Genomic DNA, 57,264 nt, shown 5'->3' with positions numbered 1-57,264 from the left:
TGGTCGGCCCGGTCGGCGAGGCCGACCAGGGTCAGCGCCGCCATCGCCCGGCGGCGCCGCTCGGCCGCCTTCACACCCGCGTAGGCGAGCGGCAGCTCCACCTGGGCGACCGCGGTGGTCCGCGGCACCAGGTTGAAGGACTGGAAGATGAAGCCGATCTTGCGGTTCCGGACCAGCGAGAGCTGGTGCTCGTCCAGGCCGCCGACGTCGATGCCGTCCAGCAGATAGCGGCCGGAGGTCGGCGCGTCCAGGCAGCCCAGGATGTTCATCAGCGTGGACTTGCCGGAGCCGGAGCTGCCCATCACCGCCACGAAGTCGCCCTGGTGGATCGTCAGGTCGACGCCCTGCTCCCGGCCCTGGGCGTCGAAGGGACCGCTCAGGGCGTGCACCGCGGCGTCGCCGTGCCCGTAGGTCTTGACCAGGCGGTGCACCGCGAGGACCGGGATCGGACCGCTCGGCCGCTGGTCGGCGGGCGGCGGCACACTCCGACGGGAGCGAAGCCTCATCCCTTCGCACCCCCGCCGCCGCCACCGAAGCCGCCGGCGCCGGCGCCGCCGCCACCGGTACGGGTCCGTCCGCCGCCGCCGGGGAAGCCGCCGCCGGGGAACCCGCCGCTGCCGCTGCTGGAGACCACCGTGAGCTGGACCTTCTCGCCGGCCGTCACACCGTCGGTGATCTGGACCTCGGTGTCGCCCTGGACGCCCACCGTGACGCTCTGCCGCCTGGTGCTGCCGTCCGGCAGCACCAGGGTCACGCTGCTGGACGACCCGGTGCCGGTGATCGCGGCGGTCGGCACGTAGAGCGCGTTGGACGCCTCGCCGGTGACCACCTGGACGCTGGTGCTGAGGCCGGTCCGCAGGGTCGAGGTGTCGCTGGTGATCGACAGCACCGCGGCGTACTGCACCGCGCTGCTGGAGCTGCCGCTGCCGGAGCTGCTGACCGGCAGCGAGCTGATGGAGAGCAGCTTGGCGTTCAGCACCGTGCTGGTCTGCGCGTTCAGGGTGACCGTCGCGGCCTGGCCGGCCTGCAGCTTCAGCGCGTCGGCCTCGGAGAAGTCCGCGGTCACCTCCATCCCGGTCGGGTTGGTGATCACCACGAAGCCGGTGGGGACGGTGCTGGACGCGGAGGAGCTGCTGCTGGAGCCGCTGCCCGAAGCCGAGCCGCTGCCCGAGCCGCCACCGGATCCGGAGACGGTCTGGCCGACCTTCCCGGCCACCGAGGCGACGGTGCCGCTGACCGGGGCCTTCAGCACGGTGCCGTCCACGGCCCGCTGGGCGGTGGCGACCGCGTTCTGCGCCGAGGTGACCTGCTGCTCGGCGGAGGCCAGCTGGGCCGGGTTGACCGTGGGCGTGGCGCTCGGGGTGGCGGCGGCCTGGACGTAGTCGGCGGGCTGGGCGATGGTGGCGGCCTGGGTACCGTCGGCCGGCTGGGCGACCCGCGGGTGGCGGGACGGGCTGGCCCCGGGCGACGGGGTCGTCCCGGTCGGTGCGGTGGTGGGCTGGGTGGTCGGCTTCCCGGAGGGCTGGCTGCGCGTTGTCGAGGACGCCGCCGGAACGGTGCCACCGGTGCTGCCGCCGCCACTGGTGCCGCCGCCGGAGCCACCGCTGCCGCCGTTGCCACTGCCGGAGTTGCCACCGCCGGAGGACGAGCTCTGCCCGCTCTCCACGTTCGTCAGGTTGGCCTGGGCTGCGGTCAGCGAAGCCTGGGCCGCCGTCAGCGTCTCGTTCGCCGTGGTCGGGTCGACCTTCGCCAGCACCTGGCCGGCCGTCACCTTCTGCCCCGGCGAGACGTCGACCTCGGTGAGCGTGCCGCCGGTGGTGAAGCCGGCACCCGCGTCCGAGGGGGAGAACAGCGAGCCGGAGCCGGACACCGTCGCCAGCACCGTCCCCTGCGCGACGGTCGCGGTCCGCGCCGTGGTCGGGGAACCGCTGCTGCCGTTGTCACTGACCGTCGCGTACGCGACTCCCGCACCGGAGAGCAGCACCAGGCCGAGCACGGAGTTCAACAGGACGGCCCTGCGCCGTCGTGGGAGCGCCTTCATGGAGCACACACTGACCCCGCCCCCCTGCCGATCACTGCGAGAAAACCTCGGGTTCGCTGGGAGTCGATCATCCCGTTCCGGCGGACAAATAAGGACATTGTTCGCCAATCGCCGCTCGCGGGCGTGATTCGCACGGATCGGCGACCGAGGAGTCCCAGCGAGTTCCCAGGTATCCCCCAGGGACCCTCCATCCCTGTGCGCTTCCGTCTACACCTATGACCACCCGACGCTCACGCGGCCTCGCTGCGGCCGGACTGCTCAGCCTCGGCGCGCTGCTGCTGTCCTCCTGCTCCTCCGCGCCCGCCGCCACGACCACCGCCCAGGCCCCGGCCTCCGCGTCGTCCTCGGGCAACGCCCAGATGCAGGCCTACCGGCAGTGCCTCAGCCAGCACGGAGTCACCCTGCCGACCGGCCGCCCCAGCGGACACCGCAGTGGCGCCCCGGGCAACGGCACCCCCGGCGCCCGCCCCAGCGGCGGTTACGGCGGCGGCTACGGCGGCGGGGGCTTCGGCGGCGCCTCGGCGGATCCGGCCACCCAGGCCGCGATGCAGGCCTGCGCCTCGCTGCGGCCCAAGGGCGGCTTCGGCGGCGGCCGCGGCGGCGGCAACCTCAACAGCACGGCCATGGCCGCCTTCTCCAGCTGCATGAAGGACCACGGCATCACCCTGCCGGCCACCGGCGGCCTGCGTGCGCTGAACACCACCGACCCCAAGACCGCCGCGGCCTACGCCATCTGCAAGGCCCTGCTCCCCACCCGCTCCCCCGCCCCCGCCGCCAGCCCCACCGCATAGCGGCAGGGCACGGCAGACCCGGCGGCTGCGCCGGAACGCGGAAGGGCCTCGCACCACCCCAGGTGGTGCGAGGCCCTTCGCGCGTCGCCGCGGGCGCCGGTCGGCGCCCCGCGTGCGTCGCTCCGGTCAGAGCTCCTTGCGGAAGCGCTCGGCCACCGCCAGGAACAGATCGTTGCCCTCGGTCTCGCCGATGGTCACCCGGACGCCCTCGCCCGCGAACGGCCGCACCACGACGCCGGCCGCGTCGCAGGCCGCCGCGAAGTCCATGGTCCGCTCGCCCAGCCGCAGCCAGACGAAGTTGGCCTGCGAGGCCGGCAGCTCCCAGCCCTGGCCGGCCAGCGCGGCCTCCACCCGGTCCCGCTCGGCGACCAGCGCGGCCACCCGCTCCAGCAGCGCGTCCTCCGAGCGCAGCGAGACCACCGCGGCGTCCTGGGCCAGCTGGCTGACGCCGAAGGGCACCGCGGTCTGCCGCAGCGCGGTGGCCACCGGCTCGTGCGCCACCGCGAAGCCGACCCGGAGCCCGGCCAGTCCGTACGCCTTGGAGAAGGTGCGCAGCACGCACACGTTCGGGCGGTCCCGGTAGAGCTCGACGCCGTCCGGCACCTCCGCGTCGCGGACGAACTCGCGGTAGGCCTCGTCCAGCACCACCAGGACATCGGCGGGCACGGCGTCCAGGAAACGCTCCAGCTCGGCGCGGCGGACCACCGTGCCGGTCGGGTTGTTCGGGTTGCAGACGAAGATCAGCCGGGTCCGCTCGGTGACCGCCGCCAGCATCGCGTCCAGGTCGTGCACGTCGCCGTCGGTCAGCGGGACCCGTACCGAGGTCGCCCCGTTCACCTGGGTGATGATCGGGTACGCCTCGAACGAGCGCCAGGCGTAGATCACCTCGTCGCCGGGCCCGGCCGTGGCCTGGATCAGCGACTGGGCGACGCCGACCGAGCCGGTGCCGGTGGCGATGTGCGCCTCGGGCACCCCGAAGCGCTGGGCCAGCTCGGCGATCAGCGCGACCGTGCCCATGTCCGGGTAGCGGTTGAACGAACCGGCCGCGGCCACGGCGGCGTCCAGCACCCCGGGAAGCGGCGGGTAGGGGTTCTCGTTGGACGAGAGCTTGAATGCCGGCCCGCCGTCGGCGCCCTGCGCCGGCTTGCCGGGCTTGTACGCGGGGATGCCGCGGAGTGCCTCGCGCAGGCGCGGGCCCTGCTGCTGCCGTGGGGTCTCGCTCACCGTGGTCGTCCTTCACTTCGCGTAGAGCTCGGTCGAGATCACCATACGAGCCGATCGGCCATATCTCACCCGTGCGAGTGACATGTTCCACCCGTGTGCAGGGAGTGCTTCTTTGGCTACACCACCGGTGCGTGGACGAAACGCAGGCAATCGGCATCAACTGGGCGGCACAGTAAGGGCAAACGAGATAAATGTTCATGGAGAAACGTATCTGCGGAGCTACCACCCAGACCCTGACCTACTGTCGGCATTGAGCCATACGATCGGTGCCGACATGACAGCAGCAGCAGCCAACCAGAGCGGCCGGCGCCCCACCCAGGCACGGCGCATGGAGCGTGCGGGCATCAGGGACGTCGCCGCAGCAGCGGGGGTGTCCATCACCACCGTGTCCGACGCGCTCAACGGCAAGGGCCGCCTCCCCGACGAGACCCGCAGCAAGGTCAGGGAGGTCGCCGAACGCCTCGGGTACCGCCCGTCCGCCGCCGCGCGCACCCTGCGCACCGGGCGCTCCGGCCTGATCGGCCTCACGGTCACCACCTACGGCCAGGAACCTTTCACCTTCACCGAGTTCGCCTACTTCGCGGAGATGGCCCGGGCCGCGACCTCCGCCGCGCTGACCCGCGGCTACGCCCTGGTGGTACTGCCGGCCACCTCCCGCCACGACGTCTGGGGCAATGTCGCCCTGGACGGCACCGTGGTGATCGACCCGTCCGACCACGACCCGATGGTCGCCGAGCTCTACCGGCAGGGCCTGCCGGTGGTCAGCGACGGAAAGCCGGGCAACTGCCCGGTCACCGCCTGGGTCGACAACGACCACGCCGCCGCCGTGATGGGGATCCTGGACCATCTGGCCGAGGCCGGGGCCCGCCGGATCGGCCTGCTCACCGGCACCAGCACCGACACCTACACCCGGCTCAGCACCGAGGCCTACCTCGGCTGGTGCCACCGGGTCGGCCAGGAACCGCTGTACGAGGCCTATCCGGCCCACGACCCCTGCGCCGGCGCGGTGGCCGCCGACCGGCTGCTCGCCCGCCCGGACCGGCCCGACGCCGTGTACGGGCTGTTCGATCCCAACGGGACCGACCTGCTCGCCGCCGCCCGTCGCTACGGGCTGCGCGTCCCGGAGGAACTGCTGCTGGTCTGCTGCAGCGAGAGCGACGTCTACTCGACCACCGAGCCGCCGATCACCACGCTGTCGCTGAAGCCCCAGCGGATCGGCACCACCGTGGTGAACCTGCTGATCGACGCCATCGAGGGGACCGGCACCGCCGTCGGCGGCGACCACCCGACCGGGCAGCTGATGCCCACCGAGCTGATCGTGCGGCGGTCCTCCCAGCGCCGCCCGCCGCGCACCACGGTCAGCCCGCCGCGCGACCCCGGCGAGGACTGACCCTGCCGGAGCACCTGTCGAGCACCATCTGAGCACCTAGGGAAACCCACCCAAACCACCACGATCCAGCCGCCCAGAGGCCCGCCCCAGCGGATTGATCCGCCCCAGGTGCCCACGCCGCGAAGAGCATCTTCCTATGATGGGCGAATGACAGGTGGACCCTTGTACGCCCGGCCTGACCTGCCGGACCCAGGCCCCGGTACGCCTGAGGACCCCCACGGGGCGATCATCCAGGACGACGGGTCCACTTCGTACGACTTCTTCGCCCCGCCGCCGCGCGCCACGGGGGCCGCTGCGGCCGTCCCCACAGCCGTCCCCACGGCGGCACCCGGAGCGGCGGTCTTCGGCCATGCCGGGCCGCCGCCCGCACCTGCCGTTCCGCCCGCGCCGGCCGCGCCGCTGGGCGGTCCGCCGGCAGCGCCCGGGAGTCCGAACCGCTTTCCCGACCCCTACCCGCACGGAGCGGCTCCGGCCGGTCCGCCGAGCCGGGCGGCCGGCCCCCCGGCCGCCCGCCCGCACACCCCCCCGGACCCCCGGCCGACCGGCCATGAGGCCGGGGCCGACCAGGACGACAGCCCGCTCTTCGTCGTCGGCGACGTCCACGGCTACCTGCAGGAACTGCTGGACGGCCTGCACACCGAGGGCATCATCGACGCCGAGGGCCGCTGGTGCGCCGGCCGGGCCCGGATCTGGTTCCTCGGCGACTTCACCGACCGGGGCCCGGACGGCATCGGCGTGATCGACCTGGTGATGCGGCTGGCCGCCGAGGCCGCCGCGTCGGGCGGCTACTGCCGGGCGCTGATGGGCAATCATGAACTGCTGCTGCTCGGCGCGGACCGCTTCGGCGACGAGTCGGTCCAGTCCAGCGCCGGCACCGCCTCCTTCCTCGCGGCCTGGCGGCTGAACGGCGGCCAGCCCTCCGACATGGAGCGGCTGGAGGACCACCATGTCGCCTGGCTCAGCCGGCTGCCGGCCATGGCCATCGAGGACGGTCATCTCCTGATCCACTCCGACACCACCGCCTACCTGGAGTACGGCGACTCGGTGGACGCGGTCAACGACGCGATCCACGGGGTGCTGCAGCGCGGCGAGGGCGACGAGTGGTGGGACTGCTTCCGCCGGATGACCAAGCGCTTCGCCTTCCGCGGCGACAGCGGCCCGGTCGCCGCGCACGAACTCCTCGACGCCTACGGCGGCCACCGCGTGGTGCACGGGCACAGCCCCATCCCGTACCTGCTCGGCGAGACCGGGACCGAGGACGGCCGCCCGGCCCACCAGGTCAGCGGCCCGCACGTGTACGCGGACGAGCTGGCCGTGGCGATGGACGGCGGCGTCACCCTCGAAGGCGAGGGCCGACTGCTGATCGCCCGGCTGCCGCTGGCCTGACCCGACGTCATCATCGCCGCTGGCATGTGCCGGAGGCACCAGGGGCCCCAAAGCACGCAGAAACCACAGAAAACCGAAAACCGACTGTCACCGCGTCAGAGCCGACCCCTACCATCGAGATATCCGCCAAGGCCCGCGACCCGACGCACTCCGTCCACCCCGAGCACGGGCCGGCCACGGAGCAGACGGGGGATGTATAGGTGGAAACCATGGACAGCGCTCCTTACCTGCACGCCGAGGACAAGCTCGACTACGAACGCATCGTGGAGGAGCTGCTCCACAACGAGCAGGTCCGCGCCGCCCTGCGCCGCACGCCCGGCGGCCTCAACGCCGAGCAGCTGCACACCCGGGCGATGACCGACCTGGCCAGCGTCTCCGCCGTGGCCGCCTCGGAGTACACCTACTTCGTGGAGCTGCGCGAACAGGCCCGCCGCAGTATGCCGGTCCCCGACTGGGAACGCGTGGGCGGCGACGACCCGGCTCAGTGGCAGGGGCCCGACAACCCGCTGGCCGCAGCCGAACGCGCCGGCTGGGTGCCGCTGATCGCGGTGCTGCTGCCGATCCTGTCCGGCCTCAGCGCCCTGGTCCTGCTGCTCCTCGGCTACAGCTTCCGCGCCGACGGGATGTCGCTGGGACAGCAGCTGGTCACCGCCGGGCTGGTCGCCGCCGTGGTCTGCGCGGCCTCCATCGCCGCGGACATCATCGGACTGCTGCTCACCGCCGCCCGGGACGCCTCGACACCGCCCGAGGGCCGCAACCCCGAGCTCTACGCGGAGCTCGCCACAGCCAGGGAGACCTGGCACAGCGCGCTCCGCGACCGCGCGCTGCTGCCCTACCTGCTGGCCCAGTTGGGTACCACGCCGCGTGCGTCGGCGCCCAGGCCGACGGGGGTGAGCCTGGTCCGGCAGCGGCCCCGGCTGGGCTTCACCAGCCCGGGGTTCACCAGCCCGGGCGCGGAACGGATCACCAACGACAAGGGGCAGGACACCGAACCGGACGAGGAGGGCGAACCGCACTTCAGCAGCCCGGGCTTCACCAGCCCGGGGCCGGAGCGGATCACCGACGAGCGCGGCGAGGAGGTGAAGCCCACCGAGGAGAGTGAGCCCCAGTTCACCAGTCCGGGCTTCACCAGCCCGGGCTACGACTCGCCGGGCCCGATCGAACCCCGGACCGGCGCCGGCCGCAACGGCACCGCGACGGTACCGACCCGGCGCTCCCGCTTCCTCCCCAACTCCGACGACCCGGACGCCGAGGAGACCTGACCCCGAAGCCGCGGAGCCGGCAGCGGGCCGGGCCCGCGACGGCGCCGGGCCCGCCCGACGTACCGCCGTCGCGGGCCCGGCGGTACGTCAGACGGCGCGTCAGGCGGTGCGCGCCGCCGTCAGCTCCGCCGCGACCAGCTCCGCGATCTGCACCGCGTTCAGCGCCGCGCCCTTGCGCAGGTTGTCGTTGGAGACGAAGAGCGACAGCCCGTGCTCCACGGTCTCGTCGGCGCGGATCCGGCCGACGTAGGACGGGTCCTGGCCGGCCGCCTGCAGCGGGGTCGGGATCTCGGACAGCTCGACACCGGGCGCGTCCGCGAGCAGCTCGCGGGCCCGCTCGGGGCTGACCGGCCGTGCGAAACGGGCGTTGATCTGCAGCGAGTGGCCGCTGAACACGGGCACCCGGACGCAGGTGCCGGAGACCTTCAGCTCCGGGATCTCCAGGATCTTCCGGCTCTCGTTGCGGAGCTTCTGCTCCTCGTCGGTCTCGTTGCGGCCGTCGTCGACGATGGACCCCGCGAGCGGCAGCACGTTGAACGCGATCGGCGCCACGTACTGCTGCGGCTCGGGGAACTCGACCGCGGCACCGTCGTGGGTGAGCGCCGAGGCCTTGGCGCCGACGGCGTCGACCTGGCCCTGCAGCTCGGCGACCCCGTTCAGGCCGCTCCCGGACACCGCCTGGTAGGTGGCCACCACCAGGGCCACCAGCCCGGCCTCCTCGTGCAGCGGGCGCAGCACCGGCATGGCCGCCATGGTGGTGCAGTTCGGGTTGGCGATGATGCCGCGCGGGCGGTCGGCGATCGCGTGCGGGTTCACCTCGGAGACGACCAGCGGCACCTGCGGGTCCATCCGCCAGCCGGAGGAGTTGTCGATCACCACGGCCCCGGCGGCGGCGACCTTGGACGCCAGCGCCAGCGAGGCCGTCTTACCGGCCGAGAAGAGCACGATGTCCAGGCCGGAGTAGTCGGCCGTGTCGGCGTCCTCGACCGTGACCACGCCGTCCTTCCACGGCAGCTCCCGACCGGCGGAGCGGGCCGAGGCGAACAGCCGCAGCTCCGTCACCGGGAAGTCCCGCTCGTCGAGAATCCGGCGCATGACGCCGCCGACCTGACCCGTGGCACCCACAATTCCAATCTTCATGCCCCCAGAGTAGGCGGCCCCACCCCTTCCTTCGCCCGAATATCCGCTGGTCGGACACCCGCCCGCAGAGCCGGTCCGCAAGACCTTCGCCGTCCGCACAGACTCTCGGGAAATCCTTCGGAAGGCGTAACCGTACGACGATCGGATCGTTGCCCAGAGTGCGCACGAGCACTTTGGGTGAGATGACGCGGCGAGTGGTGACTGTGAGAGTTGGCCGATTCGGTTCGGCCCATGGGATGAGTGGACGACGGCGACTCGTGCCCTTGACCGTCCGGGTGGGACGGCGCTGAGCCCCGGCCTGGGGGCACCCCAGTCATTTCCCCGACTCAAGCGAAAGGGGAGGCACACCCATGCCACCCGAGATCGCCCTGCTGGAGTCGCGCGCCCTGCGCGACAGCGTCAGCACCCGCACCGAGGCCCTCGACAAGGTCAAGGTCCTCGTCATGCTCCCGGACGACCTGCACGTCACCACGAAGATGGTCGCCGACTACTTCGAGGTGACCGAGAACACGATCTACTGCCTCTGCACCGACCACCGCGACGAGTTGAACTCCAACGGATACCGCGTGCTCACCGGTCAGGAACTGACTGTCTTCAAGACAGTCTGTGGGATCCGGTCGTCGAGGAGCAGGTCAGCGGCCCTATTCCCGCGCCGAGCCGTCCTCAACGTCGCGATGCTGCTGCGCGACAGCGAGGTCGCCCGCAGGGTCCGCGGCTACCTCCTCGACGCCGAGGCGTCGCGGCGCGAGCCCGCGTTCCCGCCCCCTCCGCCGGTGCAGCGGAGGCTCGGACCGGGGCCGTGCTGGGACGAGTACGAGTACCTCCGGACCCACCCGGAGGCGCCCGTCCCCGAGCAGTACTTCTGGTCCGGGCCCGACCCTGACCAGGGACGATGGATGGACTGGTCCGCCTGGGCCGAGTCCGTCGACCAGCGGCTGCACGCCAACAGCCGGATCATCGGCGCGATGAGCGAGCAGCTCTGCGGCGTCAGCGAGGACGTCCGCGAGCTGCGTGGCGACATGTCGGCCATGCGCTCGGACATGTCCGAGCTGCGCCAGGGCATGGCCCAACTGCTCCCGGGCTTCGGCCTCGGGAGGATCCCGGCCCAGCGCCGCCGCAAGCGCCACTGAGTCGGTTGTCCACAGGCCCTGTCCACACTGAAGGGCCTGTGGACAACCACCGGCAAGTCCCACGACAGCGCCCGGGGCTCCCCTCCAGCCCCGGGCGCTGTTCGTTACCTGCCGCCGGTCAGTTGGCCAGGGGCAGGTAGACCCGGTTGCCCTGGGCGGCGAACTCCTCGGACTTGGCCTTCATCCCCGCCTCGGGGTCGAGCTCCGCGCCGAACTCGTCGCGGATGTTCTGTGAGATCTTCATGCTGCAGAATTTCGGGCCGCACATGGAGCAGAAGTGCGCGGTCTTGGCCGGCTCGGCCGGGAGGGTCTCGTCGTGGAAGTCGCGGGCCGTCTCCGGGTCGAGGGCCAGGTTGAACTGGTCCTCCCAGCGGAACTCGAAGCGGGCGTCGGACAGCGCGTCGTCCCAGTCCTGGGCGCTGGGATGGCCCTTGGCGAGGTCGGCCGCGTGGGCGGCGATCTTGTAGGTGATCACGCCGGTCTTGACGTCGTCGCGGTTGGGCAGGCCCAGGTGCTCCTTGGGGGTGACGTAGCAGAGCATCGCCGTCCCCCACCAGGCGATCATCGCGGCGCCGATGCCCGAGGTGATGTGGTCGTAGCCGGGGGCGACGTCCGTGGTCAGCGGGCCGAGGGTGTAGAACGGGGCCTCGTCGCAGATCTCCTTCTGCAGGTCCATGTTCTCCTTGATCTTGTGCATCGGGACGTGTCCCGGGCCCTCGATCATCACCTGGACGTCCCGGGACCGGGCGATCCGGCCCAGCTCGCCGAGCGTGGTCAGCTCCGCGAACTGCGCCTCGTCGTTGGCGTCCGCGATGGAGCCCGGGCGCAGCCCGTCGCCCAGCGAGTACGTCACGTCGTAGCCGCGCAGGATGTCGCAGAGTTCCTCGAAGTTGGTGTAGAGGAAGTTCTCCTGATGGTGTGCCAGACACCATGCCGCCATGATCGAGCCGCCGCGCGAGACGATTCCGGTCTTCCGCCGGGCCGTCATCGGGACGTAGCGGAGCAGCACGCCCGCGTGCACGGTCATGTAGTCGACGCCCTGCTCGCACTGCTCGATGACGGTGTCGCGGTAGACCTCCCAGGAGAGCTCCTCAGCCCTGCCGTCCACCTTCTCCAGGGCCTGGTAGAGCGGCACGGTGCCGATCGGGACCGGGGAGTTGCGCAGGATCCACTCGCGGGTGGTGTGGATGTTGCGGCCGGTGGAGAGGTCCATGACGGTGTCGGCACCCCAGCGGGTGGCCCAGGACATCTTCTCCACCTCCTCCTCGATCGAGGAGGTGACCGCCGAGTTGCCGATGTTGGCGTTGATCTTCACCAGGAAGCGGCTGCCGATCAGCATCGGCTCGGCCTCCGGGTGGTTCACGTTCACCGGGAGCACGGCCCGGCCCGCCGCGATCTCCGCGCGAACGGTCTCCGGGTCCATCCCCTCCCGCAGCGCCGCGAACTCCATTTCCGCGGTGACGGTCCCGCGCCGCGCGTACGCGAGCTGGGTCACCGCCGCACCGTCGCGGCCCCGGCGGGGGCGACGCGGGCGGCCGGGGAAGACGGCGTCGAGGTTGGCCAGTCCGCCGCGCGGTGAGGTGTGCTTGAGACCGTCGTCCTCGGGGCGGGCCTCGCGGCCGTGGTACTCCTCGATGTCGCCGCGTTGACTGATCCAGCTGTCCCGCAGCGGCGGGAGGCCGCGTCGGACGTCGGCCTCGTACGCCGGATCGGTGTACGGGCCGGAGGTGTCGTACAGCGGGACCGTGCGGCCGTTGCTCAGCTGCACCTCGCGGTACGGGACGCGCAGGTCGGGGCGGGAGCCCGTGCGGTACGCCTTGCGCCAGGCCGGGGTCGGGTACCCGGTGCCGGTGCTGGAGGCAGAGTTCTGCTGTGCGTCGTGCTTGGTCATGAGACCCACTTCTCCCTACGCCGGCATTACCCGGTCAGGTTCGTGCGGTCGGCGCAAGCAGCTGCCGTACAACTCCGTGTACGGCGGTCAGCGCCCTCTCAGCCCGGTGCTCCGAGCTCCCGCGTCTGCAATCGAGATGTCGACACCGTAGCGACCCCGGGCCGCCCTTGGCCAGTGGGGCTTCTCAGCCACCGGACAGGCCGGTCCGGTACGGTTCACTGCGCGCGTACCGGAAGGACCCCCCTCCCGTGGCTGAGACCAGCACCCCCCACTCGGACCAGCACCACGGTCATGGCCACAGCCACGACCACGGTCCGGCGACCCCGGCCTCCCGGCGGCTGCGCCGGATCATCGCGGCCGTGCTGGTGCCCTTCGCCGTCGCCGTGGTGGCCGGAATGGCGCTGCTGTGGCCGGGCCCGCTGCCCGCGCACGCCTCCACCGGGATCGGCTTCGACCAGCCGACGGCGAGCGGCACGGTCACCGCGACGAAGTCCGCGCCCTGCGACGCCGGCGGCACCGCGACCGGCACCGCCGCCCAGAACGCCTGCACCCTGGTGACCGTGCAGGTCACCAGCGGCAAGGACAGCGGAAGGACTGTCACCCAGACGCTCACCCCGGACCAGACGGCGGTCTACAGCGCGGGTGAGAAGGTCATCCTGGACTACTCGCCGAACGCGCCCCCCGAGCTGCAGTACTCCATCGGCGACGCCGACCGCACCCTGCCGCTGGAGATCCTCGCGGCAGTCTTCGCCGTCGCCGTGGTGCTGGTCGGCCGGCTGCGCGGGCTGGCCGCGCTGGTCGCCCTGGCGATCAGTTTCGCGGTGCTGTCGCTGTTCGTGCTGCCGGCCATCCTCAAGGGTGAGGACCCGCTGACGGTGGCCTGCGTCGGCGGCGGCGCGATCATGCTGCTGGCGCTCTACCTCTGCCACGGGCTGTCCGCCCGCACCTCGGTGGCGGTGATCGGCACGCTGGCCTCGCTGGCGCTGATCGGCGTCCTCGGCGAGGTCTTCATCGGGCTCACCCATCTGACCGGCAACACCTCCGACGAAACCGCGCTGGTCCACTCGCTCTACGCCGGGATCAAACTCCCCGGCCTGCTGCTGGCCGGTGTGATCATCGGCTCGCTCGGAGTGCTCAACGACGTGACGGTCACCCAGGCCTCCTCGGTCTGGGAGCTGCGCGCCGCCGACCCCACCATGGGTGCCCGGGCGCTGTACCGGGCCGGCATCAGGATCGGCCGGGACCACATCGCCTCGACGGTCAACACCCTGGTGATGGCCTACGCGGGCGCGGCACTGCCGTTGATGCTGCTCTTCTCGATCTCCAACAAGGGCGTGTGGACCGTCGCCACCAGCGAGATCGTCGCCGAGGAGGTGGTGCGCACCCTGGTCGGCAGCATCGGCCTGATCGCCTCGGTGCCGCTGACCACGGCCCTGGCCGCGCTGGTCGCCGCGAGGGACGGCCGGAAGCCCGGCCCAGGCGGCGACGCCGTCCCCCCGCAACGCCGCCGTCACCGCCGCTGACCCCGGCGATCAGCGGCTGCGCGGTCCTCAGCTTCGCGCCAGCACCACGTCGTCGGCGCCGTACACGACGATGGTGACGTCGTTCCGCAGCAGTTGCGGGGGTGTCCGCAGGTCGGGCGGGCCCCAGCCGAAGCCGATGGCATAGCCCTGGTTTCCGCTCAGGGTCGCGACCCGCAGCTCGTAGGTCTTCCCGGTCGAGCCCACCGTCGCGGTCATCCGTACCGGCCTGCCGCTGCCGATGTAGAGCGGGCGGTACAGCGTCCCGGTCGTGTCCCCGGTCTTCTGCAGACTGACCGAACCCTGCTGCTGATTCCCGTCCACCACGCTCTTGCAGCTGCCGTAGGCACCGTGCTGGTCCCCGTCGCACACGCCGGTAGCCGTCAACTGCGACCACAGGCCATGGCCGTAGTCCAGCCGCTGCCCCGGCCTCAGTACGATCACCGGCAGCACGGCCCCAGTCGGCGTGGGCGTGGGCGTGGGAGTCGCGCGGTGCGCCGGCGCCGATGCCGCCGGCGCCACCCGTACAGGTCCGGCGCCCCGCGCCCCGGTCAGCACCGACCCGCCGAAGGCCGCCACGGCCAGCAGCGGCAGCCCGACCCCCAGCGCCACCATGGCCCTGCGCCGCCTGCGCTGTCGCTGGATCCGCAGCCGCAGCGGACCGGTCTGCGCGGACCAGTCGGACGGCGCGACCGCCGCCGCCGTGTGCTGCAGCGCGCGCCTCAGCACGCCCTCACCGTCGGCACCGCCACCGTCATCGCCCCCGCCGTCCCGGTCGTGCGCGCCGTTCACGTCGCGCACGCCGTCTCCGTATCCGGCGAAACCGTCGCTCATCGCTCCTCCCTCCTTCCTCGCGCCACCGTGGCCGGGATCGCGTACTCGGCGAGAGCCGGATGCTCCCGCAGCTTCCGAATCCCCCTGCTGGCCTGGGACTTCACATTCCCGGGCGAGCATCCGAGGGCCTCGGCCACCTGCTGTTCGCTCAGGTCCTCCCAGTAGCGCAGCACCACGGCAGCGCGCTGCCTGGGCGGCAGCGTCGCCAGTGCCTGGAGCAGCGTCGAGCGCTCCTCGACCTGGACCAGGTCGGAGCGGTGCTCAGCCTTGTCCGGGAGCATGGGCGTCAGCAACTGCCGTACCCGGCGCCGCCGGTAGCGGCCCAGGTTGTTGTTGACCAGGGACCGGTGCACATAGGCGTCCGGGGAGTCCAGGCGCCGCACCCGGGACCAGACCGGGTACAGCTTGGCCAGCGTGGCCTGGACCAGGTCCTCGGCCTCGTGGTGATCCCCCGTCAGCAGATACGCGGTGCGCACCAGTCGGCCCCAGCGCGCGGCCGCGAACGACTCGAAGTCCAGGTCCCCCACCTGGGTCTGCCCCACCTGCGTGCTCCTCGCGCTCTCGATGCGTTCACCCCGCCCGGCCCGGACCGCCGGCTCTCCGACCAGGTCGAGCGACAGTGCGTCAGAGCCTGGCAAGGACCGTACCGCCGGCTCCGTGGACGGTCACCGTCACATGGTTCCGCAGCGGTTGCGGGGGATCCGTCACCCGGACCCCGACCACCGGCCGCAGCCGTCGTCCAAGAAGTGCCCTCCCCCGTGATCTCCTGCTCATGGTCCCGTCCCTCTCCCTCGCCGCCCTCGACACGTCCCGCCCTACACACCGCAGTGGCGGCGGGGAGGTTGCACGGGAGTAGGGTCCGCTCCGGCCGGGGAGATCCACCAGGACGATCCGGATGACACCGGTGGCAGGGAAGCGGGGGCGCGACGATGGTCGGCAGGCAGGGACGGGTCACCGGAACGGTGGGGCCGGGACTGGTCGGCGAGGTGGTGATCGCGGTGCGCGGCGGCGCGGAGGCGTTCCTGGCCCACCCGGCTGTTCCGGGGGAGCGGATCCCGGTGGGGTCCGTGGTCGTCGTGCAGGAGTACCACCCGCCGCGGACGGTCTATGTGGCGCAGTTGCTGTCCTGAGCCACGGCAGCCCTCCTGAGCCACCTTTCGCCACTCCCGTTCCAGCGCCGCCACGGTGGCGTCCACCAACCCCCGGCAAAGACGGCCACCCCGCCTTCCCCCCGCCGGAGGAGTGGGTGCACACTGCCGTTCGGTCACCGTTGGCCCGCGCAACCCTGCACAATCGCGCAGCCACGGGCTCGGTGACGCAGAAGGGGGAATGTGCCGATGTTCATCGGCGTAGTGGCAGGGGCGGTCGTCGTCGCCCTGATCATCCTGGTCGTCCTGTTCAAGATGATGTGGCGGGTGGCCGAGCCCAACGAGGCGCTCGTGATCTCCGGCTCCAAGCACAAGACCGCGGGCGTGGACGACGGGATGGGCTTCCGGATCGTCACCGGACGCGGAACCCTGGTCACCCCGGGCCTGCAGGTGGTCCGCCGGCTGTCGCTCGACCTCAACGAGGCCGACCTGGACGTGGAGTGCGTGACCAGCCAGGGCATCCCGGTCCGGGTCCGCGGCGTGGTGATCTTCAAGGTCGGCGACGACCATGTGTCGATCGCCAACGCGGCCCGCCGGTTCCTGGACCAGCAGAAGGCCATGGGCAGCCGGGTGCACAACGTGTTCGCCGGTCATCTGCGGTCCATCGTCGGCGGGTTGACCGTCGAGAACATGATCCGCGACCGCGAGCGCCTCACCGGCGAGACCCGCGCGGCCTCGGGCACCGAGATGGAGAAGCTGGGTCTGATCATCGACTCGCTGCAGATCCAGGAGATCCTCGACCCCACCGGCTACATCAAGAACCTGGCCGCCCCGCATGCCGCGGCGGTGCACCGGGACGCCCGGATCGCGCAGGCCGAGGCCGATCGCGCCGCCACCCAGGCGGAGCAGGAGGCCAACGCCCGCAAGGCCGAGTCCACCCGCAACAGCGAGATCCTGCAGGCGGGTTACCGCGCCGAGATGGAGAAGGCCGCGGCCTCCTCCCGGCAGGCCGGGCCGCTGGCGGAGGCCGCCGCCAAGCAGGAGGTCGTGGTCCAGGAGACCAGGGTCGCCGAGCTGGAGGCGCAGCGTCGCGAGCAGCAGCTGCAGATCGACGTGCGCAAGCCGGCCGACGCCGCCGCCTACCAGACCCGCACGGTGGCCGAGGCCGAGCGTGACGCGCGGATCTCCGCCGCCCAAGCGCAGGCGCAGGAGACCGAGCTGCGGGCCGCCGCCGAGGCGACCCGGGTGAAGACGGCGGCGCTGGCCGATGCCGAGGCGACGAAGGCGCATGCGCTGGCGTCCGCCGAGGCGACCCGGGCCGCCGGTGAGGCCGAGGCCGCCGCCGCGAAGGCACGGGGCCTGGCGCAGGCCGAGGCGGTCAAGGCGCAGGGGCTGGCCGAGGCCGAGTCGGCCAGGGCCCTGGGTCTGGCCGAGGCCGAGGCCATCCAGGCACGCGCGGCCGCCCTGGCGGAGAACCAGGAAGCGGTCGTGGCTCAGCAACTGGCCGAGAACTGGCCGGAGATCGTCAGGGCGGGCGCGTCGGCGTTCGGCAACGTGGAGCACATGGTGCTGCTCAACGGGGCCGAGGGCATGGGCGAGATGTTCGCCAAGGCGCTGACCATGGGCGGTACCGGCCTGGGGCTGGCCCGGCAGTTGCTGGGGCAGATGAAGGAGCAGCCGGCGCACGAGTCGGTCTCGCCGAACGGCCGGCCGAGGGCGGAGCAGATCCCGGTGCACTCGGACGCCGCCGACGACGGCCACAGCTGACCACTGGTCGGTGGACAACACGGAGACCCCGTACCGGATCTGTCCGGTACGGGGTCTCCGTTGTCGACTGCCGCCTGGGGCCTGTCGCCTGGGCCGTGCCGGCCGCCGCCGGCGCTGCCTGCCGCCGGTGCTACCGGGAGGCCTTCTTCACCAGGATCACGACCACCGCGCCCAGTGCGACCAGCGCCAGCAGCCGGATCACCCAGCTGAAGATCCAGCCGACGATGCCGAGGACCACGCCCAGCACCGCGAAGACCAGCCACAGTGCGACGATCGCGACCGCGACCGGGACCACGATGTTGCGCACCCAGCCGGGGAGTGCCTTCCAGATGTCGTTCATGATGTCCGTCCTCCCCCACGGGGTGTCCCGGGGCCTCGGGGCCACCGGGCCCGTCTGTCTGTTTCCGTGACTCGATCGTACGGCTGCGGCGGGCGCCGATGGGCGTCCAGGACCCCTGAGAAGACCCGGATAAGTCCCCGATCAGCAGGCCAGGGGCCGACCAGGGCCCGGATCGGGGCCCGCCCCTCAGACCGGCCAGCGCTCCGCGCGCCAGGCGGCGTCCCAGAACATCCACTCGTAGCGCGAGGTCAGCGCGAAGTGCTGGGCCGCGCGGCGGCGTTCGGCGGGGGAGAGTTCGGCCCCGATCCGGTCGGTCAGCTCCAGCACCCTGCGGACCACGGACTGGAACGACTCGTCGCCGTAGGCCTCGATCCAGCGGGCGTAGAGCGGGTCGGGGGACGACTTCGCCAGCAGTTCCGCGCCGACCCTGGCGTAGATCCAGTAGCAGGGCAGCACCGCGGCGAGGCCCTCGGCGAAGGAGCCGCCGTAGACGGTGGCGAGCAGGTAGCTGGTGTAGGCGCGGGTGGCGGGCAGCACCTCGGCGTCGCCCCCGGGTTCGCCGGTGCCGAGATCGTCCATGAAGGCCGCGTGCATTCCCTGCTCGGCGGCGAGCGCACCGACGGCGTCGTCGGCGAAGGCGCGGACGTCCTGCTCGGTGGGCGCCTTCGCGGCGCAGACGGCAAGCGCCCGGGCGTAGTCGCGCAGGTAGTGCGAGTCCTGCACCACGAAGTGGCGGAAGGCGGCGCGGGGGAGTGTTCCGTCGGCCAGCCCCAGCAGGAAGGGGTGCTCCAGGATCTCCCGGTACACCGCCTCGCCGGACTCCCACAACTCGTGACTGAAGGAGGAGGTGGTCACAGCTCAGCGCTCCGGGGGCGAGAAGACGACGAGCACCCGCAGGTCCTCGCTGATGTGGTGGAAGCGGTGCGGTTGGCCGGCCGGCACATAGACCACGCTGCCCCGGCCGACGGTGGTGGTCTCGTCACCGACGGTGAGGTACGCCCGGCCGCTGACGACGACATAGACCTCGTCCTGCTGGTGCGGCTGCTGGGTGTCCTGCGCGCCCTGGTCCAGTGCGTACAGCCCCACTGACATATGGCGTTCGTTGAGGAAGCGCAGGTAGGCGCCCTCGTTGGCGGCGCGCTCGGCGTCGAGGTCGTCCATCCGGAACACCTGCATCGGCTTCCAGCCTCTCTGCGGTCGGTTGCCGGTATTCAACCAGGCCGGACGGACTCACACCCCGAGGGCTTCCGTCACGCCCCGCAGTCCTGCGACGATCGCATCATGTTGCGCTTTGTAGTCAAGACCCTGATCAATGCCGCGGCGATCTGGATCGCCGCCGCGCTCGTCAAAGGCATCACTCTCACTGCGGGCGACTGGCAGCACAAGACGCTGACCGTGGTGCTGGTGGCGCTGCTCTTCGGGGTGGTGAACTTCGCCATCAAGCCGCTGGTCAAGCTGTTCTCGCTACCGCTGTTCATCCTCACGCTGGGACTGATCACCTTCGTGATCAACGCCCTGATGCTCTGGCTGACCTCTTGGGCCTCGGGGAGGCTCAACCTCGACTTCCACGTGAACGGCTTCTGGCCGGCCCTGCTCGGCTCGGTGATCATCAGCGTGGTGGCCTGGGCGCTGCACCTGGTGTTCAAGGACGAGGACTGACGCGGGAACCGTCACGCGGGCCCACGACGCGGGCCCCGTGCGCCGCACCACCGCTCCCGTCCCTCCCGCAGCGCCGACCGCAGATCGCGGGGCGCTGCGGGAGGGCCCATGACGGGCGGACCGGCGTTCGACACGTTTCACCACCCGTCCCGCGCGGCACACTGCTGGAAAGCACGGGGGGCACGGCGCGGAGGAGTGCATTCATGGGCCTGGGGTCCGTTCAGCAGCGCATCCAACCCCTCACCCCCACCCGACCTGTGGTCAAGCGGACGGCCAGGGCCATCCTGCTGGACCAGGGCGCCGGGGGACCGCAGCTGGTGCTGATCAAACGCACCAAGCCGGGCCGTCCCCCGTACTGGATCACCCCCGGCGGGGGTGTGGAGCCGACCGACCCCACGGTGGTGGACGCCCTGCACCGGGAGCTGTCGGAGGAACTCGGCGGCAAGGCCTCGGACATCGTCCCCGCCTTCGTGGACACCGTCCCCTTCTCGCACCACGACGACGGGACCCCGGCGCACCGGCACGGCGTCAAGGTGCAGCACTTCTTCGTCTGCCGGCTGGAGTCGATGGACCTGTCGCGCCGGCACGGACCGGAGGTCGACGAGCCCAACGGTGAGTACGAGGTGGTCCGGCTGCCGTTCACCCGTGAGGGGGTGACCTCGGTGAACGTGGTGCCGCCGTCGTTGCGGGCGTATCTCGCGGCGAACGTCGAGGGCATCGGCGCTCTCCTGGCCGACGATCTCGGCTGCACCTAGCCCGGGCCCCGGCCCGGTGCCGGGGGCTGGTTCGGGCCCGGTACCGGCGTCCCGTGCCGCTTTCCCGGACGCCGGACGGGGGGGCGACGGGCGGCGGGTGTCCGCGCTCAGTGCGGCAGCGCCTCCTCCGGCAGGTCGTGGTGGATCCACTCGGGGCGCACCCCGGCGCCGGCCAGCACCGCCGCCGCGCGACGGATCATCGCGGGCGGCCCGCTGACCTGCGCCTCGTACTCGTCCCAGGGCCCGTAGCGGGACACCACCGCGGGCAGGGTCCCCGACAGTCCGTCGGTCCGGCCCTCGGAGACCACCGTCCGGACCGCGAGCCAGGGGTGACGGGCTGCCAACTCCTGCAGCTCCGCCCGGGCGTAGAGGTCGTCCTCACGCCGGGCGCCGTAGAAGACCTCCACCGTGCGGGCCCGGCCGTGGGCGGCGACCTCCTCCACCAGCGCCTTGATCGGGGCTATCCCGGTCCCCCCGCCCAGGCACAGCAGGGGGGTGTCACTGGAGTGGTCGAGCACCATCGTCCCGCCGGCCGGGCCCAGCCGCAGTACGTCGCCGGGCTCGGTCCGGTGCACCAGGGCGTTGCTGACCCAGCCCGCCGGCACCGCCCTGACCTGCAACTCCAGCACGCTGGGCTGGTTCGCGCCGGACGGCGCGGGGGCGCTGGCCAGCGAGTAGGGCCGCCACACCCGGGGCCACATCGGCACCTCCAGAGTGGTGTACTGCCCGGCCCGGTAGGGGTAGTGCTGATCGGTGCGCAGCCGCAGCACCGCGACGTCGCCGCTGCGGCGCTCCACCGAGAGCACCTCCGCCTGCCACCAGGCCGGGGCCCGGGTGGCGTCCAGGGCCGAGGCGGCCATCATCGCCTCGGAGATCACCCGGTAGATCCGGCGCCAGGCCAGCTCGGTGGCCTGGTCCCAGTACCGTCCGCAGTAACGTTCCAGCGCTGCCAGCAGCGCCTCGCCGACGGGGCCGTAGTGCTCGTCCAGCACGCCGTACTTGCGATGGCCCCGCGCCAACCGGTCCAGGTAGGCGCTCAGCGCCGGCGGATCGTCGGCAGCGTTGCCGGCCGCGAGCAGCGCCCGGAACAACCGGTCCCGCTGGACGTCCATGGCGGCCGGGAACAGGCCGCGGAGTTCGGGGTGGTTCAGGAACAGCACGGCGTAGAAGTGCGCGGTGGCGCGGTCCGCCACCGATTCCAGCACCCCCAGGCTGCGCCGGACCAGGGCGATGTCCTGGCTGGTCGGTCCGGCGGCGGGGTCGGCGGGGGCCGCCGACGCCCGGGCGGCCAGCGGAACCACGGCGACGGCGGTGTTCGGCAGCAGCAGCGGTGGAAGCCCCGGCGCGCCGGGCGCTCGCGGTTCCGGCGGCAGCGGCGCCCGTGGCACAGCCCAGGCCCGGCTCCAGGCATCCCCGGGACCGGCCCAGTTGAGCCCGGGCGCGTCGGTGATCATCGGCACATAGGGGGGATGCGGGGCCGCGAGCGGCAGCATCGGCACGGGAGCCGGCGGCGCGGGAGCTGACGGCGCGGAAGCCGGCGGTGCGGGGTCCTGCGGGCCGGGCATACCCGGGGGCTGGTTCACACCCGGGGATCGGCTCACGCCGGGGGGCCGGCCCGTGGCCAGAGGCTGGGATCCTGCTGCCGGTACCGACGGGGGCACGGTGGGGATCGGCGGAATCGGCGGCGGCGGGGTGGGCGGGGGCAGCGGCGGCGTCGGCGCCGCCCCCGTGCGTTTCCGCGCGGAGCGCCGGGCCGGCTCGGCGGCCGGTATCGGATCCGCTCTCGCCGTGGCCTCCGCCGTCTCGTCGACCTCCGCTGTCGTGGTGTCGGCCTCGTCCCGCACCGACACCGGACCGTCTCCGCCCCGGCCTTTTCCCTGCTGCCCGGACGGTGATTTCAGCGGCCGGTTGCTGGACCGGCCGTTTCGATTGAGAGCGCTTCCGATCGACACCTTTCGGTTTCTTCTCCCGTCGTATCAGCGCAGTCCGACAGCGACGATTCGTGCGGCGGCGGCGGGCAGACCTCCTGCCAACCGCAGCGTGGCATGAGCAAACATGTCATCTGACAAATAATGAGAAGAATGGGGCGCACGGGTCGCAAACGCGCTACCGTCCGCTGCACACCCGCGCCGTCGGCCGCCCCCGCCACTCAGGCCAGGACGCCCAGCTCCTGCAGCAATCGCCGCTTGGGACGCGCCCCCACCAGCGACTTCACCGGTTCCCCGGCCTGGAACAGCATCAGCGTCGGCATCGACATCACCCCGTACGCGGCCTGCGTCCCCGGGTTGCTGTCGACGTCCACACTGACCACCTTCAGCCGGCCCTGCTGTTCCCCGGCGATCTCCGCCAGCACCGGCGCGATCATTCGGCACGGCGGGCACCAGTCGGCGGTGAAGTCGACCAGCACCGGAATGTCCGAGCCGAGAACTTCGGCTGCGAACGTCTCGTCCGTCACCTGCGGAACACCATTGATCTGCACTTCGGTCCACTCCCCTGTGATGTCGCGTGTGATGTGGCCTGTGATCGTGGAAAGAATGCGAACCGGAACACGGTCGACCGTCAGGACGGCCGGATGCCGTCGGGCGCGAGCTCGCAGCGGGGCTCGCCCGGCTGCTCCGCGGTCGCCTCCAGCTGTGCCCGCAGCAGTTGTGCCCCCACCTGCGCCCGCACCTCCTGCAGCCGCTCCAGGCAGGCGTCGATCTCGGCGAGCTTGCGCCGGTACACCTCCATCGAGGCGGGGCAGGAGTCGCCGGAGGGATGACCGGCCCGCAGGCAGTCCACGAACGGACGGGTCTCCTCCAGGTCGAAGCCGAAGTCCTGGAGCAGCCGGATCTGCCGCAGCAGCCGCAGATCCTCCTCGCCGTACGAGCGGTAGCCGTTCTCCGCCCGCCGCGCGGGCAGCAGCCCGCGCGACTCGTAGTACCGCAACGTTCGTGTGGTCGTCCCCGCCCGCTCGGCGAGTTCACCGATTCGCATGACCCGACGGTAGACCTTGACCCTGACGTCAACGCCAGCAATCAATCCGACCGCGGCTCCGAGGAACCGCCCGACGGGGCTTCGGCCGCCTTCCCGGCGCGGTGACGGGCGGTGTTCGCCTCCGCGCCCCGCTCCAGCAGCCAGGGCAGCGTCAGCTCCGCGTAGGTCTCGTTCACGGCCGCGACCAGCGCCGCCGCGTCGTCCGGGTGCCGCGCCAACTGCTCGTCGAACTCCCGCAGGTAGCCGGCGGTGAAGTCGAGCACCCGCCGCGCGTCGTCGTCCTGCCCCGGGGCGCGGTGGCCGGCGATCACCCGGGTCGCGCCGAGGGCGCGCAGGCGCACCAGGTTCGCCCGCCAGTCGGTGCGTTGCTGCGGAGTGGTCTCGGCGGTCCACACATGGGTGCCGTTGTAGACCAGGTCCCCGGCGATCACCGTGTCCGCGCCGGGGACGTGCAGCACGCTGCTGGCCGCGCAGTCCCCCTGGCCCATGCTCAGCACGCCCAGCCCCACCCCGTCCACCCGCAGCCGGTCGCCCGGCAGCGGCCCGGGCACGACCGGGCGGGAGGTGACGTCGTCGCCGAAGACCGGCCGCCAGAGCGCCACCTGGTCCAGGCCGGTGGTCAGGATCACGTCGATGACCTCCAGCACCGCGTACACGGGGGTGCCGGGGAAGAGCCGCAGGATCTCCTCGGTGCCGAAGTAGTGGTCCGGGTGCGGATGGGTGATCAGCACGGCGGTGAGCCGACGCGCCTTGCCGGCCACCCACTCGGCGAGTTCCCGGCCCGCGCTGCGGGTCAGCTGGGTGTCCACGAGCAGGGCCTCGGTGGGGCCGTAGACCAGGGCGGAGGTGCTGAAGAAGGCCGACTCGGGCCCGGTGAACACCTCCACCCGCAGCTCCGACGCAGTCCCGTCGGCATCGCGTCCCCCGACGCCTACGCCGCCCCCGGCTGCACCGCCAGCCCCAGCCGTCCCGCCACCCTCGGCCGCGCCACCACTCCCAACCCTGCCGCCACCCCCGGCGGTGCCGCCACCCTCGGCCCTGCCGCCAGCCCCAGCCGCGCCGCCACCCTCGGTCTGGTCGCCACCCTCGGCCGTGCCGGAACCTTCAGCCGTGCCCTCGGTCGCGTCCCCGACCTCGCCGCTGCCGCCGGCGCCGCCGCTGCCACCTCCGCTGTCGGCCATCGCACGCTCCTCCGCCGCCACTCGCGAGCACCCTGCCGGTGATCACCCCTCCAGCATCCGTGCCCGCCACGCGCCCCGCCCGCCGCCTCGCGCGAACGAGTGACAAATCCCATGCGCTTGCAACTATTGTCTACGCCGCCTACCGTTGGACGCGGCACACCAGGGGCCCGGTCGTCCGGACCCCTCATCCAGACAGGCCCCTTCACCCGAGGACGTTCGATCCGATGAGCAAGCTCTTCGAGCCGCTGACCCTGCGCGGACAGACCTTCCCCAACCGCGTGTGGATGGCTCCCATGTGCCAGTACTCGGCCTCGGCCGAGGGGCCTGACACCGGTGTCGCCAACGACTGGCACTTCCAGCACCTGGCCGCCCGCGCGGTCGGCGGCGCGGGACTGATCCTCACCGAGGCCGCCGCCGTCAGCCCCGAGGGCCGGATCAGCCCGTACGACCTCGGCATCTGGAACGACGAGCAGGTCGCCGGACTGCGCCGGATCACCCGTTTCCTGGTCTCCCAGGGCACCGTGCCCGGAATCCAGCTGGCCCACGCCGGCCGCAAGGCCTCCACCGACAGCCCCTGGAGCGGAGGCACGCCACTGGGCGCCGACGCCCTGGGCTGGACCCCGGTCGCCCCCAGCCCGCTGGCCTTCGCGGAGACCCACGCCACCCCGGCCGAGCTGACGACCGACGAGATCGCGTCCGTGGTCCGGCAGTTCGCCGATGCCGCCCGCCGCGCCCTGGCCGCGGGGTTCACCGTCGCCGAGATCCACGGCGCCCACGGCTACCTGATCCACGAGTTCCTCTCGCCGCACTCCAACACCCGCACCGACGGCTACGGCGGCTCGCTGGAGAACCGGATGCGCTTCGCGCTGGAGGTCGTGGACGCGGTCCGCGCCGTCTGGCCCGAGCAACTGCCGTTGTTCTTCCGCAGCTCCGCCACCGACTGGCTGGAACAGGACGGCCGCGACGGCTGGACCGGCGCGGACACCGTCCGCCTCGCCGAGGAGCTGCAGGCCCACGGCGTGGACCTGCTCGACGTCTCCACCGGCGGCAACGTGCCCGACGCCGCCATCCCGGTCGCCCCGGGCTTCCAGGTGCCGTTCGCCACCGCGGTCCGCGAGCGGACCGGCCTCCCGGTCGCCGCGGTCGGCCTGATCACCGACCCCGACCAGGCCGAGCAGATCCTGGCCGACGGCCGGGCCGACGCCGTGCTGATCGGACGTCAGCTGCTGCGCGAGCCCTACTGGCCCCGGCACGCCGCCGGCGTCCTCGGCGTCACCGTCCCCCGCGCCCCGCAGTACGCCCGCTCCTGACCACAGCGCACACTCCGCCGGGCCGCCCCGTGCTCAGAGGCCGCGCCACCCCTCCGGGTCGACCCCGCCCGGGACCGGCCCATCGGCCGGGCCGACCGGGTAGGGGGTGCGGGTCAGCACGAAGGTGCCCAGGTCGAGATGGCTCACCGCGCCGTCACCGGTCCGCACCACCGTCAGGCTCTCCCCGTTCCAGTAGCCGCCGAGCGCGGTCCAGCTGCCGTCCGCCTCCGGGCGCAGCGGCACGACGCCGGGCCGCGAACCGGCCACCGGGGTCAGCTCCATCCCCCGGTCCGCCCGCAGCCGCAGCAGGTAGCCGCTCGGTCCCCAGTACCAGTAGCCGGTCAGGGCCAGCAGCTCCGGATCGACCTCGGCCGCCGGCAGCGGGCGCCACGGCTCGGGAATCCGGGGCTCGTGCTCGGCGGTGATCCGGACCAGGTCCGCGGCGATGCCGCCGATGGGCCCACTGGTGGTGTTGGCCACCACCACCGCCGCGAGCCGCTCCTCCGGGACGAACCACAGGGCCGCCAGGAAGCCCGGCATGGAGCCGGTGTGACCGGCGTACGAGAACCCGTGCGCCTGCAGCAGCTGCAGGCCCAGGCCGTAGCCCTCGCCGTCGGCGACACCCGTGGCCGGGCGCCGCAACTCCCGCACCGACTCCGCACGGAGGACCTTGTCGTCACCGTCGGCGAGGAACGCCGCCCACCGGCAGAGATCCGCGACGGTCGACCACAGCTGCCCGGCCGGTGCCATCTGTCCGGTCTCCTGCAACGGCTCGGGCAGCAGCACGTCCGCGTAGGGGTGCACCGCCCAGCCGCCCGCGTGCGGCTGCTGCGGCAGCGGCGTGGTCCGGGGCATCCCCAGCGGCTCCAGGACCTCCCGGCGCAGCACCTCCGCCCAGGGCTCCCCGCGCAGCCGCTCGACCAGGGCGCCGAGCAGGGCGAACCCGACGTTGGAGTAGTGGAACACCTGCCCCACCGGGTGCCTGGTCGGCGGCTGCTGCAGCACGTCGCCGAGAGCGGGCCGCAGCTCCCCCGGGGTCCGCTCCCACCACGGCCCCGGCGACTCGCTGGTCAACCCGGCGCTGTGGGACAGCAGCTGGGCGATCGTCGCGTGCCCGGCGGCGCCGAGGCCCTGCTGCGGCAGATGCGCCCCGATCGGGTCGGTCAGCGCCAGCAGGCCTTCGTCGCGCAGCCGCAGCACCAGCACGGCGACGAAGGTCTTGGTGATCGACCCGATCCGGAACTGGACGTCGGCATCCGGCGCATGGCCCTCCACGCAGCTCCGTGCGCCGGTCCAGACCCGCTGCCCGTCCCGCACCACGGCCGCGACCATGGACGGCGTCCGCCCCTCCGCCTGGGCGACCGCGACCCGGTGCAGCAGGGCCCGCCGGGTCGCGGGCAACAACTCGTCAACGCTCGACTCGGTATCCATCCCGCGACGGTAACCGGCGATCACCGCTCACAGAACCGGATTCCGCGGTAACGCCACCCTTGCGCACGCCACCGCGGCGCCGCAGCAGTGACCGGCCGTGGCCCGGCCGTAATTCGCTTGACCTGGCCGCGCTTCGTCGCTGCACTGTGGCGGGTCACCACGAGCCGTGGTGTCGGTTTCCCAAGGAGGCAGCGGCAGCAATGGCTCGCCGACGCCCTCTTCCGCGCCGAGCGTCCCCCGCACTGCCTGCACTGGTTCTGACCGCGCGCTCGGACCGCGACTCCCAGGACCGCGCTGGACAGCTGGGTGAACCTGAATCTGGTGGGGACGCGGACGCTTCCCTGCGGCGTGATCCTGACCAGGTACGAGACGAGGCGCTGAGCAGCTGAGCGATGCCCCGTGGGCCCACGGTGTCAGCGGGCTTCCACACCGGCCCTAACTCTGCGCCATGTCGACGAAGCGGGAGTAGTGGCCCTGGAAGGCCACGGTGATCGTCGCGGTCGGGCCGTTACGGTGCTTGGCGACGATCAGGTCGGCCTCGCCGGCCCGCGGGGACTCCTTCTCGTAGGCGTCCTCGCGGTGCAGCAGGATGACCATGTCCGCATCCTGCTCGATCGATCCACTTTCACGCAGGTCGGAGACCATCGGCCGCTTGTCGGTGCGCTGTTCCGGGCCACGGTTCAGCTGGGACAGGGCGATGACCGGCAGTTCGAGTTCCTTCGCCAGCAGCTTGAGGTTTCGGGACATCTCGGAGACCTCCTGCTGACGGCTCTCGGGTCGGCGCGAACCGCCGCCCGTCATCAGCTGGAGGTAGTCGATGACGACCAGGCGGAGGTCGTTGCGCTGTTTCAGGCGGCGGCACTTGGCCCGGATCTCCATCATCGACAGGTTGGGCGAGTCGTCGATGTAGAGCGGAGAATCGTTCAGCTCCGGCATCCGCCGGGCCAGCCGGGTCCAGTCCTCGTCGGTCATGTTGCCGGAGCGCATGTGGTGCAGCGCGACCCGGGCCTCCGCCGAGAGCAGGCGCATGGCGATCTCGTTGCGGCCCATCTCCAGGGAGAAGAACACGCTGGGGATCTTGTGCTTGACCGAGCAGGAGCGGGCAAAATCGAGCGCAAGTGTGGACTTTCCCATCGCGGGTCGGGCCGCGACGACGATCATCTGGCCCGGGTGCAGCCCGTTGGTCAGCGAGTCCAGGTCGGCGAAGCCGGTGGGCACGCCGGACATCTGGCCGCTGCGGGAGCCGATCGACTCGATCTCGTCGAGGGCGCCCTCCATGATGTCGCCCAGAGGCGCGTAGTCCTCGTTGGTGCGCTGCTCGGTGACGGCGTAGATCTCCGCCTGGGCCGCGTTGACGATCTCGTCCACGTCGCCCTCGGAGGCGTAGCCCATCTGCGCGATTCGGGTGCCCGCCTCGACCAGCCGGCGCAGCACCGCGCGCTCGTGCACGATCTCGGCGTAGTACTCGGCGTTGGCGGCCGTCGGCACCGAGTTGACCAGGGTGTGCAGGTAGGACGGCCCGCCCACGCGGGTGATCTCGCCGCGCTTGACCAGCTCGCTGGCGACGGTGATCGGGTCGGCGGGCTCGCCGCGGGCGTACAGGTCGAGGATGGCGCTGTGGATCAGCTCGTGCGCGGGGCGGTAGTAGTCGGCTGGCTTGAGCACCTCGACGACGTCGGCGATGGCGTCCTTGGACAGCAGCATGCCGCCCAGCACGGACTGCTCGGCGGCGAGGTCCTGCGGCGGGACCCGCTCGTAACCGGCCGCGCCGCCCTCGTCGTCACGGCGGTCGTCGCGCCGGTCGTTGCGCCCCCCGTCCCGTCCACCGTCGCGGCGGTCGCCCCGGTCCTTGTTGTAGGAGGAACGGTCCGCCTGGCTGCGGGCGAAGGGCAGCCTGCCGCCCGGACCGTCGGAGGACGGCGGCGGGGGCCACTCCTCCTCCGGCGGCGGGACCGCCTCGTCGAAGCCTTCGTCGTAGGGCGCGTCAGTCATCGCGAGCCCCGCCCGGGGACCGTCTCGCGTACCTCGTTCATGCCGCGCCTCCCGCGTGCCTGACCCTGCTGTGTTCGTCCCGCACTGTCGTCGTCCCGCGCTGTGGTCGTCCCACGCGGAGGTCCGGAACGGACCTGCGTGCCACCCTCTTCTATACGGCACCGCACTGACAGATCCGGTGCCCGCGCGCGGGTGCGGCGCGTCGGCGGAACGCCCACGCTAAGGGCGGAACAGCCCATCGGCCAAGATGGTTATCCACAGGGCATGTGGATGAAGGGCCCCATCATGTGGAGAACCGGGCCGAAGCTGTGTACGGCACAGGGGACAACCTGTGGACAACCCGGTGATCCTCTCGCCCTCAGCGCCCTGACCTGCACATACTTCATCCACGCCATGTGCAGGAGAAAAACCTCACATCCGACCCGCAGACGACGACCAGCGGTGCGCGATCCGCTACACCGAGCTGCCACGGGTAATACCTGACTGGGCATTGCAGCTGTTACTTGTGGATGACTACGGTAGGACCATGCGATTGACCTCCTCGACCGGCCGGTCCAGACCGGCGAGCCGCCCCGCGCCCGGGTCCACGCCCGCCTTCGCAGCCGGCTCCGGCCCGGATTCCCGATCCGGGTCCGGCCGCGACCGGGAGATCCTCACCCTCGCCCTGCCCGCCTTCGGCGCGCTGGTCGCCGAGCCCCTCTTCCTGATGGCGGACTCCGCGATCGTCGGCCATCTGGGAACCGCCCAACTGGCCGGCCTCGGCGTCGCCGCCGCACTGCTCGGCACGCTGGTCAACGTCTTCGTGTTCCTCGCCTACGCCACCACCGCCGCCGTGGCCCGGCGGGTCGGCTCGGGCGACCGCGCCGCCGCGGTACAGCAGGGCGTGGACGGTATCTGGCTGGCCCTGATCCTCTCCGTGCCGGTGGTCGCCGCGGCGATCCCGCTGGCCAGGATGCTGGTACAGCTCTTCGGCGCCTCGGCCGGGGCCACCCCCTATGCCGTGGACTACCTGCGCGTCAGCACGCTCGGCATCCCGGCCATGCTGGTGGTACTGGCCGCGACCGGCGTGCTCCGCGGCCTCCAGGACACCCGCACCCCGCTGCTGGTGGCCGTGGCCGGTTTCAGCGGCAACCTGCTGCTGAACGCCGGCCTGGTCTACGGCGCCGGCCTGGGCATCACCGGCTCCGCGCTGGGCACCGTGCTGGCCCAGTGGGGGATGGCCGCCGCGTACCTGACCGTGGTCGTCCGCGGCGTCCGACGCACGGCCGCCGCGGGAACGGCCGACGCACGGCCGACCGCCTCGGAGCCGGCCGCGACCCGGACAGTGGCAGGCGAGGGGACGGCGGCAGGCGAGGGGACGGCGGGCGCACGGACGGCCGGAGCAGGGTCGGCCTGGTGGAAGGCCCTGCGCCCGGACCTGCCGGGTATCCGGGCCTGCGCCACCGCCGGCGTCCCGCTGCTGGTGCGCACCCTGAGCCTCCGCGCCATCCTGCTGATCGCCACCGGGGTGGCCGCCCGGCTGGGCAACACCGCCATGGCCGCGCACCAGGTGGCCATGGCCCTGTGGACCTTCCTCGCCTTCGCGCTGGATGCCATCGCCATCGCCGGGCAGGCGATCATCGGCCGCTACCTGGGGGCGGGCGACGCGCCCGGTGCCCGCGCGGCCACCCGCAGGTTGGTGCTGTGGGGGATCGGCACCGGCGTCGTGCTCGGCACGCTGCTGCTGGCCGCTCGCCCGCTCTACCTGCCGGTGTTCACCGCCGACCCGGCCGTGCAGCACCAGTTGGACACGGTGCTGCTGGTCGCGGCCGCCAGCCAGCCGGTCTGCGGAGTGGTGTTCGTGCTGGACGGGGTGCTGACGGGCGCCGGTGACGGCCCGTACCTGGCCTGGGCGATGCTCGGCACGCTGGCCGCGTACGCGCCGGTCGCGCTGCTGCTGGGAAGCGGCGGCCTGGTCGCCCTCTGGGGGTCCGTCGCGCTGTGCATGGTGGTCCGGCTGCTCCTCCTGACCCTGCGCGCCCGTGGCGGCGCCTGGCTGGTCACCGGCGCCGTACGGGGCTGAGCCCGCCTCCCGGCCCCGGTCGTCCGAATCCGGGCAGCCGAAAGGCCGGCCCCCGAGGGGGCCGGCCTTCGCGTGCGGTGGTGCTGCGTCAGGCGGCGACGACGTTGACGTTGATCGTGGCGATCACGTCGGCGTGCAGCTTGACGGTGACCTGGTGGGCGCCGGTGGTCTTGATCGGCGAGCCGATCTCGACGCGGCGCTTGTCGACCAGCGGGCCGTCGACGGCCTTGATGGCCTCGACGACGTCGCTCGGGGTCACCGAGCCGAAGAGCCGGCCCGCGTCGCCCGCGCGCACGGCGAGCTTCACAGCGACGGCCTCAAGCTTGGCCTTGACCTCGTTGGCCTGCTCCAGGGTCTGGATCTCGTGGATCTTGCGGGCGCGACGGATCGCGTCCACATCCTTCTGGCCGCCCTTGGTCCAGCGGATGGCGAAGCCACGCGGGACCAGGTAGTTGCGGGCGTATCCGTCCTTGACCTCGACGATGTCGCCGGCGGTACCGAGGCCGGAGACCTCGTTGGTGAGGATGATCTTCATTGTTCGGTCACCCTCCTAATCAGCGAGCGGTCGAGGTGTAGGGCAGCAGAGCGACCTCGCGGCTGTTCTTCACAGCCGTGGCCACGTCGCGCTGGTGCTGGGTGCAGTTGCCGGTGACCCGGCGAGCGCGGATCTTCCCACGGTCGGAGATGAACTTGCGAAGCAGGTTCGTGTCCTTGTAGTCGACGTAGGAGATCTTGTCCTTGCAGAAGACGCAAACCTTCTTCTTAGGCTTGCGTACAGGCGGCTTCGCCATCATGTACTCCAACTGGTGTTCACGATCCGGTCGTTGCCCCGCGAGGGGCGTGGACCGGGTCGCACGGGATCAAGTCTGAGTGGGCGTCGTCCCGCGGAGCGGACTCCGTGGACTCTGCCCGGCACACTGCCTAGAACGGAGGCTCGTCCGAGTAGCCGCCACCGCCGGCCGGGGCACCCCAGCTGCCGCCACCGCCACTGCCACCCTGCTGTCCGCCGGACGCCGGGGCGCTGGACGCCCAGGGGTCGTCGGACGGAGCGGACTGGCCGCCACCGGAGCCCTGAGAGCCCCAGCCGCCACCGCCGCCCTGCTGGGCACCGCCGCCGAAGCCACCGCCGCCGTTGCCGCCGAAGCCACCGCCGCCGCCCTGACCGCCGGACCGCTGGGCCTTGGTGACCTTCGCGGTGGCGGAACGCAGCGACGGGCCGACCTCGTCGACCTCGACCTCGAAGACGGTCCGCTTCTCGCCCTCTTTGGTCTCGTACGAACGCTGCCGCAGACGACCCTGGACGATGACGCGCATACCGCGCTGCAACGACTCTGCGCAGTTCTCAGCCGGCTGACGCCAGACGTTGCACGTGAGGAAGAGGCTCTCGCCGTCCTTCCACTCGTTCGTCTGACGGTCGAAGGTGCGGGGGGTTGACGCGATGCGGAACTTCGCGACGGCCGCACCCGACGGCGTGAAACGCAGCTCGGGGTCGTCGACGAGGTTGCCGACGAGGGTGATGACGGTCTCGCCTGCCATGGTGGGTTGACCTCTCGGTGGGAGCGGTTCCGTTCAGGTAGTGCTCACCGCTGCGGCCGTACGGACGGCCGAGCAGTGCAGCGCCTCACTGGCCCGGGGGACGGACCGAAGCGCTATGGGGGTGCCTCAGTGGGTGTCCGGGCGGAGCACCTTGGTGCGCAGGACCTGCTCGCTCAGGTTGAGCTGACGGTCGAGCTCCTTGACGACCGCAGGCTCAGCCTTGAGGTCGATCACCGAGTAGATGCCCTCGGACTTCTTGTTGATCTCGTACGACAGGCGACGACGACCCCAGGTGTCGACCTTCTCCACGTTGCCGCCGCCGGTGCGGACGACATTGAGGAAGTTCTCGATCAGGGGGGAGACAGCGCGCTCCTCGACATCGGGGTCGAGGATCACCATGACCTCGTAATGACGCATGTAGAACCCACCTCCTCTGGACTCAGCGGCCACGGTCTTTCCGTGGCAGGAGGGTTGTGAACGCGTCGCAACAGTAGTGGTCGGCACTGACAACGAGCGGAGAACCGCGTCGTCACCACTCCGGAAGTCCGGAGCGATCACCGTCAGTGAGCAGTCGCGGCGGAAACCGCCGCGCCACACCGGTGCAGACGGTCCAGACTACAGGTACCCGAATGGGGTCTTGAAATCGGCCCCCCGATCGCCGCAATCTGTACACATCGGGTACGGGACGTACTACAGTGCGCCACCGATACCGCCGACACCTCCCAAGGAGGCGGGTTTCATGGCACAGTCGGCCGGATCCTCGCAGAACCAACCCTCCGCGCGCGCCCCTCACGACTTCCCCCTGTCCTCCGTCGTCCAGCGCAACAGCGACGGCAAGCCTCACCCGCTGCAGGACACCCTCGCCGGGATCACCGTCGTGCTGGCCGCCATCGCCATCTCGACCTGCATGTTCCGCGGGCTGCACCTGCTCGCGTCCTGGACCGGACTGATCGGCGTCTTCACCGCCGCGTACGGCCAGTACATCTCGGCCACCACAGCCGAACGCTTCGTGCTCGTCGTCGCGGGCGTCGCCTGCGCGGTCGGTTTCGGTATCGGCCTGGCCCACGGCGGGCTGTTCGGCGGCGTGTTCGGCTGACGACGGGCTGACGACCGGGCGGCGCCGGCCGACACCGGGCCCCGCTGACCCGGCGTCCCTATGGGGGCGCTCCACCTGGGCAGTAGGCTTCGCGTCTGACGCGACCTGACGCCCGAGGAGCACCCCCACATGAGCCTGCGCCTGAGGACCATCACCCGGGAGGAGCACCTGGCCTTCGTCCGGAGCCTGCCCTCCGCCAGCCACATGCAGGTCCCCTCATGGGGTGACGTCAAAGCCGAGTGGCGCTCCGAGAGCATCGGCTGGTTCGACGACCGCGGCGCGATCGTCGGCGCCGGCCTGGTGCTGTACCGGCAGATCCCCAAGCTGAAGCGCTACCTGGCCTACCTGCCCGAGGGCCCGGTCATCGACTGGTTCGACCCCAACCTGGACCGCTGGCTGCAGCCGATGCTGGCGCACCTGAAGTCCCAGGGCGCCTTCACCGTGAAGATGGGGCCGCCGGTGATAATCCGCCGCTGGCAGGCCGAGAGCATCAAGAGCGCCATCGCCGGCAAGGAGGCCAAGCGGCTGCGCGACGTCGAGGCCGACTGGTACGAGCCGCGGGCCATAGACACCGCCGACCGGCTGCGCCGGATGGGCTGGCAGCAGGGCGAGGACGGCGGCGCCGGCTTCGGCGACGTCCAGCCGCGGTACGTGTTCCAGGTACCGCTGGCCAACCGCTCGCTGGACGACGTCCTCAAGGGCTTCAACCAGCTGTGGCGGCGCAACATCAAGAAGGCCGAGAAGTCCGGGGTCGAGATCGTCCAGGGCGGCTACGACGACCTGCCGGTGTTCCACCAGCTCTACCTGGAGACCGCCGAGCGCGACCAGTTCATCCCGCGCCCGCTGTCCTACTTCCAGCGCCAGTGGAAGGCCCTCACCAGCGAGGACCCCAACCGGATGCGGCTGTACCTGGCCTACCACGAGGGCGACGCGCTGGCCGGCACCACCATGATCACGGTCGGCGAGCACGTCTGGTACTCCTACGGGGCCTCGACCGTGCACAAGCGCGAGTGCCAGCCCAACAACGCCATTCAGTGGCGGATGATGCGCGACGCCTACGCACTCGGCGCCACGGTCTACGACCTGCGCGGCATCAGCGACACCCTGGACGAGAACGACCACCTGTTCGGCCTGATCCGCTTCAAGGTGGGCACCGGCGGCCAGGCGGCCGAGTACCTGGGCGAGTGGGACTTCCCGCTCAACAAGCTGCTGCACAAGGCGCTCGACATGTACATGAACCGCCGCTGACGGTCCGCACCCACCCCTTCGCTGTCACCGCTCGTCGTATCCCGGAAGGCTCAGCCCCATGGCGCTCACCCTGTACGTGGACACCGCTCGCTGGCGTGCCCACCAGCGCTCCGTCGTGGAGTCCTTCCCCGGCCTGGTGCCGGTCGCGAAGGGCAACGGCTACGGCTTCCGGAACCTGCGGCTGGCCGAGGAGGCGGCCAGGATGGGCGCGGACGTGCTCGCGGTCGGGACGGCCTACGAGGCCGCCGAGCTGAAGGACTACTTCGGCCGGGACCTGATCGTGCTCACCCCGTACCGGATCGGCGAGGACCCGGTGCCGCTGCCGCACCGGGTGATCCGCACCGTCGGGACCATCGAGGGCCTGCGCGGCCTGGTCGGCGGGCGGGTGATCATCGAGTGCATGACCGGAATGCGGCGCCACGGCGTCGCCCCGGAGGACCTGGCGAAGCTGCGCTCCGCCGTGGACGACGTCCGGGTCGAGGGCTTCGCGGTGCACCTCCCGATGGACCGGCCCGAAGGGGTGGACCCGCTGGCCGAGACCGCCGCCTGGGTGGACCGGCTGCGCGCCGCCGGGCTGCCGTTGCGCCGGATGTTCGTCAGCCATCTGCGCTCCCAGGAGGTGGCCGAACTCGCGCAGTGCTACCCCGACATCCACTTCCGGGCCCGGATCGGCACCCAGCTGTGGCTGGGCGCGCACGACGTGATCGACTGTCGGGGCACGGTGATGGAGGCCCACGCACTGGCCAAGGGCGAGCGCTACGGCTACCGCCAGCACCGCGCGGCCGGCGACGGCCACCTGCTGGTGGTGGCCGGCGGCACCGCGCACGGGGTGGGCCTGGAGGCGCCGAAGAACCTGACCGGGCTCACGCCCCGGGCCAAGAACCTGGCCCGGGCCGGCCTGGCCACCCTCAACCGCACGCCCTCGCCGTTCAGTTGGAACGGCTCCAAGCTGGCCTTCGCGGAGCCGCCGCATATGCAGGTCTCACTGCTCTGGGTACCCGGCGAGGTCCAGCCCCCGCAGGTGGGCGAGGAGCTGAAGGCCACGCTGCGGCACACGACGACCCTGTTCGACCGCATCGTGGACCGGGACTGAGCCGGCGGTCCCCACCGGAGCCGGACCCACCGGACCTGCCGGGGCCCTGTGGACAGTTGACTGTCCACAGGGCCCCGGTGTCTTGTCCACAGGCCTAACTTTCCTCGGGACCTGCGTACTTGACCTCGACGTAGTTGCGGGCGCCGATCACGAACATGTCATCTGCCCTGTCCAGAACGCCTCCTGACGGATCATCACTCCCGTCCCAGCGCACCACGTCGTACTCCGGCAGCAGCACGTCCCGTACCACCATTGCGCACAGGAACAACGTCCCCAGGATGTGGACAACGATCGCGGCGTGGTACCAGTCGGTCGGCAGGCCCTTGGGGTTGGACGCCGGGCCGGCGGTGAGCGCGAAGTTGTACCAGACCGCCAGGAAGTAGAGCACCTCGCAGGCCTGCCAGACCAGGAAGTCCCGCCAGCGCGGCCGGGCCAGTGCCGCCAGCGGCAGCAGCCACAGCACGTACTGCGGCGAGTAGACCTTGTTGGTGACCACGAAGGCCGCCACCGCCAGGAACGCCAGCTGGGCCAGCCGGGGCCGGCGCGGGGCGGCGAACGCCAGCCAGGCGATGCCGAGGAAGCACACCGCCATCAGCACCACGATGATCGCGTTCACCGTCGGAACGGACAGGCTCAGGCTCAGGTAGTTGTTCTGGGTCAGGATCAGCCAGAACGAACCGTAGTCGATGCCCCGCGCCTCGCTGAAGGTGTAGAAGGTGGCCCAGCCCTTGAAGTTGAGCAGCATGAAGGGCAGGTCCACCACCAGCCAGGCCCCGACCGCACCGGCGAGGAACTGCAGGAACTGCGCCATCCGGCCGGCCCGCAGGCACAGCAGCAGCAGCGGGACCAGCAGGAACACCGGGTAGAGCTTGGCGGACACGGCGAGGCCGAGGAACACGCCCGACCAGAGCACCCGCCGGTTGGCCCAGCAGGCCAGCGACACCGCCGTCAGCGCGACGGCCAGGATGTCCCAGTTGATGGTGGAGTCCAGGGCCAGCACCGGGGCGACCGCGAACAGCAGCGCGTCCCAGGGACGACGGCGGTGGGTGCGCACCACGGCGATCACGGCCACCACCGCGCACACCAGCAGCAGGCCCGAGTTGATCAGCCAGAACGCCTGCTCCCGGTGGACGTCGCCGCCGGTCCCCGGCGTGAGGCGGGCCGCCAGCCACATGAACAGGCCGGTGAGCGCCGGGTACTCCAGGTACTGCATGGTGGGGTCGGCCGAGCCCGGCAGCCGGTCCAGGTAGGGGATGGTGCCGGTGGAGAAGCCGCGCAGGGTGAACAGGTGCGGGATGTCGCTGTAGCAGGCGTGGTCGTACTGCGAGGTCGCCCCGAAGAACCAGCCGCCGTCGTAGCAGGGCAGCTTCTGCACCATGCCGAGGGCGTAGACGAGGATCGTGCAGACCGCCAGCACCCGCGCGGCCGTCCACCAGCTGACACCGAGCAGGGCCCGGCGGCCGGGGGCGCCACCGATGAGCTCGCTGCCGGCGGCGGCGGTCGGGTCCTCGTCGGCGGGGACCACGACGGTGTCCTCGGGCGGCGGGTCGGGCAGCCGGCTCCGACGGGAGCCCACGGAGACGGGCCCGCCCCGGAGCGCGTGCTGGTCGGATCCGTCCTGGTCGGACGGCTGGACTGGACCGGGGGCGGGGCTGCGGTCCGGCTCAGGCGCCGCCGCCTCGTCATGCTCGCTCGACGTCATGGCGGATATCCTGCCGCACGAATCTGGGCGGGAGCCCGATTTGGGTACCGCTGGATGCCCGGCAGGGTCTCCCGCCCCGGTACGACGACAGGCCGTACCGGGGCGCAATGCCCCGGTACGGCCTGTGTGCTGCGCGAGACGAGCCGGTCAGCCGCCGGGCGGTGGCAGCAGGTGCCCCGACGACCGGGTCGGGGAGGGCCCGCCGCTGGACGACGTGTCCGTCGGCGTGGGGAGCCCGCCGCAGCCGAGCAGCCCGGCGCAGGTGTCCGTCGGGGACGGCGGGGGCGTCTGCGTCTGGCTGGGCCCGACCGTCGTCGGCGGCGTCGGACCGTGGGTCACCGGCGGCTGCGTGGACGCGGACGGGGTGGCGGTGGCCGACGGCGTCGGCGAGGACACCCCGGACTCGTTCTGCACCGAGCCGTAGTGCGGGTCGGTCGGCAGGGTCTGCGGTGACTGGCCGTTGAGGGCCGCCTGCATGTAGGCGGTCCAGATCTCGGTGGGGAAGTCGGCACCGTAGATGTCCTGCTTGCCCGCGAGGCCGATCAACGGCCAGAAGGAGTGGTCCGAGGGGCTCTGGTCCCACAGGCCGATCGCGGTGGACAGGTTCTTGGTGTAGCCGACGAACCAGGCCGACTTCTTGGAGTCGGTGGTACCGGTCTTGCCGGCCGCGTCCCAGCCCAGCGCCTTGGCCCGGGCACCGGTGCCCTTCGGGTCCTGGATGACGCCACGCAGTGCCGCCGTCACCGAGTCCGCCACGCCGGGCACGAAGACCTGGTGCGGGACGGACTTCAACGAGGTGCTCTGGCCGTTGAGGACGTACCGGGAGACCTCGTAGGGGTCGGCCTCCATCCCGGACGCGGCGAAGGTCGCGTAGGCGGCGGCCATCCGGATCGGCCCGGGGTGCGAGGTGCCCAGCGCGAAGGTCGGCGACGTCGCCTCGTAGACCCCGCTGCCGGGCTGGCCGGCACCTGCCGCGACGGCGGCGGCCTTCACGTTGTTCATCCCGACGTCCATACCGAGCTGGACGTAGACGGTGTTGATGGACTGGGCCATCGCCGTCTTCAGGTTGATGATGCCCAGGTTCTCGCCACTGTCGTTGGGCATCTTCAGGCCGGTCTTGTTGACCGAGTCGGTCCAGACGCTGCCGTCGGCGTTCTTGATCACCAGGTTGTTGTTGCCGTTGTAGAGGCTGTTCAGCGAGATCCCACCGCCACCAGGGGAACCGCTGGCCCCACCCGCCGAGGTGGTGCCCTGGGCCGCGTTCTTCGCCGCGGTGCCGTCCTGCAGCGCCGCCGCCAGCACGAACGCCTTGAACGTCGAACCGACCTGCACACCCGGGTTGTCGGCGTCGTCAAACTGCTGCTTCATGTAGTCGGGACCGCCGTAGATCGCGGTCACCGCTCCGTCACCGGGTTTCACCGAGGCGCCGCCGGCGTGCATCCAGGCGTCGACGCTGTACTTCTGGCCCTCGTGCGAGTCGCCCTTGACCTGGTCGGTCACCGTCCGCTTGGGATCCAGCTGGCCCTTGAACGTGGTGTCGACGGCCGCCTTCATCTCGTCCATCGACTTCTTGTCGAAGGTTGTGTAGATCTGGTAGCCGCCCTTGTCCAGGTCGGACTGCTGGATCCCCTTGCGCAGCATGTTGTTGTTGGCGAGGTCGACCAGGTAGCCGATGTAGCCGGACTTGCTGGAGTCCTGGGCGATCGGCTTGGGCATGGGGAAGCCCTTGGCCAGCCACTGCTGCTCCTGGTCCGCCGGCAGCAGGTTGTCGATCGGCAGCCGGCCCATGATCCAGGTCCAGCGGGCGGTGGCGTTCTGCAGGTTGCGCGCCGCGTCGGTGCCCTGACCGTCGGAACCGGCCGGGTCGTAGAAGCTGGGGCCGTTCACCAGGGCGGCGAGGAAGGCGCCCTGACTGGGGTTGAGCTGGGAGGCGGACACCCCGTAGTAGGTCTTGGCGGCGGCCTCGATGCCGTAGGCGCCCCGGCCGAAGTAGGAGGTGTTCAGGTACCCCTGCAGGATGGTGATCTTGTCCTGCGGGGTGCTGCCCATCTTGACGGCCATCAGTATCTCGTCGAACTTGCGCGAGACGCTCTGGGTCTGGCTGAGCCGGGTGTTCTTGATGTACTGCTGGGTGATCGTCGAGCCGGACTGGACCTCGCCGCCCTGCACCATGTGGTAGACCGCACGCAGGATGCCCTGCGGGTCGACGCCGGAGTCGGTCCAGAAGCTTGCGTTCTCAGCGGCCAGGAAGTCGTTCTGCACGGCCTTGGGAACCGTCGACAGGTCGACGTTCTGCCGGTAGAACGAGCCGCGGCGCGCCATCTGCGTACCGTCGGCCCAGTAGTACGTGTTGCTCTGCAGCGCCGACAGCTTGCTGGGGTCGGGGATGGTCACGTTCGCGTAGGCGTAACTGACCAGCCCGACCAGGCTGGCCGCCCCCAGCAGGGTGACGCTGAGGATCTGCTTGAACGAGGGGATCCAGCGGCGCACCCCGCGCTTGCCCCAGCGCGGGTAGTCGAGGAAACGCTTCGGCTTGGGACCGGTCGGACCGCCGGGGCCCTTGCCACCGCGACGGCCACCGGAGCCGCCCTCCATCCGGTTGCCGGCGTCCGCGCCGCGGCGGCCCTTGGCCTGGGCTGCCTTGCGCATCTCGGCCCGGGTCATCCGGGGCTGCGCCGTCGTCGGTGCCGCGCCCTGCGGGCTCGCCGTCCTGCGCGGAGGGGCTCCGGCCGGGCGGCCCTGTGGCCGGGCGGGGGGCTGCTCGCCGCGCCCCCGGCCAGTCGAACCGGATGGTTCCGGCTGCTGCTTGCGCCGATGTTCGCTCATGCTTCCAGCTGCTCCTCGGACAGGCCCGGCGGCCTGAAGGCGGTGATCCACTTCCGATCCGTGGCGGACCTGTCGGTACGTCCACGAGTCCCCCGGGGCGCCGGCCGGAGAGGCCGTAGTGCACCGAGGACCACGACGCCCCTCTGGTCACTGTGGTTCCCGGCTTTTTGCATAGGCGACAGATTACGCAGCCAGTGAAGAGCCCTAAAGGGACGTCAGCTTCCAATAGGGACAAAGCGCCCGCAGATACTTACGAAAGACATGGTCGAACCGCCCTCGAACGGCCCTTGCGTGAGAACGCACACGGGCTCTCGCGATCACCTTCACCGGATCGGCACTTGCCCGCGACGCGCCGTCGTCATATCGTCTCGATGTATCGACTCGATACATCGAGATGCCATAGTGTCCCTTCGGAGGACCCCGGCAGTGGCGGAAGGAGGCGGCAGAACATGAGCAGACGCTCAGGAATCCTTGAGTTCGCCGTCCTCGGACTGCTCCACGACGCCCCGATGCACGGCTACGAACTGCGCAAACGTCTCAACGTCCTGCTCGGTTCCCTGCGCGCCTTCTCCTACGGAACGCTCTATCCCTGCCTCAAGGGCCTGGTCGCCCAGGGCTACCTGGTCGAGGACAACCCCGACACCGAGTACATCCCGGCGACGGCGCTCAACGGCAAGCGGTCCAAGATCGTCTACCGGCTGACCCCGGAGGGCAAGCAGCGCTTCGAGGAACTGCTCGCCGACTCCGGCCCCGACGCCTGGGAGGACGAGCACTTCGGTGTCCACTTCGCCTTCTTCGGCCAGACCGACCGGGCCGTGCGCATGCGCGTCCTGGAGGGACGCCGGAGCAGGCTGGAGGAGCGGATGGAACGGATGCGGACCTCGCTGGCTCGTACCCGGGAACGGCTCGACGGTTACACGCTCGAACTGCAGCGGCACGGTCTCGAATCGGTGGAACGCGAGGTCCGCTGGCTCAACGAGCTCATCGAGACCGAGCGCGCGAACCGGACCGGCCGCCAGGACGGCGCCACCCGACACGACGTCGGCCCCCCGGGCGCGCCGCCCGGGCTCACCTCACAGACTTCGGACGGCAGGGACCGGCCCGCGGACATCACCGCACCGCCCCCAGACCGCCCGGGGCGCTCCACCACGGAGCGCTGACCTCGCGCGTCCGCCCCGACGGCAACATCGGAACAGGACGCGCACGCGGGCGGCAGGGGGACTGCCGGCAGGGCCTGAGCTGAAGTTGAAACCACTGAAGCTGAAGCTGAACCAATCAAGTTGAGGTGTCGCGTTCCAGCGCGACCCTCACGATCACAACAGGGAGCAGCCGGAAATGAGTTCGGTTCGCGTAGCCATCGTGGGTGTGGGCAACTGTGCCGCCTCGCTTGTCCAGGGCGTCGAGTACTACAAGGACGCCGACCCGAACAGCCGCGTGCCCGGTCTCATGCACGTGCAGTTCGGTGAGTACCACGTCCGTGACGTCGAGTTCGTCGCCGCGTTCGACGTCGACGCCAAGAAGGTCGGCCAGGACCTCGCGCACGCCATCGGCGCCAGCGAGAACAACACCATCAAGATCTGCGACGTGCCGCCGACCGGTGTGATGGTCCAGCGTGGCCCGACCCTCGACGGTCTGGGCAAGTACTACCTGGAGACCATCGAGCAGTCCTCCGAGGAGCCGGTCGACGTCGTCCAGGTCCTCAAGGACCGCCAGGTCGACGTCCTGGTCTGCTACCTCCCGGTGGGTTCCGAGGACGCGGCCAAGTTCTACGCGCAGTGCGCGATCGACGCCAAGGTCGCCTTCGTGAACGCCCTCCCGGTGTTCATCGCCGGCACCAAGGAGTGGGCGGACAAGTTCACCGAGGCCGGGGTCCCGATCATCGGTGACGACATCAAGTCGCAGGTCGGCGCGACCATCACGCACCGCGTGATGGCGAAGCTCTTCGAGGACCGCGGCGTCCTGCTGGAGCGCACCATGCAGCTGAACGTCGGCGGCAACATGGACTTCAAGAACATGCTGGAGCGCGACCGGCTGGAGTCCAAGAAGATCTCCAAGACGCAGGCCGTTACCTCCCAGATCGTGGACCGCGACCTGGGCTCCAAGAACGTCCACATCGGCCCCTCCGACTACGTGGCCTGGCTGGACGACCGCAAGTGGGCGTACGTGCGCCTCGAGGGCCGTGCCTTCGGCGACGTGCCGCTGAACCTGGAGTACAAGCTCGAGGTGTGGGACTCGCCGAACTCGGCCGGTGTCATCATCGACGCGGTGCGCGCGGCGAAGATCGCCAAGGACCGCGGCATCGGCGGCCCTATCCTGTCGGCGTCCTCCTACCTGATGAAGTCCCCGCCGGTGCAGTACTTCGACGACGAGGCCCGCGACAACGTGGAGAAGTTCATCCGCGGCGAGGTCGAGCGCTGAACACCGCGCGTGCTCAACACCGCGTGCTGAAGCTCTCGTACTGAAGGCTTCGTGCTGAGCTGACGCGAAAGACTCCCGGTCACCACCACAGCCGGTCCCCGTTTCACGTGAAACACGGGGCACCGGGGCGGTGACCGGGGGTCTCCGCGTTCGCGCGGGCGTCCCCCGGCCCGTCCGCGCGCAACGACGCGGGCCGCCACGCATGGGCATCCGCCCGGCGACGTGGGAGTCTGTGCACGTGTCGATCACCCGCGGCGGGTCCGCCCCTCAGGACCGCTCCGTGACCGGCAGGTTCGCACCGCTGGTGGCGTTGCGCGACTTCCGCCGGTTGCTGCGCACCCGACTGCTCTCGCAGCTGTCCGACGGGGTGTTCCAGGTCTCCCTGGCGTCCTACGTCGTCTTCTCTCCCGAGCGGCAGCCCACTCCGGGGGCGATCGCCTCCGCCTTCGCGGTGATGCTGCTGCCGTTCTGCTTCTTCGGACCCTTCTCGGGGCCGCTGATCGACCGCTGGCGCCGCCGGCAGATCCTGCTCTACGGCAACCTGCTGCGCCTGGTGCTCTGCCTGGGGACGGCGGTGCTGGTGCTGCTCAAGGTCCCCACCCCGGTGTTCTTCGCCGCGGCGCTGCTGGTCACCGGCGTCAACCGGTTCGTGCTGTCCGCCCTCTCCGCCGCACTGCCCCAGGTGGTCCCGGCCGCACTGCTGGTCACCGCGAACGCGCTGGCCCCCACCCTGGGCACGCTGGCCGCCACCGTCGGCGGAGGCTCCGGGTTCCTGGTCCGCCTGGTACTGCCGGGCGGACCGACCGCCAACTCCGCACTGCTGGTGCTCGCCGCGCTGGGGTACGGCAGCGCGGCGATGGCCGCCCGGACCATGGCCAGGGACCTGTTGGGCCCGGAGCGGACCCCCGACGCCCCGGAGCCACTGGGTGCCGTCCTGCTGGAGACCCTGCGCGGGCTGGTCGCCGGCATCGTGCACCTGGTCCGGGACTGCCGTCCGGCGACCTACGCGCTGGCCGCGATCACCGTCTGCCGCTTCTGTTACGGGTTGCTGCTGGTACTGGTGCTGATGCTCTGCCGCAACACCTTCGCCCCCACGCAGAACGAGAGCGCCGGGATCCGCTGGCTCGGCCTGGCCCTGGCCGTGTCCGCGGCCGGCTTCTTCGTCGCGGCGCTGCTGACCCCGTGGGCGGCACGGCGTATCGGCGTCCAGCAGTGGCTGGTCTGCTGCGCGGCCCTGGCAGCCGTCTTCACCCCCGCGCTGGGGCTGTTCTTCACCCCGGCCCCGGTGATCATCGCGGCCTTTCTGCTCGGGCTGTTCTCCCAGGGCATCAAGATCAGCACGGACACGGTGGTGCAGACCTCGGTGGAGGACGCCTACCGGGGCCGGGTCTTCGCCGTGTACGACGTGCTGTTCAACGCCTCGCTGGTGGCCGCGGCAGCCGTCACCGCGCTGATACTGCCGGCCAGCGGCCTCTCGGTGCCGCTGGTGCTGGGCTCGGCGGCGCTGTACGCGCTGACCGCACTCGGCTACGGACTGACCCTGCGCGGCGGCGGCGCACCGCAGCCGCGCAGGTAGCCACGCTCTCAGCGGCGGCGCGTCACCGCTCCTGCTGCCGATCGGCCCACCACTGCTTCAGGGCCGCCTCGGCGGCGTCCCGGCCCATCGGCCCGTGCTCCAGCCGCAGCTCCAGCAGGTGCTTGTAGGCGTCCCCGACATCGCGGCTGGGCTTGAGGCCCAGGATCGCCATGATCTCGTCACCGTTGAGATCCGGCCGGATCGCGTCCAACTCCTCCCGCTCCTGCAGATCGGCGATGCGCTGCTCCAGGCCGTCGTAGGCCCGGGACAGAGCGGCCGCCTTGCGCTGGTTGCGGGTGGTGCAGTCGGAGCGGGTCAGCTGGTGCAGTCGTGGCAGCAGCGGGCCGGCATCCCGGACGTAGCGGCGCACCGCGGAGTCGGTCCACTCACCCGTGCCGTAGCCGTGGAACCGCAGGTGCAGCTCCACCAGCCGGGACACGTCCGCGATCAGGTCATTGGAGTACTTGAGCTCACGCAGTCGCTTCGCGGTCATCTTGGCGCCGACGAGTTCGTGGTGGTGGAAGGACACCCCGCCACCGTTCTCGAAGCGGCGGGTGCGCGGCTTGCCGATGTCGTGCAGCAGCGCGGCCATCCGCAGGGTCAGGTCGGGGCCGTCGGTCTCCAGGTCGATCGCCTGCTCAAGCACCGTCAGCGAGTGCTCGTAGACGTCCTTGTGCCGGTGGTGCTCGTCCCGCTCCAAGCGGAGCGCGGGCAGCTCCGGCAGCACCCTGGCGGCGATGCCGGTGTCGACCAGTAGCAGCAGACCCTTGCGCGGGCGCTCGGACAGCAGCAGCTTACTGAGCTCGGCCTGGATGCGTTCGGCGGAGACGATCTCGATCCGCTCGGCCATCTCCGTCATCGCGCTGACGACCTCGGGGGCGACCTCGAAGTCCAGCTGGGCGGCGAACCTGGCCGCCCGCAGCATCCGCAGCGGGTCGTCGGAGAACGACTGCTCCGGTGTCCCCGGGGTACGCAGCACCTTCGCGGCCAGGTCGTCGAGACCGTGGTGCGGATCGATGAAGACGACCTCGGGCAGGGCGACGGCCATGGCGTTGACGGTGAAGTCCCGCCGGACCAGGTCGTCCTCGATGGAGTCGCCGTAGGACACCTCGGGCTTGCGCGAGGTGCGGTCGTACGCCTCGGAGCGGTAGGTGGTGATCTCGATCTGGAAGTCCCGCAGCTCGCCGCCACCAGTGGTCGGACGCGCCTTCTTGCGGGCGCCGACCGTGCCGAAGGCGATGCCGACGTCCCAGATCGCGTCCGCCCAGGGCTTCAGCAGCGCCAGGATCTGCTCGGGCCGGGCATCAGTGGTGAAGTCCAGGTCGTTGCCGAGCCGGCCGAGCAGGGCGTCCCGCACCGATCCGCCGACCAGCGCAAGGCGGAATCCGGCCTCATGGAACCGCCGCCCCAGCTCGTCCGCGACAGGGTAGGCGCCCAGCACTCCGCTCATGGCGGCGGCCTGCACGGCACTCAGCGCCTCGGCGGCGGGAGCGCTGGAAGCGGGCGCGTCGGCGGGGCGGAATTCGCTGGGATCATTGTCATTCGGCACGACAGACAAGGGTACGCGGCGTTACGTACCGGCCGCGCCTCGTTATCCGTGCATGGGCCCCTCACCTGCTGTCACGAACGAACGGCGAGGCCGCGCCCCGGACCCGGAAACCGTCCCGGGAATCGTCCCGGGGCAGCCGGTCCCGGGCCGGTGCGCCCATCCGGGCCTGCCCGACTGCACCCGGCGTCGGGCAACGTCGTTACCATGCCAGGGCGCACCCATGGCGGAGGCCGCCCCCCGCGGAGCAGCGTGCGGGGCGATTGCCGAGCTGTGACGTGAACCTGAACCGAGCAGTGACGTGAACCGAGCAGTGACGTGAACCGAGCAGTGACCGAATCCGAGTAGTGATCAGAGCAGTGACCGAGCGACGAGAACGGCGAGGGCGCGTGGGCGTGGCGGCACGGCACAGAGATCCCCTGGGGCGGACCCTGCTCAGGCGGGTGGCGCTCCGCGGCGGGACGGTCCTGCTGGCCTCAGGTCTCACCATCGCCGGCGGGACCTCGCTGGCACCGGCCCTCGGCCCGGCCCGCTACCAGACCACGGCGTCGCCGGTGCTGGTCGGCCAGGTGTCGAAGGTCACCGGCCGCAGCCCCGGGTCGGTCGCGGCGGCGCCCCGGGCAGCGGGCTCCCGGTATCCGGCAGTGGTCTCGCTCTCCGCGATCGATCCGCCGGTACCGCAGGCCAAGGGGACGATCCGGCTCACCGGCACGGTCATGAACAGTGGCAGCACGCCGATCTCCGGCCTGCAGGTGGGCGTCAAGGTCGATCCCGACCGGCTCGGCACCCGGGGCCAGATCGCCGACATCGCCTCACTGAGCACCCCCAACGACTCCGACCCGCCCGCCCTGACCGCCAAGGGCGCCACCCAGTCGCTGGGCACCCTGGCACCCGGCGCGACCAGTAGCTCCTTCTCGCTGACGGTCGCCATCAGCGACATGAACCTGAGCATGGACAGCGGGGTGTACGCGCTCGCGGTCGACGCCACCGGCAGCGTCAACGGATCGTCCCCGGCCCAGGACCTCGGCATCGCGCGGACGTTCCTGCCACTCTTCTCCGCCACCGACGTGAAACCCACACAGATCGCCACCCTGTGGCCGATGGTGGACACCCCCCGGGTCCAGCCGCAGACCTACACCGACGGCCAGCAGCCGGACCAGCCGGTCCTGGCCAACGACGACCTGACCAACGAGCTGGGCGCCGACGGGCGGCTGGGCCAGTTGCAGTCGATCGGCAGCAGCATCGCGGCGCTCAAGCCCACCTGGGTGATCGACCCGGACCTGGTGAACACGGTGGTCGCCATGTCGGGGAACTACCGGGTCGCCACCGGGAACGACACCAAGGGCGCCACCCCGACCTGCGCCTGCACCCAGGCCGGCACCGGCGGCAACGCGGCCAGTACCTGGCTGAAGGGGATGCAGACCGCGGTCGCCGGTCTGGACGGCAGGCAGGTGCTCTCGCTGCCGACCGGGGATCCCGACATCGCCTCCATCGCCCGCGGCACCCAGCAGACCGGATCGCTGGCGGCCTCCCTGAAGGCAGCGGGCTCCGATCTCGGGCAGATCGGCCTCAATCCGCTTCAGGTGAGCGCGGACCACTCGGTGGCCTGGCCCTATGAGGGCTATCTCGACAAGTCGGTGGTCGCGCTGGCCCGCAGCGCGGGGGCGACCGAGATCCTTGCCAACAGCGCCAGCCTGCCCGACTCGCTGACCTACACCCCCAACGCGGCCCGCTCGCTCGGCGGCGGAGTCACCGCGGTGGCCGCCGACTCCGTCCTGTCCTCGATCTTCGCCGGGGACCTGTCCTCCCACAGTGCGCAGATCCTCGCCGAACAGCGCTTCCTCGCGGAGACGCTGGCCATCACCGAGGAGCGGCCCAGCGAGCAGCGCGACATCCTGGTGCAACCGCCGCGCGACATGTCCGCCAGCACCGCGCAGACGCTGGCGAACGCACTGAAGGCGGCAGTGGACGGCAAGTGGGCCACCCCGGTGCCGTACGGGACGGTGGAGCAGGCCCAGCCGACCAAGGACGCCGGGACCAGCATCGCCGCCTACCCCGGCGCCGTCGCATCCAGCCAGCTGAGCAGCGACGCCCTGGCGCAGGTCGCGGGCGTCCAGCAGGGCCTGACCCAGTTGGAGAAGATCCTCTCCCGCCCCGACAAGCTCAACGCCGCGTTCAACGGCGCGGTGCTGCGATCGGTGTCCACCCAGTGGCGGGACCAGGGAGCGGCGGGCGAGGCCTACCGGGACAACACCAGCTCGTACCTGGACAGCCTGCAGGGCGCGGTCTCGATCCTGCTGACCCAGGGAACCACGGTCACCCTGCCGGGCAGCGGCAAAGCGAAGATCCCGATCACGGTGGGCAACGACCTGCAGCAGACCGTGCTCAAGCTGGAGGTCCGGCTCAGCTCCGACGCCTCCCCGGCCCGTCTCAACGTGGATGACCCCGACACTCAGCCGGTGACCGCCCAGGGCGGTACCAAGCCGACCGTCCGGTTCACGGTGACGGCCTCCGCCAACGGGCAGTACCAGATGGTCGCGCAGCTGTACACGACCGCGGACGGAAGGCCCTACGGCGAGCCGGTGGTCTTCTACGTCGACGTCACCAGCCTGCCCAGCGGCGTGATCGCGGTGATGGTGGGTGGCGGCCTACTGGTGGTACTGGCCGCGCTGCGGTTGTACTGGAAGCGCAGGAAGAACGCGGCTCTGGAGGCCGCAGCGGCGCAGGGACCGACCGGCACGGTAGCGGGGACAGGCAATGGAGACGGGAAAAGCGCACGTCACAATGAGCGAAACGCGCCCTGAACCCCTGGGTACTCGCCTTCGGGTGAGAGGCTAGGCATCTGAGACGACCGGGAAGCCCGGTCGTCCCGAACGAGTACCCGGAGAGGTGGCATGAGCGCGCCGCGTGACGGCAGAACCCAGCAGGGCCGCGGTGGACGTGCGTCGAGCCACGGCAATCCTCCGAATGCCCCGGTGACGGCGCCGAGCTCGGAGGTCGGAGCCGACCCCTACCTGGATGAGACCTACGCGCGCGACCCGTACGCCCAGGACCCGTACGGCGAGGCCCCCTACCCCCAGGACCAGTACGGAGCGCCGTCCTACGGCCAGGCACAGTACGACGGGGTGCCGTACGACCAGGCACACTACGGTCAGCCGGGCCACTACGACCAGACCCAGTACCAGCAGCCCTACCAGCAGAGCGGGTATCCGCAGCAGGAGCAGTACCCCCCGCAGCCGAGCCCGCAACCGAACCCCCAGCAGCAGGCCTCGGCACCGCAGGCCGCACAGCAGCAGGGGCCGCAGCAGCACTACGGGCAGCAGCCGGGCCCCCAGCAGCCCTACCCGCAGGGCGGGCAGCAGGCGTACGTCCAGCCGCCCTACCCGGGCACCCCGTACCCGCAGTCGCCCCAGCAGGGCTACCAGCAGGCCCCGTTCCAGCAGGCGTACCAGCCCGAGCAGTACCCGCAGGGCAGCCAGGCCCAGCAGTACGCTCCCGCGCCCGGAACCGCGCCCGACGGCTCGACCGTGCCCGGCTTCGGCCCGCCGCAGGGCTTCAACGCCGATCCGCACTACGCCGACGTCGGCGTCGACGAGCTGATCACGCACAGCACCGAATCCGCGCCGCGCAACCGGGGCGGGGACGAGTCCGCGGACCCCTACGCCTACCTCTTCCGGGAGGGCGACCAGGTCGGCTACTCCCCCGGGATCTACGGCGAGGCCGGCGGCGACGCGGCCGCGGAGTTCACCGGCACCATGCCGCTGCTGCGCATCGACGCCCTGCCGGGCGGTCAGACCGCCGAGAAGGGCGAGGAGGAGGCCGGCAAGGGCGGCGGGATCCTCAGCTCCAGCGCCATCATGGCGGCGGGCACCCTGGTCTCGCGGGGCACCGGCTTCGTCCGCACCATGGTGATCACCTTCGCGATCGGCGTCGGCACCATGGGCGACGCCTACAACGTCGCCAACACCCTGCCCACCCTGCTCTACATCCTGGTCGGCGGCGGCGCGCTGAACGCCGTGTTCGTGCCGCAGCTGGTCCGCAGCATGAAGAACGACGAGGACGGCGGCGAGGCCTACGCCAACCGGCTGCTCACCCTGGTGGTGGTCGGGCTCGGCGGCGTGGTCTTCGCGACCGTCCTGGCCGCACCGCTGCTGGTCCGGCTGGTGTCCGCATCCATCATGAAGGATCCGCAGAGCGCCTCCGTAACGGTCTCCCTGGCCCGCTACTGCCTGCCGACCATCTTCTTCATGGGCGTGCACGTGGTGATGGGTCAGATCCTGAACGCCCGCGGCAGGTTCGGCGCGATGATGTGGACCCCGGTCCTCAACAACATCGTCGTCATCTTCACCTTCGGCATGTTCGCCTGGGTCTACGGGCCGTTCGGCAGGACCGGGGTGTCCCCGGAGACGATCTCCCCCGAAGGCGTGCGGATGCTCGGCATCGGCACCCTGCTCGGTCTCACCGTCCAGGCCCTGTCGATGATCCCCTACCTGAGGGCCGCCGGGTTCAACTTCCGTCCCCGCTTCGACTGGCGCGGCCACGGCCTGGGCCACGCCGCCAAGCTGGCCAAGTGGACCTTCCTGTTCGTGCTCGCCAACCAGGCCGGGTACCTGGTCGTCACGCAGCTGGCCACGGCGGCGGGCAACGCCTCCGGACGCAACGGCACCGGACTCTCCGCCTACTCCAACGCGCTGCTGATCTGGCAGCTCCCGCAGGCCGTGATCACGGTGTCGGTGATGAGCGCAGTCCTGCCACGAATCTCCCGGGCCGCCGCGGACGGCGACGCGTCGGCGGTACGGGACGACCTGTCGTACGGCCTGCGCACCTCAGCGGTGGCGATCGTGCCCGCCGCGTTCCTGTTCCTGTCCCTGGGGCCGATGATCGGGTCCGTCCTCTACGGTTTCGGCTCCTCCTCCCAGGGCACCTCGGTCGGCTACATGCTCTCCGCCTTCGCGCTGGGACTGATCCCCTACTCGGCCCAGTACGTGCTGCTGCGCGGCTTCTACGCCTACGAGGACACCCGCACCCCCTTCTACAACACGGTGTGGGTCGCGGTCAGCAACGCGGCGCTCTCGGCCATCTGCTACTTCGTGCTGCCGGCCAGCTGGGCGGTCACCGGCATGGCCTTCGCCTACGGCTTCTCCTACCTGGTCGGCCTGCTGGTCGCGCTGCCCCGGTTGAGGCGGCGTATCGGCGATCTGGACGGTCCACGGATCTCCCGTACCTACGGGCGGCTCATCGGCGCCAGCATCATTCCGGCCGTCCTCGGATTCCTGGTCTCCTACCTCCTGGTCAACTCCCTGGGGCGGGGCTTCCTCGGGGAGCTCGCCGGTCTGATCGTGGGCGCGGTGGTGCAGTTGGGCCTGTTCGTCGTCATCGCCCAGCGGATGCGGATCGACGAGCTGACCTCGCTGATCGGCATGGTGCGGAGCCGCCTCGGCCGCTGAGACCGGTTAGCGCCTCCCCAGGGCAACTGTCGAGGGGGATCGTGGGTCGTAGTCGAGTAGTGGGAGTTGGCACAATTGGCCGCACGCCCGCAGCGGGTCTGCGGGTGACTCAAGGGGAGGCAGGACGAAGGTGGCGGACCGCAGCAAGGCCCCGGTCGAGGCGATCGTCGAGAACGGTGAGGACGCCGCTCCGATCGGTGAGGTCTCCGCTGAACCGGCGGCCGAGGCGACGGCGGCGATCAACGCCGAGGAGATCGCCGAACTGCTCCGTGACGAGGAAGAATCCGACAGCGATCCCGAGGACGCAGCGGAGAACCAGGCGGAGGCCGAACGCAAGAGCGAGGCGGACGCCGTGGCGGACGCCGAGCCCGCGGACGCCGACCTAGCGGAGGCCGAGCCAGCGGAGGCCGAGCCGGCGGAGGCCAACTCCTCAGCCACCGACCGCTCGGAGGCCGAACCTTCCGAAGCCGAGCCCACTGACGCCGCCATCGACACCGCCACGGACACGGAAGCCAACGCAGCCGAGGCGGAGGCGGACACCGCAGCCGAGGCCACGCCCGGCGTCGCTCCCGATCCTGCCGCCCCTCAGGACGAGGCTCCCGGTGTTCTTCTTCCCGCGCCGGTGCTGCACAGCGGAGACCGCATCGCGGACCGCTACCGGCTGGAGGAATGCCTCACCCAAGCGGGTGTCTTCACCAGTTGGCGCGCGGTCGACGAGAAACTGCGCCGTGCCGTCGGGATCCACATCCTGGCCTCCGGGAACCAGCGCTCCCAAGGTGCTGTCGCCGCCGCCCGCGAGGCGGCCCTGCTCGGCGATCCACGCTTCGTCCAGGTCCTGGACGCAGTCGAGGACGGCGAGTTGGTCTACATCATCCGCGAATGGCTCCCCGACGCCACCGACCTGGGCACGCTGCTCGCCGAGGGTCCACTGGAGGCCTACGAGGCCTACCAGATGGTTCGTCAGGTCACCGATGCGATCGCCTCCGCGCACCGCCGTGGCCTCTCCCACCTCCGGCTCACCCCCTCCTGCGTGCTGCGCAGCGACTCCGGCCAGTACCGGATCAACGGCATCGCCATGGACGCGGCGCTGCACGGCCTGATCGCCGGGGACCGTGCGGACGCGGAACTGCGCGACACCCAGGCCATCGGCGCGCTGCTCTTCGCGGCCCTGACCCAACGCTGGCCCTACCCCGAGGACCGCCACGGACTGCAGGGGATGCCCCGGAACGTCGGACTGGTGCCGCCGGAGCAGGTCAAGGCCGGGGTGCACCGCGGCCTGTCCGACCTCTGCGCACAGACCCTGTGCCCGACACCGGGACGGCACCTTGAGCGGCTGACCTCACCCGAGGCCCTGGCCAAGGCCATCGACCTGATGCCGAAGGTCCGACAGCCCGCTCCGGAACCACTCACAGTCCCCGAGTACCCCCCGTCCAGTTACTCCGCTCCCCAGCACCTTGGCAGCCGCCGACCACAGACCGCACCCGACAGCCCACCTCGCCGGCCCGGCCCGGCCGGGCCCCCACCACTGCCGCCAGCGCTTCCGGGACGCACCGGCCGGGCCCTCAAATGGGGAATCTCCCTGGTCCTGCTCGCCGCGATCGGCCTGGGCAGCTGGGGAATCGCCGAGGCCCTGATGCAGAAGCCCGCCACCACCAGCGGCAGCACCCCCGGGGCGAGTGCCAGCGGTGCCAGCGGGTCCGCGTCCCCGACCCCGAAGGCGCCGCAGGTGCTGCACATCGCCGGGGCCACCGAGTTCTCGCCCCTGGAGACACCGATAGCGGCCAACCTGGTGCCGCTCGCCATCGACGGCAATCCGACCACGGCCTGGATCACCTCGCAGTACGACGGCTACCCCAACTTCGGAAGGCTCACCACGCGAGCCGAAGGCAGCGGCATCATCGTTGATCTGGGCAGCGTCCAGAGCGTCTCCGGCGTGAAGATCACCGTACCGACCAGCGGCCAGACCATGGAGGTGCTCGCGGCGCCGGCCGACGCCGGCAGCGCCCCCAGCGACCTCAGCGGATACACCCAGCGCATCGCCAACAGCGGGGTGTCCACCACGAGCTTCGACAGTGCCCTGCTGGCCACGCCGGTGCAGACCCGCTACGTTCTGGTCCACATCACCAGTCTTCCGCCGGACGGCACAGGCCACTATCGCGGCGGAATCTCGGAGATCCAGATCCTGGGCTGACCCGATCGGCCCGAGGGTGGCAGGCTGGGCTCCGACCCGAAAAGGCTGGGTCCGACTGGGAAGGATGCCGTGGCGGGATCGTCGCAGGAGATCGACGGGACGAGAGCGTCGGAGTCGGCGCTCGCCGCCGCCTCCGACGCCGACCTGTTGAGCCGCCATGTCGCGGGAGATCACGACGCCTTCGGCGAGCTGGTCCGCCGGCACCGGGACCGGCTGTGGGCAGTAGCCCTGCGCACTCTGGGCGACCGCGAGGAGGCGGCCGACGCCCTCCAGGACGCCCTGGTGTCAGCCTTCCGCTCCGCCCATACCTTCCAGGGGCGCTCGGCGGTCACCACCTGGCTGCACCGCATCGTGGTCAACGCCTGCCTGGACCGGGCCCGGCGCGCGGCAAGCCGAAGAACTCGCCCGCTGGATGAGGAGTCCTCGCCAGAGGATCTGCTGGGCCATGACGAGGGCGCCGATGTCTCGGTGGAACGCGGAGAACTTCGCCGGGAACTGGGCACAGCGCTGGCCTCACTGCCCTCCGACCAGCGCGCCGCCCTCGTCCTGGTCGACATGCAGGGCTACCCCGTGGCCGAGGCCGCAGCGATCCTCGGCGTCCCCATCGGCACCGTGAAGAGTCGCTGCGCTCGGGGTCGAGCCCGGCTTCTCCCGCAGATCGCCCATCTCCGCCAGGCCGCCACAGCCGACGTTTCACGTGAAACACCACGCATGGCTGATCATGCTGCGCCCAGGGATAGCTCCTCCGCACCCGGGGGAAGGAACCCGGAAGCGGGCACGACCGTCCCACTACCGACTGTTTCCCAGGCTGGAGGTGAGCTGCCCTCATGAGCTCGACCACTCCTGCCCTCGGCCTGGACTCGTCCGGACATCCCGACGTCGAGGCCATCTCCGACTACCTGGAGGACCTGCTCGCCCCCGAGGTGGCCGCAGCACTGCACGCCCACTTCGCGGGCTGCGCAGAGTGTCTCGACACCCGCGACGCCATCGGCGAGATCCGTTCACTGCTGGGGCGGACGGACACCCCGCAGCTGCCCGCCGAGATCGGGATCCGGATCGACGCGGCACTGGCCGCGGAAGCACTGCTGAGCACCGTGCCGACCGTTGACCCCGCCCCCCACGGTCGGCCCCCGACGGCCCCCGAGCGGCCACCGGGCAGGCCTCGCGGAGAACAGGGACCGGTCGGCCGTCCCCGGCGCGCCCGGAGGGTACGCCAGGCCGTGGTCGGCCTGGCGGCGCTTGCCGCCGTCGGTCTGGCCAGCTTCTCGATCCTGCACCTCACCGGCCCTGGCCCCAGCAGCGCGTCCAGTGCCGCCGGAAACGCAGCCCGGGGACCGGTCGACGCCCCGGCCAGGCAGGCCGGACCCGACTTCACCGACACGGCCTTCACCCAGCAGATCCAGCAGCTGCTCCAGTCGTCGGCGGGCACATCTGCCGGGACGTCCACACCCGCGTCCGGCACCAGGGTTCACCCGCAGAGCACCCGAGTGAACCCCTCCGCGCCCGGCGTCAGCCCCAACGGCGCGGCCTCGCTGCCGGTGCCCTCATGCGTGAGCGCCGGGATCGGGCGCCCCGGCGAGACGCCGCTGACCGTCTCAACAGGCAGCTACCACGGCATCGGCGTATACGCCGTGGTCTATCCTGACCGCGCCGACCCGGCGCACTCAGTCGACGCCTACCTGGTGGACAGTGCCTGCGCCCAGGGCGCGTCCGGCGAGAGTTCGGGACGAATCGCACTGGAGCAGACCGTTCCGCGCGGATGAGCCGCCGGGAATGCGAGACACTTGGGATCCGTTGAGCGGGATGGAATCAGGCAGCAGCGCCGTCCACCTCGTCGGCCCAAGGCCTGCGAAGCGATTCAGGAGATGCAGTGAGCGACGTCCGCAATGTGATCATCATCGGCTCCGGCCCGGCCGGCTACACCGCCGCGCTCTACACGGCGCGTGCCTCCCTGAAGCCGCTGGTCTTCGAGGGGGCGGTATCCGCGGGCGGCGCGCTGATGAACACCACCGAGGTGGAGAACTTCCCGGGCTTCCAGGACGGCATCATGGGCCCCGAGCTCATGGACAACATGCGCGGCCAGGCCGAGCGCTTCGGTGCCGAGCTGATCCCGGACGACATCCTCTCGGTCGACCTGACCGGTGACATCAAGACCGTGACCGACTCCGAGGGCACCGTCCACCGTGCGAAGGCCGTGATCGTCTCCACCGGTTCGCAGCACCGCAAGCTCGGCCTGCCCCGCGAGGACGAGCTGTCCGGCCGCGGTGTCTCGTGGTGCGCCACCTGTGACGGCTTCTTCTTCCGCGACCAGGACATCGTCGTGGTCGGTGGTGGCGACACCGCGATGGAGGAGGCGACCTTCCTCTCCCGCTTCGCCAAGTCGGTCACCGTGGTTCACCGCCGCGACAGTCTGCGGGCCAGCAAGACGATGCAGGAGCGCGCCTTCGCCGATCCCAAGATCAGCTTTGCCTGGAACAGCGAGGTCGCCGAAATCCACGGCGACACCAAGCTGAGCGGGCTCACGCTGCGCGACACGGTCACCGGCGAGACCCGCGAGCTCCCGGTCACCGGGCTGTTCATCGCCGTCGGCCACGACCCGCGCACCGAGCTCTTCAAGGGGCAGCTGGAGCTGGACGACGAGGGCTACCTCCGCGTCGACGCTCCGTCCACCCGCACCAACCTCTCCGGTGTCTTCGGCGCCGGCGACGTGGTCGACCACACCTACCGTCAGGCGATCACCGCTGCGGGCACCGGCTGTGCCGCGGCGCTCGACGCCGAGCGCCACCTGGCCGCGCTCGCCCACCACGCCTCCACCGCTGCCGTCAGCGCCGTCTGAGACACGCCCCACGCAGACTTCCTGCTGAGTCTGCCCGAATACCACCCCCCCGACATCCCCCCGCATACCCAAGGAGCTCCCGTGGCCGGCGCCACCATCACCGTGACCGACTCCACCTTCGACGCCGAGGTGCTCAAGAGCGACAAGCCCGTCCTGGTGGACTTCTGGGCAGCCTGGTGCGGCCCGTGCCGCCAGGTCGCCCCCGCCCTGGAGGAGATCGCCGCCGAGTTCGGCGACAAGATCACCATCGCCAAGCTGGACATCGACGCCAACCCGACGATCCCGGCGACCTACGGCGTGCTGTCCATCCCCACCATGAACGTCTACCAGAACGGCGAGGTCGTGAAGACCATCGTCGGTGCCAAGCCCAAGAGCGCACTGCTCCGGGACCTGGCGGACTTCCTCGCCTGAAGCATCCTCTTCTGAAGCTTCCTCGTCTGAAGAAGTGTCAGCAGTCCCCGCCGGGGCGGGCGCGCACCCCAGCGGGCCCCCCCGCCGGGTTGGGGGTTGACACCGAACCCGGGGGGCCTCGGTTTTTGGGGACACCGCCCAGGTTTGACGGGAAACGGCGCGTACCTG

At 71.2% G+C, this 57,264-nt stretch carries 48 protein-coding genes, 1 pseudogene and 1 riboswitch (1 of these 50 only partly in view); of the genes and pseudogenes, 26 read left to right on the top strand and 23 right to left on the bottom strand.

What is annotated here, in order from left to right:
* Both ABH925_RS19635 and ABH925_RS19630 read right to left on the bottom strand, forming a co-directional pair.
* Positions 1-506, bottom strand: the 5' portion of a protein-coding gene (locus ABH925_RS19635; protein WP_370149618.1) for an ABC transporter ATP-binding protein. 370 nt of this gene lie to the left of the window's left edge; 506 of the gene's 876 nt are visible here — the first part of the coding sequence; its start codon is at positions 504-506; its stop codon lies off the left edge, out of view.
* Positions 503-2,041 (bottom strand): efflux RND transporter periplasmic adaptor subunit, encoded by a 1,539-nt coding sequence (locus ABH925_RS19630; protein ID WP_370149616.1) that lies wholly within the window; start codon positions 2,039-2,041, stop codon positions 503-505. The genes ABH925_RS19635 and ABH925_RS19630 overlap by 4 nt, the downstream gene beginning before the upstream one ends.
* Before the next feature lie 215 nt (positions 2,042-2,256).
* Between ABH925_RS19630 and ABH925_RS19625 the strand changes: the two genes are divergently transcribed.
* On the top strand, positions 2,257-2,832 hold the full coding sequence (locus tag ABH925_RS19625; protein ID WP_370149615.1) for a hypothetical protein: 576 nt from the start codon (positions 2,257-2,259) through the stop codon (positions 2,830-2,832).
* A gap of 126 nt (positions 2,833-2,958) precedes the next feature.
* Here the strand turns inward: ABH925_RS19625 and hisC are convergent, their stop codons facing one another.
* Positions 2,959-4,056 carry a histidinol-phosphate transaminase gene (gene hisC, locus ABH925_RS19620; protein WP_370149614.1) on the bottom strand — a complete coding sequence of 366 codons (1,098 nt, stop codon included), beginning with the start codon at positions 4,054-4,056 and terminating at the stop codon, positions 2,959-2,961.
* A 274-nt stretch (positions 4,057-4,330) separates the two neighbouring features.
* Here hisC and ABH925_RS19615 point away from each other — a divergent pair, with 274 nt between their 5' ends.
* From ABH925_RS19615 to ABH925_RS19605, 3 genes are all read left to right on the top strand, one after another.
* A complete protein-coding gene (locus ABH925_RS19615) occupies positions 4,331-5,446 on the top strand; it encodes a LacI family DNA-binding transcriptional regulator (RefSeq protein ID WP_370149613.1) in 1,116 nt (371 codons plus the stop codon).
* A 147-nt stretch (positions 5,447-5,593) separates the two neighbouring features.
* Positions 5,594-6,832 (top strand): metallophosphoesterase, encoded by a 1,239-nt coding sequence (locus tag ABH925_RS19610; protein ID WP_370149611.1) that lies wholly within the window; start codon positions 5,594-5,596, stop codon positions 6,830-6,832.
* 209 nt (positions 6,833-7,041) lie between these two features.
* Positions 7,042-8,094 (top strand): hypothetical protein, encoded by a 1,053-nt coding sequence (locus ABH925_RS19605; RefSeq protein ID WP_370149609.1) that lies wholly within the window; start codon positions 7,042-7,044, stop codon positions 8,092-8,094.
* A gap of 99 nt (positions 8,095-8,193) precedes the next feature.
* On the opposite strand, the gene ABH925_RS19600 is transcribed toward ABH925_RS19605, so the two are convergent.
* On the bottom strand, positions 8,194-9,234 hold the full coding sequence (locus tag ABH925_RS19600) for an aspartate-semialdehyde dehydrogenase (protein WP_370149606.1): 1,041 nt from the start codon (positions 9,232-9,234) through the stop codon (positions 8,194-8,196).
* A gap of 350 nt (positions 9,235-9,584) precedes the next feature.
* Here ABH925_RS19600 and ABH925_RS19595 point away from each other — a divergent pair, with 350 nt between their 5' ends.
* Positions 9,585-10,364 carry a hypothetical protein gene (locus ABH925_RS19595; RefSeq protein ID WP_370149603.1) on the top strand — a complete coding sequence of 260 codons (780 nt, stop codon included), beginning with the start codon at positions 9,585-9,587 and terminating at the stop codon, positions 10,362-10,364.
* Between the two features lie 118 nt (positions 10,365-10,482).
* Here the strand turns inward: ABH925_RS19595 and thiC are convergent, their stop codons facing one another.
* Positions 10,483-12,255, bottom strand: a complete 1,773-nt coding sequence (gene thiC / locus ABH925_RS19590; RefSeq protein WP_370149601.1) for a phosphomethylpyrimidine synthase ThiC — start codon at positions 12,253-12,255, stop codon at positions 10,483-10,485.
* Positions 12,250-12,388, bottom strand: a riboswitch (TPP riboswitch). It overlaps the preceding gene by 6 nt.
* Before the next feature lie 115 nt (positions 12,389-12,503).
* Here thiC and ABH925_RS19585 point away from each other — a divergent pair.
* The gene (locus ABH925_RS19585) at positions 12,504-13,778 is read left to right on the top strand and encodes a YibE/F family protein (protein WP_370149599.1); all 1,275 of its coding nucleotides are present in this window, start codon (positions 12,504-12,506) and stop codon (positions 13,776-13,778) included.
* A gap of 27 nt (positions 13,779-13,805) precedes the next feature.
* On the opposite strand, the gene ABH925_RS19580 is transcribed toward ABH925_RS19585, so the two are convergent.
* Positions 13,806-14,609, bottom strand: a complete 804-nt coding sequence (locus ABH925_RS19580) for a hypothetical protein (RefSeq protein ID WP_370149598.1) — start codon at positions 14,607-14,609, stop codon at positions 13,806-13,808.
* The gene (locus tag ABH925_RS19575; protein WP_370149813.1) at positions 14,606-15,136 is read right to left on the bottom strand and encodes a SigE family RNA polymerase sigma factor; all 531 of its coding nucleotides are present in this window, start codon (positions 15,134-15,136) and stop codon (positions 14,606-14,608) included. Before ABH925_RS19575 ends, ABH925_RS19580 begins: the two co-directional genes overlap by 4 nt.
* 402 nt (positions 15,137-15,538) lie before the next feature.
* Between ABH925_RS19575 and ABH925_RS19570 the strand changes: the two genes are divergently transcribed.
* Both ABH925_RS19570 and ABH925_RS19565 read left to right on the top strand, forming a co-directional pair.
* Entirely contained in the window at positions 15,539-15,739 is a 201-nt protein-coding gene (locus ABH925_RS19570; RefSeq protein WP_370149596.1) for a hypothetical protein, read from the top strand.
* Between the two features lie 207 nt (positions 15,740-15,946).
* A complete protein-coding gene (locus tag ABH925_RS19565) occupies positions 15,947-17,464 on the top strand; it encodes an SPFH domain-containing protein (protein ID WP_370149594.1) in 1,518 nt (505 codons plus the stop codon).
* A 130-nt stretch (positions 17,465-17,594) separates the two neighbouring features.
* Here ABH925_RS19565 and ABH925_RS19560 read toward each other — a convergent pair whose 3' ends face one another.
* From ABH925_RS19560 to ABH925_RS19550, 3 genes are all read right to left on the bottom strand, one after another.
* On the bottom strand, positions 17,595-17,804 hold the full coding sequence (locus tag ABH925_RS19560) for a hypothetical protein (RefSeq protein ID WP_370149592.1): 210 nt from the start codon (positions 17,802-17,804) through the stop codon (positions 17,595-17,597).
* 186 nt (positions 17,805-17,990) lie between these two features.
* A complete protein-coding gene (gene tenA, locus ABH925_RS19555) occupies positions 17,991-18,659 on the bottom strand; it encodes a thiaminase II (protein WP_370149591.1) in 669 nt (222 codons plus the stop codon).
* A gap of 3 nt (positions 18,660-18,662) precedes the next feature.
* Entirely contained in the window at positions 18,663-18,980 is a 318-nt protein-coding gene (locus ABH925_RS19550) for a cupin domain-containing protein (protein WP_370149589.1), read from the bottom strand.
* A 105-nt stretch (positions 18,981-19,085) separates the two neighbouring features.
* Here ABH925_RS19550 and ABH925_RS19545 point away from each other — a divergent pair, with 105 nt between their 5' ends.
* Together ABH925_RS19545 and ABH925_RS19540 are read left to right on the top strand one after the other, a co-directional pair.
* Entirely contained in the window at positions 19,086-19,463 is a 378-nt protein-coding gene (locus ABH925_RS19545) for a phage holin family protein (protein WP_370149587.1), read from the top strand.
* 203 nt (positions 19,464-19,666) lie between these two features.
* A complete protein-coding gene (locus ABH925_RS19540) occupies positions 19,667-20,218 on the top strand; it encodes an NUDIX domain-containing protein (protein ID WP_370149586.1) in 552 nt (183 codons plus the stop codon).
* A 107-nt stretch (positions 20,219-20,325) separates the two neighbouring features.
* Here ABH925_RS19540 and ABH925_RS19535 read toward each other — a convergent pair whose 3' ends face one another.
* The 4 genes from ABH925_RS19535 to ABH925_RS19520 form a co-directional block, all read right to left on the bottom strand.
* Positions 20,326-21,783, bottom strand: a complete 1,458-nt coding sequence (locus ABH925_RS19535) for a globin domain-containing protein (protein WP_370149584.1) — start codon at positions 21,781-21,783, stop codon at positions 20,326-20,328.
* A gap of 584 nt (positions 21,784-22,367) precedes the next feature.
* Entirely contained in the window at positions 22,368-22,673 is a 306-nt protein-coding gene (trxA, locus tag ABH925_RS19530; protein WP_370149582.1) for a thioredoxin, read from the bottom strand.
* Positions 22,674-22,777: 104 nt separating this feature from the next.
* Entirely contained in the window at positions 22,778-23,194 is a 417-nt protein-coding gene (locus ABH925_RS19525; RefSeq protein ID WP_370149581.1) for a MerR family transcriptional regulator, read from the bottom strand.
* Between the two features lie 41 nt (positions 23,195-23,235).
* Positions 23,236-24,375, bottom strand: coding sequence for an MBL fold metallo-hydrolase (locus tag ABH925_RS19520; RefSeq protein ID WP_370149579.1), 1,140 nt, complete (start codon positions 24,373-24,375; stop codon positions 23,236-23,238).
* Between the two features lie 224 nt (positions 24,376-24,599).
* Between ABH925_RS19520 and ABH925_RS19515 the strand changes: the two genes are divergently transcribed.
* Positions 24,600-25,685: an NADH:flavin oxidoreductase/NADH oxidase gene (locus tag ABH925_RS19515; RefSeq protein ID WP_370149577.1), complete on the top strand. Its 1,086-nt coding sequence runs from the start codon at positions 24,600-24,602 to the stop codon at positions 25,683-25,685.
* 33 nt (positions 25,686-25,718) lie between these two features.
* Here the strand turns inward: ABH925_RS19515 and ABH925_RS19510 are convergent, their stop codons facing one another.
* On the bottom strand, positions 25,719-27,116 hold the full coding sequence (locus ABH925_RS19510; RefSeq protein WP_370149575.1) for a serine hydrolase domain-containing protein: 1,398 nt from the start codon (positions 27,114-27,116) through the stop codon (positions 25,719-25,721).
* Between the two features lie 288 nt (positions 27,117-27,404).
* On the opposite strand from ABH925_RS19510, the pseudogene ABH925_RS19505 reads away from it, so the two are divergent.
* Positions 27,405-27,497 (top strand): annotated as a pseudogene (locus ABH925_RS19505) (dihydrofolate reductase); the annotation flags it as partial.
* 54 nt (positions 27,498-27,551) lie between these two features.
* On the opposite strand, the gene dnaB reads toward ABH925_RS19505, so the two are convergent.
* Positions 27,552-29,108, bottom strand: a complete 1,557-nt coding sequence (gene dnaB / locus ABH925_RS19500) for a replicative DNA helicase (RefSeq protein ID WP_370149573.1) — start codon at positions 29,106-29,108, stop codon at positions 27,552-27,554.
* A 526-nt stretch (positions 29,109-29,634) separates the two neighbouring features.
* On the opposite strand from dnaB, the gene ABH925_RS19495 reads away from it, so the two are divergent.
* Positions 29,635-31,170: an MATE family efflux transporter gene (locus tag ABH925_RS19495; RefSeq protein ID WP_370149572.1), complete on the top strand. Its 1,536-nt coding sequence runs from the start codon at positions 29,635-29,637 to the stop codon at positions 31,168-31,170.
* Between the two features lie 88 nt (positions 31,171-31,258).
* On the opposite strand, the gene rplI is transcribed toward ABH925_RS19495, so the two are convergent.
* The 4 genes from rplI to rpsF form a co-directional block, all read right to left on the bottom strand.
* Positions 31,259-31,705, bottom strand: a complete 447-nt coding sequence (gene rplI, locus ABH925_RS19490) for a 50S ribosomal protein L9 (RefSeq protein WP_370149570.1) — start codon at positions 31,703-31,705, stop codon at positions 31,259-31,261.
* Between the two features lie 19 nt (positions 31,706-31,724).
* A complete protein-coding gene (gene rpsR / locus ABH925_RS19485) occupies positions 31,725-31,961 on the bottom strand; it encodes a 30S ribosomal protein S18 (RefSeq protein ID WP_034089348.1) in 237 nt (78 codons plus the stop codon).
* 130 nt (positions 31,962-32,091) lie between these two features.
* Entirely contained in the window at positions 32,092-32,706 is a 615-nt protein-coding gene (locus ABH925_RS19480; RefSeq protein WP_370149568.1) for a single-stranded DNA-binding protein, read from the bottom strand.
* A 126-nt stretch (positions 32,707-32,832) separates the two neighbouring features.
* A complete protein-coding gene (rpsF, locus tag ABH925_RS19475; protein ID WP_030254742.1) occupies positions 32,833-33,123 on the bottom strand; it encodes a 30S ribosomal protein S6 in 291 nt (96 codons plus the stop codon).
* Positions 33,124-33,445: 322 nt separating this feature from the next.
* Here rpsF and ABH925_RS19470 point away from each other — a divergent pair, with 322 nt between their 5' ends.
* From ABH925_RS19470 to ABH925_RS19460, 3 genes are all read left to right on the top strand, one after another.
* Positions 33,446-33,802, top strand: a complete 357-nt coding sequence (locus ABH925_RS19470; RefSeq protein ID WP_370149567.1) for a hypothetical protein — start codon at positions 33,446-33,448, stop codon at positions 33,800-33,802.
* A gap of 129 nt (positions 33,803-33,931) precedes the next feature.
* Complete coding sequence (locus ABH925_RS19465; RefSeq protein WP_370149565.1) at positions 33,932-35,050, top strand: lipid II:glycine glycyltransferase FemX; 1,119 nt, start codon at positions 33,932-33,934, stop codon at positions 35,048-35,050.
* Between the two features lie 58 nt (positions 35,051-35,108).
* Positions 35,109-36,143 carry an alanine racemase gene (locus tag ABH925_RS19460; RefSeq protein ID WP_370149563.1) on the top strand — a complete coding sequence of 345 codons (1,035 nt, stop codon included), beginning with the start codon at positions 35,109-35,111 and terminating at the stop codon, positions 36,141-36,143.
* Between the two features lie 94 nt (positions 36,144-36,237).
* Here the strand turns inward: ABH925_RS19460 and ABH925_RS19455 are convergent, their stop codons facing one another.
* Positions 36,238-37,845: a glycosyltransferase family 87 protein gene (locus ABH925_RS19455; RefSeq protein ID WP_370149561.1), complete on the bottom strand. Its 1,608-nt coding sequence runs from the start codon at positions 37,843-37,845 to the stop codon at positions 36,238-36,240.
* A gap of 147 nt (positions 37,846-37,992) precedes the next feature.
* Positions 37,993-40,671: a transglycosylase domain-containing protein gene (locus ABH925_RS19450; RefSeq protein ID WP_370149560.1), complete on the bottom strand. Its 2,679-nt coding sequence runs from the start codon at positions 40,669-40,671 to the stop codon at positions 37,993-37,995.
* A 449-nt stretch (positions 40,672-41,120) separates the two neighbouring features.
* Between ABH925_RS19450 and ABH925_RS19445 the strand changes: the two genes are divergently transcribed.
* The 3 genes from ABH925_RS19445 (at position 41,121) to ABH925_RS19435 (ending at position 44,665) form a co-directional block, all read left to right on the top strand.
* A complete protein-coding gene (locus tag ABH925_RS19445) occupies positions 41,121-41,831 on the top strand; it encodes a helix-turn-helix transcriptional regulator (RefSeq protein ID WP_370149558.1) in 711 nt (236 codons plus the stop codon).
* A 175-nt stretch (positions 41,832-42,006) separates the two neighbouring features.
* Complete coding sequence (locus ABH925_RS19440; RefSeq protein WP_370149556.1) at positions 42,007-43,089, top strand: inositol-3-phosphate synthase; 1,083 nt, start codon at positions 42,007-42,009, stop codon at positions 43,087-43,089.
* Between the two features lie 280 nt (positions 43,090-43,369).
* Complete coding sequence (locus ABH925_RS19435) at positions 43,370-44,665, top strand: MFS transporter (RefSeq protein ID WP_370149554.1); 1,296 nt, start codon at positions 43,370-43,372, stop codon at positions 44,663-44,665.
* A gap of 22 nt (positions 44,666-44,687) precedes the next feature.
* Here the strand turns inward: ABH925_RS19435 and ABH925_RS19430 are convergent, their stop codons facing one another.
* Entirely contained in the window at positions 44,688-46,214 is a 1,527-nt protein-coding gene (locus tag ABH925_RS19430; RefSeq protein ID WP_370149552.1) for a CCA tRNA nucleotidyltransferase, read from the bottom strand.
* A 440-nt stretch (positions 46,215-46,654) separates the two neighbouring features.
* On the opposite strand from ABH925_RS19430, the gene ABH925_RS19425 reads away from it, so the two are divergent.
* The 7 genes from ABH925_RS19425 to trxA (ABH925_RS19395) all read left to right on the top strand — a co-directional run bounded on the left by ABH925_RS19425 (position 46,655) and on the right by trxA (ABH925_RS19395) (position 57,096).
* Positions 46,655-49,015 (top strand): DUF6049 family protein, encoded by a 2,361-nt coding sequence (locus ABH925_RS19425; RefSeq protein WP_370149549.1) that lies wholly within the window; start codon positions 46,655-46,657, stop codon positions 49,013-49,015.
* Between the two features lie 90 nt (positions 49,016-49,105).
* Complete coding sequence (gene murJ / locus ABH925_RS19420; protein ID WP_370149547.1) at positions 49,106-51,658, top strand: murein biosynthesis integral membrane protein MurJ; 2,553 nt, start codon at positions 49,106-49,108, stop codon at positions 51,656-51,658.
* 130 nt (positions 51,659-51,788) lie between these two features.
* Entirely contained in the window at positions 51,789-53,849 is a 2,061-nt protein-coding gene (locus tag ABH925_RS19415) for a protein kinase family protein (RefSeq protein WP_370149546.1), read from the top strand.
* A gap of 69 nt (positions 53,850-53,918) precedes the next feature.
* Positions 53,919-54,680 (top strand): RNA polymerase sigma factor SigM, encoded by a 762-nt coding sequence (gene sigM, locus ABH925_RS19410; RefSeq protein WP_370149542.1) that lies wholly within the window; start codon positions 53,919-53,921, stop codon positions 54,678-54,680.
* Complete coding sequence (locus ABH925_RS19405) at positions 54,677-55,612, top strand: anti-sigma factor (RefSeq protein WP_370149540.1); 936 nt, start codon at positions 54,677-54,679, stop codon at positions 55,610-55,612. Before sigM ends, ABH925_RS19405 begins: the two co-directional genes overlap by 4 nt.
* A 107-nt stretch (positions 55,613-55,719) precedes the next feature.
* Positions 55,720-56,685, top strand: coding sequence for a thioredoxin-disulfide reductase (gene trxB / locus ABH925_RS19400; protein WP_370149538.1), 966 nt, complete (start codon positions 55,720-55,722; stop codon positions 56,683-56,685).
* Between the two features lie 81 nt (positions 56,686-56,766).
* Positions 56,767-57,096: a thioredoxin gene (trxA, locus tag ABH925_RS19395; protein WP_370149536.1), complete on the top strand. Its 330-nt coding sequence runs from the start codon at positions 56,767-56,769 to the stop codon at positions 57,094-57,096.
* Positions 57,097-57,264: the final 168 nt, after the last annotated feature.

Origin of the sequence: Streptacidiphilus sp. EB129, assembly GCF_041262645.1 — a bacterium.
GTDB lineage: Bacteria > Actinomycetota > Actinomycetes > Streptomycetales > Streptomycetaceae > Streptacidiphilus.
This window is presented reverse-complemented; position numbering and strand designations above follow the sequence as displayed.

Bases quoted from the DNA above. Each gene is read 5' to 3' on its own strand.
- ABH925_RS19630 (WP_370149616.1), bottom strand. From the start codon at position 2,041: ATGAAGGCGCTCCCACGACGGCGCAGGGCCGTCCTGTTGAACTCCGTG.
- ABH925_RS19625 (WP_370149615.1), top strand. From the start codon at position 2,257: ATGACCACCCGACGCTCACGCGGCCTCGCTGCGGCCGGACTGCTCAGC.
- ABH925_RS19615 (WP_370149613.1), top strand. From the start codon at position 4,331: ATGACAGCAGCAGCAGCCAACCAGAGCGGCCGGCGCCCCACCCAGGCA.
- ABH925_RS19610 (WP_370149611.1), top strand. From the start codon at position 5,594: ATGACAGGTGGACCCTTGTACGCCCGGCCTGACCTGCCGGACCCAGGC.
- ABH925_RS19605 (WP_370149609.1), top strand. From the start codon at position 7,042: ATGGACAGCGCTCCTTACCTGCACGCCGAGGACAAGCTCGACTACGAA.
- ABH925_RS19600 (WP_370149606.1), bottom strand. From the start codon at position 9,234: ATGAAGATTGGAATTGTGGGTGCCACGGGTCAGGTCGGCGGCGTCATG.
- ABH925_RS19595 (WP_370149603.1), top strand. From the start codon at position 9,585: ATGCCACCCGAGATCGCCCTGCTGGAGTCGCGCGCCCTGCGCGACAGC.
- thiC (WP_370149601.1), bottom strand. From the start codon at position 12,255: ATGACCAAGCACGACGCACAGCAGAACTCTGCCTCCAGCACCGGCACC.
- ABH925_RS19580 (WP_370149598.1), bottom strand. From the start codon at position 14,609: ATGAGCGACGGTTTCGCCGGATACGGAGACGGCGTGCGCGACGTGAAC.
- ABH925_RS19570 (WP_370149596.1), top strand. From the start codon at position 15,539: ATGGTCGGCAGGCAGGGACGGGTCACCGGAACGGTGGGGCCGGGACTG.
- ABH925_RS19565 (WP_370149594.1), top strand. From the start codon at position 15,947: ATGTTCATCGGCGTAGTGGCAGGGGCGGTCGTCGTCGCCCTGATCATC.
- ABH925_RS19560 (WP_370149592.1), bottom strand. From the start codon at position 17,804: ATGAACGACATCTGGAAGGCACTCCCCGGCTGGGTGCGCAACATCGTG.
- ABH925_RS19550 (WP_370149589.1), bottom strand. From the start codon at position 18,980: ATGCAGGTGTTCCGGATGGACGACCTCGACGCCGAGCGCGCCGCCAAC.
- ABH925_RS19545 (WP_370149587.1), top strand. From the start codon at position 19,086: ATGTTGCGCTTTGTAGTCAAGACCCTGATCAATGCCGCGGCGATCTGG.
- ABH925_RS19540 (WP_370149586.1), top strand. From the start codon at position 19,667: ATGGGCCTGGGGTCCGTTCAGCAGCGCATCCAACCCCTCACCCCCACC.
- ABH925_RS19535 (WP_370149584.1), bottom strand. From the start codon at position 21,783: ATGCCCGGCCCGCAGGACCCCGCACCGCCGGCTTCCGCGCCGTCAGCT.
- ABH925_RS19525 (WP_370149581.1), bottom strand. From the start codon at position 23,194: ATGCGAATCGGTGAACTCGCCGAGCGGGCGGGGACGACCACACGAACG.
- ABH925_RS19520 (WP_370149579.1), bottom strand. From the start codon at position 24,375: ATGGCCGACAGCGGAGGTGGCAGCGGCGGCGCCGGCGGCAGCGGCGAG.
- ABH925_RS19515 (WP_370149577.1), top strand. From the start codon at position 24,600: ATGAGCAAGCTCTTCGAGCCGCTGACCCTGCGCGGACAGACCTTCCCC.
- ABH925_RS19510 (WP_370149575.1), bottom strand. From the start codon at position 27,116: ATGGATACCGAGTCGAGCGTTGACGAGTTGTTGCCCGCGACCCGGCGG.
- dnaB (WP_370149573.1), bottom strand. From the start codon at position 29,108: ATGACTGACGCGCCCTACGACGAAGGCTTCGACGAGGCGGTCCCGCCG.
- ABH925_RS19495 (WP_370149572.1), top strand. From the start codon at position 29,635: ATGCGATTGACCTCCTCGACCGGCCGGTCCAGACCGGCGAGCCGCCCC.
- rplI (WP_370149570.1), bottom strand. From the start codon at position 31,705: ATGAAGATCATCCTCACCAACGAGGTCTCCGGCCTCGGTACCGCCGGC.
- rpsR (WP_034089348.1), bottom strand. From the start codon at position 31,961: ATGGCGAAGCCGCCTGTACGCAAGCCTAAGAAGAAGGTTTGCGTCTTC.
- ABH925_RS19480 (WP_370149568.1), bottom strand. From the start codon at position 32,706: ATGGCAGGCGAGACCGTCATCACCCTCGTCGGCAACCTCGTCGACGAC.
- rpsF (WP_030254742.1), bottom strand. From the start codon at position 33,123: ATGCGTCATTACGAGGTCATGGTGATCCTCGACCCCGATGTCGAGGAG.
- ABH925_RS19470 (WP_370149567.1), top strand. From the start codon at position 33,446: ATGGCACAGTCGGCCGGATCCTCGCAGAACCAACCCTCCGCGCGCGCC.
- ABH925_RS19465 (WP_370149565.1), top strand. From the start codon at position 33,932: ATGAGCCTGCGCCTGAGGACCATCACCCGGGAGGAGCACCTGGCCTTC.
- ABH925_RS19460 (WP_370149563.1), top strand. From the start codon at position 35,109: ATGGCGCTCACCCTGTACGTGGACACCGCTCGCTGGCGTGCCCACCAG.
- ABH925_RS19455 (WP_370149561.1), bottom strand. From the start codon at position 37,845: ATGACGTCGAGCGAGCATGACGAGGCGGCGGCGCCTGAGCCGGACCGC.
- ABH925_RS19450 (WP_370149560.1), bottom strand. From the start codon at position 40,671: ATGAGCGAACATCGGCGCAAGCAGCAGCCGGAACCATCCGGTTCGACT.
- ABH925_RS19445 (WP_370149558.1), top strand. From the start codon at position 41,121: ATGAGCAGACGCTCAGGAATCCTTGAGTTCGCCGTCCTCGGACTGCTC.
- ABH925_RS19440 (WP_370149556.1), top strand. From the start codon at position 42,007: ATGAGTTCGGTTCGCGTAGCCATCGTGGGTGTGGGCAACTGTGCCGCC.
- murJ (WP_370149547.1), top strand. From the start codon at position 49,106: ATGAGCGCGCCGCGTGACGGCAGAACCCAGCAGGGCCGCGGTGGACGT.
- ABH925_RS19405 (WP_370149540.1), top strand. From the start codon at position 54,677: ATGAGCTCGACCACTCCTGCCCTCGGCCTGGACTCGTCCGGACATCCC.